Origin of the sequence: Oceaniovalibus sp. ACAM 378, assembly GCF_008085915.1 — a bacterium.
In the GTDB taxonomy this organism is placed as follows: Bacteria; Pseudomonadota; Alphaproteobacteria; order Rhodobacterales; family Rhodobacteraceae; genus Oceaniglobus.
Genome location: NZ_VSJK01000002.1, coordinates 227,681 through 285,351 on the forward strand (window position 1 = coordinate 227,681; position 57,671 = coordinate 285,351).

The following is a 57,671-nucleotide window of genomic DNA, read 5'->3' on the forward strand; positions in this document are numbered from 1 at the left end:
AGATCAAAGAGCTGGAATCCACACTGACCGCGCTGCCGGAAACACCGGTTTTCACGGGTGCCGATCTGCGCCGCCGACAGGGTGCCGCCGGATATACCATCGAAGAGCTGGAGCAGATCCTTGCTCCCATGGCCGAAGATGGCAAAGAGGCCATCGGCTCGATGGGTGACGACACGCCCAGTGCGGTTCTGTCGCAAAAATACCGCCCGTTGAGCCATTTCTTCCGCCAGAACTTTAGCCAGGTGACCAATCCGCCCATCGACTCCCTGCGCGAACATCGGGTGATGAGCCTGAAAACGCGGTTCGGCAATCTCAAGAACGTGCTGGACGAGGACAGCAGCCAGACCGAAATCATCGTGTTGGAAAGCCCGTTTGTGGCCAACGCCGAATTTGACGAGTTGACGCGCCATTTCGACAGTATGGTGACGGTGATCGACTGCACTTTCACGCCGGGGCCGGGCGCGCTGTCCGAGGGGCTTGCGCGGATCCGGGCCGAGGCCGAGGATGCGGTGCGGTCCGGCTCGGGCCATCTGGTGCTAAGCGATCAGGGGTCGGGCGCCGACCGGGTTGCGATGCCGATGATCCTGGCGACCAGCGCGGTTCATTCTTGGCTGACACGGCAGGGGCTGCGCACCTTCTGTTCGCTGAACCTGCGCAGTGGCGAATGTATTGATCCGCATTATTTCGCGGTATTGATCGGCTGTGGTGCGACCACGGTGAACCCTTATCTTGCGCAGGATTCCATTGCCGACCGAATTAACCGCGGTCTGATTGACGGCACTTTGGCCGAGGCCGTGGCGCGTTATCGCAGCGCCATTGATCAGGGCTTGCTCAAGATCATGTCGAAAATGGGAATTTCGGTCGTGTCGTCCTATCGCGGCGGGCTGAATTTTGAGGCGGTGGGGCTGAGCCGTGCCATGTGCGCCGAATACTTCCCCGGCATGCACAGCCGGATTTCAGGTATCGGTGTCAGTGGCATCCAGATAAAAGCCGAAGCGGTGCACGCACAGGGCTGGCGCAGCGATGTGCTGCCGATCGGCGGATTTTACAAGGCGCGGCAGTCCGGCGAAACCCACGCATGGGAGGCGACGAGCATGCATATGCTGCAAACCGCCTGTGACCGCGCGTCCTATCAGATGTGGAAACAGTATTCGGCCAAGATGCGGTCGAATCCGCCGATTCACCTGCGCGATCTGCTGGACTTCAAGCCGATGGGCAAACCGGTGCCGCTCGAAGAGGTGGAAAGCATTACCGCGATCCGCAAACGGTTTGTGACGCCGGGCATGTCGCTGGGTGCGCTTTCTCCCGAGGCACACAAGACGCTGAACGTGGCGATGAACCGGATCGGTGCAAAATCCGACAGCGGAGAGGGCGGTGAAGACCCGGCGCATTTCGTCCCCGAGGCGAATGGCGACAATCCATCGGCGAAGATCAAACAAGTGGCCTCCGGCCGGTTTGGCGTGACAGCCGAATACCTGAACCAGTGCGAAGAGCTGGAAATCAAGGTTGCACAGGGCGCCAAGCCGGGCGAGGGCGGCCAACTGCCCGGGATGAAGGTGACAGAACTGATCGCACGGTTGCGCCTGTCGACGCCGGGCGTCACCCTGATTTCGCCACCGCCGCACCACGACATCTATTCAATCGAGGATCTGGCGCAGCTGATTTATGATCTGAAACAGATCAACCCGCGTGCCAAGGTGACGGTGAAGCTGGTGGCGTCGTCCGGTGTCGGCACCATCGCCGCCGGGGTCGCAAAGGCCAAGGCAGACGTGATCCTGATTTCGGGTCACAATGGCGGCACGGGGGCATCCCCGGCCAGCAGCATCAAATATGCCGGGCTGCCGTGGGAAATGGGTCTGACCGAGGCGCATCAGGTGTTGGCGATGAACAACCTGCGCGGGCGGGTCACCCTGCGCACCGATGGCGGGCTGCGCACGGGCCGCGATATCGTGATGGCAGCAATGATGGGGGCCGAGGAATATGGCATCGGCACCGCCGCGCTGATCGCCATGGGGTGCATCATGGTGCGCCAGTGTCAGTCCAATACCTGCCCGGTGGGCGTCTGTACTCAGGACGAAACCCTGCGCGCCAAATTCACCGGAAATGCCGACAAGGTGGTGAACCTGATCGGGTTCTATGCGCAGGAAGTGCGGGAAATCCTTGCCTCTATCGGCGCGCGCTCCCTGGACGATGTGATCGGGCGGGCGGATCTTCTCAGTCAGGTGTCGCGTGGGTCGGCCCATCTGGACGATCTCGATCTGAACCCGCTGCTGATCACTGTCGATGGGGCGCAGAGCATCGTCTATGACCGCAACAAGGAGCGTAACGCGGTGCCAGACACTCTGGATGCCGAAATCGTCAAGGATGCGGCGCGGTTCCTGGAAGATGGCGAAAAGATGCAGCTGTCCTATGCCGTGCAGAACACCCACCGCAGCGTCGGCACCCGCACCTCCAGCCATATCGTGCGAAGGTTCGGGATGCGCAATCAGTTGCAGCCCGATCACCTCACGGTCAAATTGTCGGGCAGCGCGGGTCAGTCTCTGGGCGCTTTTGCCGCGCCGGGGCTGAAGATTGAGGTCAGCGGCGATGCCAACGACTATGTCGGCAAGGGGCTGTCGGGGGGCATCATCGTCGTGCGTCCACCCATGGCATCAGCGTTGGTCGCGGCCGACAACACGATCATCGGCAATACAGTGCTGTACGGCGCCACGAATGGTTATCTGTTCGCGGCGGGACGTGCGGGCGAACGGTTTGCGGTCCGGAACAGCGGCGCAAAGGTGGTGATCGAAGGTTGCGGCTCCAACGGCTGTGAGTACATGACGGGCGGCGTGGCGGTTATTCTCGGGTCAATCGGTGCGAACTTCGGCGCGGGAATGACCGGCGGGATGGCGTATCTCTATGATCCCGAAGGCCGGGCCGCACAGCTGATCAACCTTGAATCGCTGGTCACCTGCCCGGTCACGGTGGATCACTGGATGGAGCAGCTCGAATCGCTGATCGAACGGCATTTTGCGGAAACCGGCAGCCGTCGCGCGGCCAAGATCCTGCAAAATTGGGACGAGACCCGGCACCATTTCCTGCAGATCTGTCCGAAGGAGATGTTGGCCCATCTGCCGTACCCGCTGAGCATAGAGGCGCGGGCCATCCCGGCGGAATAGCCCGCGGAAAATGCGGATCACCGGCCCCGCCAACACTACGGGGCCGGCACACTGGCAGGGATGCTTGACCACAACTCCAGTTGGTTGGACAAGAGGCTGTGGCACGGGCAAAGAAATCAGCGAAACGATCAAAGAAGGCGGGCTTTCGGCCCGTCCGATGGCTGTTGCGTTGGTCATTCCGGGGACTTGTGCTCGCGCTGGCGGTGCTGTTGCTCGCGGTGGCGTTCTTTGCCGTCTTCAATCCGCCCTCGACCCCCTATATGCGCAGCGAACGGGCACGACTGGGCAGCCTGGATTTCCAGTGGGTCCCGTTTGAGGCGATTGCGCCAGTGATGGCGCGTTCGGCGGTGGCGGCAGAGGATGCGAATTTCTGCGCCCATTGGGGGTTTGACATGGCCGCGATCCGGCTGGCGCTGGAGGCCGGGCGCAACCGGGGCGCATCGACCATTTCCCAGCAGGTGGTCAAGAATGTCTTCCTGTGGCAGGGGCGGTCGTGGCTCAGAAAGGCGCTTGAGGCCGGGATCACACCGACGATGGAACTGATCTGGAGCAAGCGGCGGATTGTCGAGATGTATCTGAACATCGCTGAATTCGACGAAGGTGTGTTTGGCGTCGACGCGGCGGCGCATCATTACTTTGGCGTCGGTCCGGGCAAACTCAGCCCGTTGCAGGCGGCGCGGCTGGCGGCGATCCTGCCGAACCCGAAAGAACGGTCGGCGAGCAAGCCCACCGATTTCGTGCGCCGCCGCACGGCGTCGATCCGCGACGGCGCGGCAACCATTGCCGCCGATGGACGCGCCGCCTGTTTTGAATAACGACAGCGGCAATTCCAGAGCATTTCGCCCCCTGCATGCAGGTCTGCGCCATTGCACGGTTGAAAACCCGCGCCGATCACGGCATTGAGGATCAAGGCGCTGAGCCTGAATTCAACCCCGGCAGTTTTCAATGAATCGCTTGTTCCATTTTCCGCTTTCTCCGTTTTCCCGCAAGGTCCGGCTGAGCCTTGCTGAAAAGCGGATCGAAGTTGAACTGGTCGAAGAACGGTACTGGGAGCAGGATCCCGATTTCCTGCGCCGCAATCCGGCGGGCAAGATACCGGTTCTGCGCCATGGCAGTCTGACCCTGTCGGACAGCGTCGCGATCTGCGAATATCTGGAAGAAACCCACCCCGAACCGCCGTTGATGCCCTCTGACCCCGAAGGCCGGTACGAGGTGCGCCGTCTGGTCGCCTGGTTCGATGACAAGTTTTACAACGAAGTGACGAACAAGCTGTTGTATGAACGGGTCAACAAAAAGGTCATGGGGCTTGGGTATCCCGACAGCGGCAATATCAAAGCCGGGGCAAAGGCGATCAAATACCATCTTGATTATATGGCATGGATTCTGGAGCAGCGCCGGTGGCTGGCCGGCGATGCGATGACATTGGCCGATTTCGCCGCCGCCGCGCAGCTTTCATGCCTCGATTATATCAGCGATGTGGACTGGAACCGCAGCGAGGCGGTGAAGGACTGGTATGCCAAGATAAAGTCGCGGCCGGCGTTCCGCTCAATCCTGGCGGATCAGATTTCCGGTTTCCGCCCACCGGCGCATTACTCTGATCTGGATTTCTGATGGCACGCACAGGACCGGGGGTCGTCTGTCTCGGGACCCCCAGAAAAGCATCCAAACCAAAGTTGGAAGCAGGATGTCCAGCGCACTGAAATCTGCCCTGATCGAAGAGGCGTTGGCGGATGGTTTCGTCAGTGCGGGCATCTGCCGCCCCGACGCGATTCCCGCAGCGCGAGCGCGGCTGGATGCCTATGTCGGTGCCGGACGGCATGGGCAGATGGGGTGGATGGCCGAACGCATGGGGTGGCGCGGCGATCCGGCGGCATTGTGGCCCGAAGCGCGTTCGGTGGTGATGCTGGCCGAAAGCTATGCCCCCGAACATGATCCCCTGGCGGTGCTCGAGGAACGGGACAGGGCGGCGATCAGTGTCTATGCCCACGGGCGCGATTACCACGACATCGTTAAAAAGCGGCTTAAACGGGTTGGGCGCTGGCTGCTGGAGACCGCGGAAAAGCGCGGCTATCGCAACCGCGAGACGGGCGCCTGGGTGGCGCTGGAGATTGATCCGGAACAGCCCCAGATTAAAGTCTTTGTCGACACCGCACCGGTGATGGAAAAACCTCTGGCGCAGGCGGCCGGTCTGGGTTGGCAAGGCAAACACACCAATCTGTTAAGTCGCGATTTCGGCAACTGGGTGTTTCTGGGTGCGATCTTTACCACGCTCGATCTGCCTGCCGATTTGCCCGAACAGGAACACTGTGGCAGCTGCACGGCATGTCTCGACATTTGCCCGACGCGCGCGTTTCCGGCGCCGTTCCAACTGGATGCGCGGCGCTGCATCTCGTATCTGACGATCGAGCATAAGGGGCCGGTCGACCCGGAGCTGCGCCCGGCACTGGGCAACCGCATCTATGGCTGCGACGACTGTCTGGCGGTCTGTCCCTGGAACAAGTTCGCCGTCGCGGCATCGGATATGCGGTATCTGGGCGATGGGGTCGCGCCGGCTCTGGCCGATCTGGCGACGCTGGACGATACCGGGTTCCGCGCAAGGTTTTCCGGCAGTCCGGTCAAGCGGATCGGACGTGACCGGTTCGTGCGCAACGTCTGCTATGCCATCGGCAATTCGGGCGATCCGGCGCTGTCTGTGGTGCTTGAACCCTTGCTGATGGATTCCGATGCTGCCGTTGCCGATGCCGCGCGGTGGGCTAAGATGCAGTTGATGGGCAATCGAGGCGAATAAATGCAGGGGCGGATCCTCTTACATAAGCTGGCCGTCGGGGTTGAGGGGCTGATCGACAGGGCAATGCGTCGCCCGGGGGCGCGCCCGATGCTGGACGGTTACCGGGGCTTTGCAACGCCCGACCGTCTGATCCTGCGCGGCCGGGTTTTAAGCGCGCAACGCCGCACCGCACCTCTGCCGGATCAGGGGCGCTGGGCGAATTTCCGGCAGATGGTGTCGTTGTTCATGACCGACGAGGTTGCCGGGGTGACCGTGCGCGCAGGTCGCGAAACCGGCCAGAGCGACGGCGAGGGGTATATCTGGCTCGACATCCCGCGCGAGGGCCAGACCCCCGGTTGGCATCAGGTCGAGGTGATGATCGACGGCGATGACGACAGCGCCACCCCCTTTGCCGTGATGGTCCCGTCGAGGGACGCAAAGATCGGCATTATTTCCGACATTGACGACACGATCGTCCAGACTGGATCCTGGTCATTGCCGCGCAACCTGTGGACCACCCTGTCGGGCAGCACGCTGAGCCGCAAGGTGCATCCGGACGCCGTGGTTCTGATGGACCATCTGCACGCTCATGGGCGTAATCCGGTGTTCTATGTCAGCTCCAGCCCATGGAATCTGCATTATTTTCTCGACAAGCTCTTTACCCGCGCCGGACTGGTCGCCGGGCCGATGTTCCTGCGCGATCTGGGCGTGGGCGAAAATCATTTCCTGACCGGCAGCCACGCCGATCACAAGGGTGCCGCCATTGAGCGCATTCTGGCGGCCAACCCCGACCTGCCGTTTATTCTGGTGGGCGATACGGGGCAGCAGGATGCCCATGTCTATCATTCGGTCTGCGAACGCGCGGGGGGGCAGATCGCTGCCGTTGTGTTGCGTGAACACGGGGCGCGGGGCCGGGCCGGGTCCGACGATGCCAGCCGCAATGCGATGGCAGCCATGCGGCGCATGGGTGTCGTGGTGGAAAACGGTAAGGATTTCAACCAGGCGCCCGAAGCCTTGGCAAGGGCCGGGATCGCTGTATAGGTCGTGGTGACCCGGCTGAAAGGCTCCGATGTTCATTTTTCGCGCGATCCTGTTCAAACTCGCCTCGGTTGTCCTGATGGTATGCATGACGGCAATGATCAAATTTGCCAGCGCCGAAGTGCCGCCGGGTCAGGCGGTTTTCTTTCGGTCGTTCTTTGCGATTCCGGTAATTCTGATCTGGGTGATCTGGCGGGGAGATCTGGGCTCGGGGCTGAAAACGGTTCAGCCGATGGGCCATGTATGGCGCGGTCTGGTCGGCACGACAGCGATGGGGCTGGGGTTTGCCGGGCTCGCATATCTGCCATTGGCCGAGGCGCAGGCGATCCAGTACACCGCGCCGTTGCTTGTGGTGATCTTTGCGGCGATGTTTTTGGGTGAACAGGTGCGCGCCTTCCGTCTGACCGCCGTTGCTTTGGGCATGACCGGCGTTCTGATCGTGCTGTCGCCCCGGTTGAACACATTGTCCGGCGACGTGGTTGGATCGGGGGCGGCGTTCGGCGCAATGCTGGTGCTGTTTTCGGCTGTGTTTGCCGCGCTGGCGCAGGTGTTCGTGCGCAAGATGGTCCATACCGAACGAACCAGCGCCATCGTCTTCTGGTTTTCGGTGACCGCCAGCGTGATGGCGCTGTTCACGCTGCCGTTCGGATGGGTATGGCCCAGCCCGACCGTGCTGGTGATGCTGATCTGTGCCGGGCTGTTCGGTGGGGTGGGGCAGATTTTCCTGACCACCAGTTTCCGCCTTGCGCCGGTTTCGGTGGTGGCGCCGTTCGAATACTTATCGATGCTGCTTACGGTCGCGATCGGGTACTGGGCATTCGACGAGGTTCCGACCCTGATCATGCTGGCGGGTGTCGCGCTGGTGATCGCCGCGGGCGTCTTGATCATCTGGCGCGAAAGGCAATTGGGGCTTGAGCGCGCAAAAGCAAGAAGAGCACTCACTCCACAGGGGTGAGGCGCGTCCGGCAAACGATCCGGGGGATCGTTTCAGCGCCGAACGGGCGGAGCCCTGGGCCGAAGGCAGGCGCGTCCGGCAAACGATCCGGGGGATTGTTTCAGCGCCGAACGGGCGGAGCCCCGGGCCGAAGGCAGGCGCGTCTGGCAAGCGATCCGGGGGATTGTTTCAGGGGGAGCCCCGGGCCGAGGGCAGGCGCATATCTGGTCCCGGCGGACGGATCACAGTCACCGCTTCGTGCATTGATCGAATTGTGTTAAGATGCTCGCGATTTCCTGTCCCGCAACGAGGAGACTGCGATGTCGAGACATATCATTGATGCGCCTCCCAGCGCCGCACAGCCGCCGCGCCTGTCCCGGTATCTGAAGCTGGCCAGACAGTCCGGTGAACCGCGCCCGTCGGCCATATTCGGGCGAACGCCCCGCTTCCGGGATGGTGACCGGAAGTTGGAACAATTCACGCGAATTGACCGAGCGGGCCCGGGACGGGTCTGATCGTCAGCTGCGTACCAGTTTTTCGTATGCAGCCGAAATCTCGCGGGTGATGCCGCCCACTTCGAAGTTAAAGTCGCCGATCTTGCCGACCGGGGTGACTTCTGCTGCGGTGCCAGTCAGCCAGCATTGCTCGAAACCTTCCAGTTCCTCGGGCATGATGTGGCGTTCGTGCACTTTGATCTGACGGTCGTTCAGCAGGCCGATGACGGTCTGCCGGGTGATCCCGTTCAAAAAGCAATCGGGATCGGGGGTGTGCACTTCGCCGTCCTTGACGAAGAAGATGTTCGCTCCCGTCGCTTCGGCCACATAACCGCGATAATCGAACATCATCGCGTCGCTGCATCCCTTCGCTTCGGCGGCGTGTTTCGCCATGGTGCAGATCATGTAGAGACCGGCCGCCTTGGCGTGGCTGGGTGCGGTTTCGGGGCTGGGGCGTTTCCACTTGGCGATGTCAAGCTGGGCGCCCTTGGTTTTGGCATCGCCATAATAGTTGCCCCATTCCCAGGCGGCGACGGCCATACGCACCGGGTTGCGCGATGCGGCCACGCCCATGTCTTCCCCCGCGCCGCGCCATGCCACGGCACGCACATAGGCGTCGGTAAATCCATTGGCGACCAGGACTTCCTGTTTCGCCGTTTCAATCTCGTCCACCGTCCAGGGGATTTCAAAGTCGAGACAAGAGGCGGAGTAGCGCAGACGCTCGGAATGTCGGCGGGATTCGAAGATCTTGCCGTTATAGCATCGCTCGCCCTCGAACACCGAACTGGCATAATGCATGGCGTGGGTCAGGAGGTGCACATTGGCATCGCGCCAATCCACCATTTTACCGTCCATCCAGATCTTTCCGTCGCGATCATCGTATGCGCCTGCCATGGCTGCGGCTCCTGTTCTGTTGCACTTTTGGGTGCGGGTTCCGAATATTGCGCCGCTAGGTCCGAAGCGGATGTAATATTGCGAAAATTGCGCAGAATCGCTAACAGTCGGGCCTTGGAATGTCAACAACGCTGACATAACCTGTGCTGGATTTTCGGGATACTTCGAAATGGGCCGGAAGGGGCGAACCGATGGGCGAACAACGACCGGGCAACGAAAGCCTGCTGTTCCTGACCGACGAACAATTGCGCCGGGGGATCGAGGCGATGTTCTTTGCCTATCGCGGGTTCACCGCCGATCCCGACATCATCCTGGCTGACCGGGGGTATGGACGGGCGCATCACCGGGCGGTACATTTTATCAACCGTACCCCTGGCACATCGGTGAACAACCTGCTTGCCATCCTCGGGGTTACGAAACAATCGCTGAACCGTGTGTTGCGCACATTGGTCGAGGATGGTCTGGTGACCAGCAAAATTGGCACACGCGACAGAAGGGAGCGGCATTTGTTTCTGACCGACACCGGCAAGCAACTGGAACAGGCCCTGTCCCAGGCGCAGCGCGGGCGACTGCGTGCGGCCTATCGTGCCGCCGGGCCGGAAGCGGTGGCAGGTTTCCGTCAGGTGCTTGAGGCGATGATGGATCCGGATCAGCATCGCAGGTTTGTGGCGCCGGGTGGCAGGGCATGACGGCGGCGACCGATATTCATCTGCTGATCGTCGATGACGACGAGCGGATTCGCGGGTTGTTGCAGAAATTCCTGATGCGCAACGGGTTCTTTGTCTCTGCCGCACGGGATGCCGCACATGCGCGGCGTCTTCTGGAAGGGCTGGATTTCGATCTGATGGTTCTGGATGTGATGATGCCGGGCGAAGACGGTATCGCCTTCACCCGGTCCCTGCGCCAGAAAATGACCGTTCCGATCCTCTTGCTCACCGCGCGCGGCGAAACCGGCGACCGGATCACCGGGCTTGAGGCTGGCGCTGACGATTATCTGGCCAAACCGTTCGAGCCCAAGGAATTGCTGCTCAGGATCAACGCGATTCTGCGGCGGGTGCCGGCGGAACAGTCGGCACCGGACGCGCCAAAGGTGCTGTACCTCGGGCCGGTACGCTATGACATCGAACGGGGCGAAATGTGGTCGGGCACCGATCAGGTGCGGCTGACGGCGACGGAAAGTCAGCTGATGCGCATCTTTTCCGCCCAGCCGGGCGAGGTGATCACCCGCACGCAATTGGTCGACGATCTGGGGCGCGGCAATGGCGGGGCGCAGGACCGCGCCATCGACGTGCAGATCACCCGCCTGCGCCGCAAGATTGAAACCGATCCGAAACAGCCAAGATACCTGCAAACTGTGCGCGGCGCGGGATACATGCTGGCGCCGGACTGAGGGCGGTGACGGGATGATTGCCCCGGACCGGCAGTTTGCGCGACGCGCAAATTCGTTCCCGCGCGAAGATCTGACCCCCTGCAGCGATGCGACAGGGCGGGGCAACGGCCTTTGCGCCTGCCGATCGCCCTTGGTCGCATAAATTCGGACCCGGACGGAGCGTTTTTAGCGGTTCTCCCGTCCAGACGTGCGTGGGTCTTTCCTTTTAATTCTGCGCCGCTTAGGCTCCGATCCGGACCATTGTTCCACTAAAGGGAGAGAAACCATGAAAAAACTGCTGATGGCCAGCGCGGCAGCGGCCCTGATGGCGGGTGCCGCCCATGCCGAAGACGTAAAGCTTGGAATTCTGTTCGGGTTCACCGGCCCGCTGGAATCGCTTTCGCCGGATATGGCTGCGGGCGCTGAATTCGCGATCAAGGAAATCAATGATGCCGGTGGCGTTCTTGACGGTCAGATGGTCAGCGCCGTTCGCGGCGACACCGGATGTATCGACTCGAGCCTTGCCGTCGCATCCGCCGAGCGGCTGATCACCTCGGACAAAGTCAATGGTATCGTTGGCGGCATGTGCTCCGGCGAGACCGGAGCGGTCTTGCAGAACGCGGCGATTCCGAACGGCGTCGTGATGATTTCGCCCTCGGCCACTTCGCCGGCACTCAGCACCGTCGAGGACAACGGGTTGTTCTTCCGCACCTCGCCCTCGGACGCCCGTCAGGGTCAGGTGATGGCGGACATCCTTAACGATCGCGGCATCAGCTCGGTCGCCGTGACCTATACCAACAACGACTATGGCAAGGGCTTGGCCGACGCGTTTGAGGAATCCTTCACCAAGGACGGCGGCACAGTGACGATGAACGCCGCACATGAGGACGGCAAGGCGGATTATTCCGCCGAAGTTGGCGCGCTTGCTTCGGCTGGCGGCGATGTTCTGGTTGTGGTCGGCTATATCGATCAGGGCGGCGCAGGGATGATCAGCGGCGCACTGGATTCCGGCGCATTTGATACGTTCATGTATCCCGACGGAATGGTGTCGGAAACGCTGGAAACGAACTTTGGCAGCCTGACCGAAGGCTCTTTTGGCCAGCTTCCAAGCGCTTCGGGCGACGGACCGGACCTGTACAACGAATTGGGCAAGGCCGCGGGCTTTGATCCGACCGGCACGTTCTCGCCGGAATCCTATGACGCTGCGGCGCTGATCCTGCTGGCGATGCAGGCGGCCGGTTCCACCGATCCGAACGTCTATAAGGACAAGGTGATGGATGTGGCCAACGCGCCGGGCGAAAAGATCCTGCCGGGCGAACTGGGCAAAGCGCTGCAAATCCTGAAGGATGGCGGCGAAGTCGATTATGTCGGCGCCTCTGCGGTCGAACTGATCGGCAACGGCGAAAGTGCCGGCACCTATCGCGAGATCGAGATGAAAGGCGGCAAGATGGAAACGATCGGCTATCGCTGATCGTTTGAATCCCGCTTGAACGTCCGGTCCGGGTCAACACCCGGGCCGGGTTTCTCAGACGTCAACACTTGCCGATGTGGAGTTTACGCCTCACGCAGCCGCACCCGCGACGGGGTGACCCACGGTTCAATTTGTTGCACTGTGAATGCGAAGCTCTATAGACGGGCACAACAGGACAGGGTCCGCAATGGCGCCTCACCCGACCGGGCGGCGTCTGACGACGGAACTGACATAAAACCGCCCGCGCCGCAACGCGGTGACAGGGCGGAACGACAGGGGGACGATGGATGATCGTGGTCGAAGATCTCCACAAGCATTTCGGTGGCTTTCATGCTGTCGACGGTGCCAGCCTTTCCTTTGCGGAGGGCGCGATTACCGGGCTGATCGGACCGAACGGCGCGGGCAAGACCACGCTGTTCAACGTGATCGCCGGGGTGCACAAGCCGACATCGGGGCGTGTGACCATGGCCGGAGAAGATATCACCGGACTGCCGCCGCATGATCTGTTCCACAAGGGCGTTCTGCGGACGTTCCAGGTTGCCCATGAATTCCATTCGATGAGCTGTCGCGAGAACCTGATGATGGTGCCGGGCGGGCAATCGGGCGAGCGGCTGTGGAACACATGGTTCGGGCGCAAGCGTATCGCCGAAGAGGAGCGCGCGCTCAGGGCGAAAGCGGACGAGGTGCTGGATTTCCTGACCATCGGGCATCTTGCCGACCAGAAGGCGGGGCAGATTTCGGGCGGACAGAAAAAGCTGCTGGAACTGGGCCGCACGATGATGGTCGATGCACGGATCGTGTTTCTGGACGAAGTCGGCGCGGGTGTGAACCGCACTCTGCTGAACGTGATCGGCGATGCGATCATCCGTCTGAACAAGGAACGCGGCTATACTTTCGTCGTCATCGAGCACGACATGGATTTCATTGCCCGCCTTTGCGATCCGGTGATCTGCATGGCCGAGGGGCGCGTTCTGGCCGCCGGCACGCTGGATCAGATCAAGGCGAATGAGCAGGTGATCGAGGCCTATCTCGGCACCGGGCTGAAGAACCGTGAAAAGGTCGGCGCATGAGCGGCGCGATTTGCCAAGACGGTTTGGCCACACTGCGTTTCTTTGTCGGGGGCGTTGCTCGTGCCGGGGCGACCCTCGCGGTAAATCTGGAGCCAGAGCAAGCATGAGCAGCGATCCTTACGGCGACCGGGGCAACAAGGACGTCTCTGTTGCCAACCCCAAAGGCACCGGAACCGCGCACCCCGTAAAACGCGGCGGCAGCGCCCATCCGGCACCCGGCGGTCCATTTCTGATCGCCGAGGGCATGACCGGCGGCTATGGCACCGGGCCGGATATCCTGCACGACTGCACCATCGCCGTGGAAAAGGGCGAGATCGCGGTGATCGTCGGGCCGAACGGCGCCGGTAAATCCACAGCGATGAAAGCGGTGTTCGGCATGCTCGACCTGCGGGCGGGGCATGTGCGTCTGGATGGTCAGGACATCACCGCACTGTCGCCCCAGGACCGGGTGGCGCGGGGCATGGGGTTCGTGCCGCAGACCAGCAATATCTTCACCTCGATGACAGTTGAGGAGAATCTGGAAATGGGTGCGTTTATCCGCACTGACGATTTTTCCGACACGATGGAGCAGATATTCGACCTGTTCCCGATCCTGCGCGAAAAACGCCGCCAGCCCGCCGGAGAGCTTTCGGGTGGCCAGCGCCAACAGGTGGCCGTGGGCCGCGCGCTGATGACCAAGCCGAAACTGCTGATGCTGGATGAACCGACCGCCGGTGTCAGCCCGATCGTCATGGACGAGTTGTTTGACCGTATCATCGAAGTGGCGCGCACCGGCATCCCGATCCTGATGGTTGAACAGAACGCCCGTCAGGCGCTGGAGATCGCCGACAAGGGCTATGTCATGGTGCAGGGGGCCAACGCATATACCGGCACCGGCAAAGAGCTTTTGGTCAACGAGGATGTCCGCAAGAGTTTCCTTGGGGGATGATGATGCGCAACCGTTTTCAATTTACCTGTTACCGCACTGGGGCGACTGACTGATGGATCTTCTCAACGCCTTCGTCTCGCTTGCAAACTATGTGCTGATCCCCGGCATCGCCTATGGCAGTCAGCTGGCGCTTGGTGCGCTGGGGGTTACGCTGGTTTATGGCATCCTGCGGTTCTCGAATTTCGCCCATGGCGACACGATGGCCTTTGGCGCGATGATCACCGTTCTCATGACATGGTGGTTGCAATCTCTGGGGGTCAGTCTTGGGCCGTTGCCCACCGCGCTGCTGGCGCTGCCTTTCGGGATTGCCGGGTGTATCCTTTTGCTTCTGGCCACGGACCGGGCGGTTTATCACTTCTACCGCGAGAAGAAGGCAAAGCCGGTGATCCTGGCAATCGTGTCGCTTGGCGTGATGTTCATCATGAACGGCATCGTCCGGTTCATCATCGGCCCCGACGATCAACGGTTTCTGGACGGCGAGAGGTTCCTGATTTCCGCGGGGGATTTCAAAAAGATGACCGGGCTGGAAGAGGGGCTTGCGATCAAGACCACGCAGGTCATCACGGTAATCACTGCGATCATCGTGGTCTCTCTGCTGTTCTGGTTCCTGAACCGCACGCGGTCCGGAAAATCCATGCGCGCCTATTCCGACAACGAAGATCTGGCGCTGCTGTCGGGGATCAACCCCGAACGGGTGGTGATGCTGACCTGGGTCATCGTCGGGGCGCTGGCGACCGTGGCGGGGGTACTTTACGGGCTCGACAAATCCTTCAAGCCGTTCACCTATTTTCAGCTTTTACTGCCGATCTTTGCCAGTGCGATTGTCGGAGGCCTAGGCAGTCCGGTGGGCGCAATCGCGGGGGGCTTTGTGATCGCCTTTTCCGAGGTGACGATCACCTATGCCTGGAAAAAGGTACTGGGATACATGATGCCCGACAGTCTGGCACCTGACGGGTTGGTGCAGCTTTTAAGCACTGATTACAAATTTGCGGTCAGTTTCGCGATCCTGCTGATCGTGCTGCTGTTCAAGCCAACGGGATTGTTCAAGGGGCAGTCGGTATGAACGATATCGTCAGAAATGTCGGCCTGTTCGCCATCGTCGGCGTGTTGATCCTGCTGACCGGTTTCCTGCAAAGCTGGAACGCGGCGCTGCTGATCCTCAACATGGGGCTGATTTCCGCTGTCATGGCGCTGGGGGTAAACCTGCAATGGGGGTTTGCCGGGTTGTTCAATATCGGCGTGATGGGCTTTGTGGCCCTTGGCGGGCTGGCGACAGTTCTGGTGTCGATGCCGCCCACGACCGAGGCTTGGGCCGTCGGCGGTCTGCGGGTGATGCTTGGTCTTGTGCTGGGGGCTGCAACCATCATCGCCGGGGTTCTGACCTATCGGACGATGAAGCCGGGCCGGGCGCGGGCAATCGCGATGATTGTCGTGCTGGTCGCCGGATTTTTCATCTTTCGCGCCGTTCTGGACCCGGGTGTCGAACTGATCGAGGCGGTTAACCCGGCGGCAACCGGATATCTTGGCGGGTTGGGCCTGCCGGTGATCGTCGCCTGGCCCGTGGGCGGTGTTCTGGCGGCAGGCGTGGCTTGGCTGATCGGCAAGACGGCGCTTGGGCTGCGCTCGGACTATCTTGCCATTGCGACGCTGGGGATCGCCGAAATCATCATTGCCGTGCTCAAGAACGAGGATTGGATGTCGCGGGGCGTGAAGAACGTGATCGGCATTCCGCGCCCGGTCCCGTTCGAGATCGATCTGCAGAACGATCCGGGCTTTGTCGAACGGGCCGCGGGGATCGGATTTGACCCGGTGATGGCCTCGACGCTTTATGTCAAACTGCTCTATGCTGGGCTGTTTCTTGTGGTGCTGGTGGTATTGCTGTGGTTGGCGCAGATGGCGCTGGCCAGCCCGTGGGGGCGGATGCTGCGCGCGATCCGCGACAATGAGGTTTCGGCCGAAGCCATGGGCAAGGATGTCAAAAAGCGGCATTTGCAGGTGTTTATTCTTGGCAGCGCCATTTGTGGCATCGCAGGCGCGATGATGACCACGCTGGACGGGCAGTTGACGCCAAGCAGTTACCAGCCGCTGCGTTTCACATTTCTGGTCTGGGTGATGGTGATTGTCGGCGGGTCGGGCAACAATTTCGGTGCTGTGCTGGGCGGATTCCTGATCTGGTTCCTTTGGGTCCAGGTCGAGCCGATGGGACGGCTGTTGATGGATTTGATCACCGCAGGAATGGCAGATGGCTATTGGCTCAAGGAGCATCTGATTGAATCGGCGGCGCATATGCGGTTGCTGACCATGGGGATTGTCCTGCTGCTGGTGCTGCGGTTCAGCCCAAGGGGATTGATCCCCGAGAAATAAGGGCGCTGGAGCCGGGCTGCGGCAAAATTGTCTTATGCGGTTGCCCGAGCAGGGCCTGCGCCGGGAGGGTGCAGCGGCTTCCGGGTTTGGCGCTGTTGTGTTAGATATCAGATCCGGTTCGAGAAAAAACCGCAACTTCAAAGCACTGGGCTTGCTTTATCCCTGATCGTTCCGCGCTGATGAAATCTGAATGACATCGGCGGGGATCATGAGGGGCTAAGATCGGGGGTGGCTTGCAAATGATCTATTACGCGCATGACGATGGGTTGAAACACGAAAATCCACCGGGCCATCCCGAACAGGTTGCACGGCTTGAAGCAGTTCGTGCCGCGATGGCGGGGATGGATCTGGATCGGCGTGCAGCGCCTCTATGCGATGATCAGGAAATTCTGCGATGTCACCCGCAGACCTATCTGGACCGGGTGATCGCCACCTCGCCGAGGGAAGGCTGGCGCTCGCTGGATCCCGATACATCAATGTCGCCGGGCACCTTGACGGCGGCACGTCGCGCGGTCGGCGGCTGCGTCGCGGCGGTGGATGCGGTTCTGGGCGGCGAATCACGGACCGCCTTTGTCGGCTGTCGCCCACCGGGGCACCATGCCGAAACGGCAACGGCCATGGGGTTCTGCCTGTTCGGCAACATCGCCATCGCCGCGAAACGGGCGCTGGATCATCACGGGCTGTCCCGCGTCGCCATCGTTGATTTCGATGTGCATCACGGCAACGGCACACAGGATCTTTTGTGGGACGAGGCGCGCGCGCTTTTCGTGTCGTCGCACCAGATGCCGCTGTTTCCCGGTTCGGGGCACTCGCGTGAGGTCGGGGCCCATGAAAACGTGCTGAATCTGCCGCTGGACGAGGGCACCGGATCGGCCGAGATGCGGCGCGTGTACGAGGATTCCGCCTTTCCCGCGCTGCGTGAATTTGCGCCGGAACTTATTCTTGTTTCCGCTGGATTTGACGCCCACCGGGCCGATCCGCTGGCGGGGCTGAACTGGTCCACCGAAGATTTCGGCTGGATCACCGGACGGCTGTGCGATCTGGCCGATGACCTGTGTGACGGGCGCATCGTCTCGACACTTGAGGGCGGATATGATCTGGCGGCGCTGGGCGCGTCCGTGGCGGCCCATGTGAAGGTTCTGAAGGAGCGGAGCGGATGAGCGATCAGACAGTCGGAGAGATGAGTTTCGAACAGGCGATGGCCGAACTTGAAAAAGTGGTCGGCCAATTGGAATCGGGCAATGTGCCGCTGGACGAGTCGATCACGCTGTATGAACGCGGCGCGGCCCTCAAGGCGCGCTGCGAGGCAAAGCTGAAGGAAGCCGAGGAAAAGGTGGCCGCGATCACTCTGGACCGCGACGGCCAGCCGACGGGAACCACCCCGTTCGACGATGCCTGAGGCGGACGTTTTCCTTGAGTATCTTCAGCAATAAAATGTGCGTGTTGGCATGAACCGGTTTCATCGGCGTCTGACCGAAAGTGCGGCTGCGGTGCAGGGCCGCCTTGACCTTGCGCTGTCCCGGCTGGCCGATGTGCCGGTGGTTGATGCCATGCGCTGGGCCTGTCACGGCGGCAAGGGGCTGCGCGGCTTTCTGGTGACCGAAGGCGCGGCGCTGTACGGTGTACCGATGGACCGCGCGGTGACGGCGGCGGCGGCGATCGAGGCCTTGCACGCCTACTCGCTGGTCCATGACGATCTGCCCTGTATGGACGACGACGCTCTGCGGCGTGGCCGGCCCACGGTGCATGTGAAATGGGATCAGGCGGTGGCGGTTCTGGCTGGCGATGCGCTCCAGTCGCTGGCCTTTGATCTTTTGGCTGATCCGGCGTGTCATCGCGATGCTGCGGTGCGGGTCTCTCTGATCGGATCGCTGGCGCGAGCGGCGGGGGCACAGGGGATGGTGCTGGGTCAAGCGCTGGACATCGCGGCAGAAAGTGCCGCAACGCCGCTGACCCTGACACAGATCGAAGCCTTGCAGGCGGGCAAGACCGGGGCGCTGATCCGCTGGTCGGGCGAGGCCGGTGCGCTGCTCGCCGGGGCCGATCCTGCGCCTATGGCGCGCTATGCGACGGCGCTGGGGCTGGCGTTTCAGATTGCCGACGACCTGCTGGATGCAACCGGCGATGCTGCTGCAATGGGCAAGGCGGCAGGCAAGGACGCGGGCGCGGGCAAGGCGACATTCGTGTCCCTGCTGGGTGTCGAGGGCGCAAGGGCGCGTGCAAGGGCGCTCGTCGACGAGGCCTGCGAGGCGCTGGCGTCTTTTGGAGAGCGGGCCGAGGCACTGCGCGGCTGTGCCGCCTTTGTCGTGGAACGAGATCGCTGACGGCGGGAATTTGAGTATTTATACAAAGAAGAAACCCAAGGCGATGCGAAGTTCGGAACCGGTGCGAAGGACCGGACTTTCGCGCTGTTCGCGCCGGGCGCGGCTGCTATGGTGCGGCACGAGGAGAATTCGATGACGGCCAAACCGCAAACCCCCCTTCTGGACCGGATCGCCGGACCTGCCGATATGCGTCACCTGTCCGATCCAGACCTGAAACGGCTGGCGGGCGAGTTGCGGGCCGAGGTGATCCATGCGGTCAGCCAGACCGGCGGGCATCTGGGCGCGGGATTGGGTGTCGTCGAATTGACCGTGGCCCTGCATGCGGTGTTCGATACGCCGAGGGACCGGTTGATCTGGGACGTGTCGCATCAGTCTTATCCCCACAAGGTGCTGACCGGGCGGCGCGACCGGATGCTGACGATCCGCCAGAAGGACGGGTTGTCGGGTTTTACCAAACGCAGCGAATCGCCCTATGATCCGTTTGGCGCGGCCCATTCCAGCACGTCGATTTCCGCCGCGCTGGGGTTTGCTGTGGCGCGTGATCTGGGCGGCGCACCCGATCCCGCATTGGGCGATGCGATTGCGGTGATCGGCGACGGGGCGATGTCGGCGGGCATGGCTTTCGAAGCGCTGAACAACGCCGGGCATATGGGAAAGCGGCTGATCGTGATCCTGAACGACAACGAGATGAGCATCGCGCCGCCTGTGGGTGCCATGTCCGCCTATCTGTCGCGTCTATATGCCGGGGCACCATTTCAAGAGTTCAAAGCGCTGGCCAAGGGAGCGGTGTCATTCCTGCCGCCGCCATTTCAAGAGGGTGCGCGGCGGGCCAAGGAGCTGCTGAAGGGCCTGGCCGTGGGCGGCACCCTGTTTGGCGAGCTGGGGTTTTCATATGTCGGGCCGATCGACGGGCATGATCTGGACCAGTTGCTGCCGGTGCTGCGCACGGTGCACGACCGGGCGACCGGGCCGGTCCTGATCCATGTCATCACCAAAAAGGGCAAGGGCTATGCTCCTGCTGAAGGTGCCCCTGACAAGGGGCACGGTGTCGGCAAGTTTGATGTGGCGACCGGAGAGCAGGCCAAGGCGAAAAGCAACGCGCCGTCCTATACCTCGGTCTTTGCGCGGGCGCTGATCGAACACGCCGCCAATGACGACAAGGTGGTTGCGGTGACGGCGGCGATGCCGGACGGCACCGGGCTGAACCTGTTTGCCGAGCGTTATCCCAGCCGGTGTTTCGACGTCGGGATCGCCGAACAGCATGGCGTGACCTTCTGCGCCGGGCTGGCTGCGGGCGGGATGAAACCGTTCTGCGCGATCTATTCGACGTTCCTGCAGCGCGGCTACGATCAGGTGGTGCATGATGTGGCGATCCAGCGGTTGCCGGTCCGTTTTGCCATCGACCGTGCCGGGTTGGTGGGGGCCGACGGGGCCACTCATGCGGGCGCCTTTGACATCGCCTTTCTTGCGAACCTGCCCGGTTTCGTCGTCATGGCCGCCGCAGACGAGGCCGAGTTGGTGCATATGGTTGCCACTGCTGTGGCCTATGACGACGGGCCCATCGCGTTCCGCTTTCCCCGGGGCGAGGGCACTGGGGTGACGATGCCCGAACGGGGCGTTCCTCTGGAGATCGGCAAAGGGCGGATGATCCGGCAGGGGTCGGGCGTTGCCATCCTGTCGTTCGGCACCCGGTTGTCCGAGGTCGAGACGGCCTGCGAATCGCTGGCGGCGCAGGGCATCACGCCCACCATCGCCGACGCAAGGTTTGCCAAGCCGCTGGACCGTGAGCTGATTCTGGCACTGGCGCGCGATCATGAGGCGCTGATTACCATCGAGGAAGGTGCAATCGGCGGTTTTGGATCGCACGTTGCGCAACTGTTGGCCGAAGAGGGCGTCTTCGACGGTGGCTTAAAATTCCGCTCCATGGTCTTGCCCGACACGTTTATCGATCAGGCATCTCCGGCTGACATGTATGCAATGGCCGGGCTGAACGCCGCAGATATCGAGCGCAAGGTGTTGGACGTGGCTGGGGCAGGGACACCGGAATAAGTGGGATACCGGACCGAGGATTTATTGCTCCGGTAATTTGGGCTCTTGCGAATGGCGCTGAAGGTGCCATCTTTGGGCTGTATCGCCCGGGCGATTGAAAATCAGGCCGGGCTCTGATCCTTGGAATTGTCCGCCAGCAGCGCAGCCAGCCCGGCGCGATAGTCGGGATAGAGCAATTGCACCCCCAGCGCGGTCTTGATGCGGGTATTATCCACCCGTTTGCTTTCGGCGTAGAAACTGCGCGCCATTTTCGACATTTCGGCGGTTTCGAAAGGCTCGGCAGGGGGCACCGGCAGGCCCAACAGCCGTGCGGCGTGGGCGATCACGTCTTCAGGCGGGGCGGGATCGTCGTCACACAGGTTATAGACGGCACTGGGATCGGGTCGGTCGATCGAGGCTGCCAAAACCCGGGCAATATCATCCACATGGATTCGGGAAAACACCTGCCCGGGTTTGATGATCCGCCGTGCCGTGCCGTTTCTTACCTTGGCGAAGGGGCCGCGCCCGGGACCATAGATGCCAGCCAACCGGAAGATCATCAGCGGCAGGTCATTTGCGTCGGCCAATGCCCGCCATGCGGTTTCCGCCTGAACCCGTAACTGTCCCCGTTGGGTCGACGGTGTGAGCGGTGACGTTTCGTCCACCCAGCCACCGCCCTGATCGCCATAAACGCCGGTGGTGGACAGATACCCGATCCAGCGCAGATTTTTCGCCTCCGCGATATCATCGGCAAGCGCGGCGAGCACCGGATCTCCGTCTTGACCGGGCGCGACCGACAGCAACAGGTGGGTTGCGGTGGACAGGGCGGGGCGCGGGTCTTCGCCGGGCCAGACCAGCGGGGCGATGCCGGTGTCCCGCAGGATCGCCACCTTGTCGGCGCTGCGGGTCGTGCCGGTGATCCGCCAGCCCTGTGGCAACAGCAGTCGGGCCAACGCTTGGGCGCAATAGCCCTGTCCGAAACTGAGGAGATGCGGTGTCATGACGGGTAGCTAAGCTGCGAAGACGGCGGCATGCAACCCCGGAGGCCCCACCTGAAAGACGCTTTCCCGAGGATCGATTTGGCGGGCGGGGTGTACGGCTCGTCCGGGATGTCAGCGGCGCAGATGCGGGCCTAGTCGAGGGGCTGCAGATGCGGGTGTAGCAGGAGATGGCGCAGTTGTTGATCGCCGGCGCTCGAAAATCGTTCCGTCACCCACAAGACGTGATTCTAAAAGCTCGGTGGGATGATTGCGCGGGCCCGCCGGATCGAAAGCTTCGCCTGCGGAAATCTGAAGCTCCTAAAGTTGCGCGGATTTCTATTTGGCCTTCCGTGATTGCGTCAAATGCGCGCAGCACCGGGTGAAATCGGCGATTAATGCGGCGAGAACATCAATTTATGCCGCAAACAATGATGGTGCGAGAATGGTACGAGGGTCGTCCGTACATACAAATTCTAACGGTATGTGTTGCAACCTCAATTTTCTCCTTTAAGTTGAAATATGTCTTTTCTTAAAGAGAATCATCATGATCGTCGGATATATCATCGTCGGAAGCTTTTTGGGTATGTTCGCATTCGCGGCCGCTTGGTTGCTTGGCGCTTCGATGTGGATTGGATTGGCAAGCTATGCCGCGGTCGGGTCCCTGACCGTATTTGGTCTGGCCGGAATCCGGCTGGTCCTTGGGATGCAGGAGAAGGAAGAGATTCTCGATCGTCCCGAACAGACCGCCGTGCCTGCGCAGGCCAAACCAACGGCCCAGACTGCGCAATCATCGATGCGGATACTCGCGGTCGACGACGATCCCTTCATCCTTGAATTGCTGCCGATGATCACGGCGAAAAATGGCTTTACCCAGGTGACCTCTGCCGCGTCTGGAGCCAGCGCGCTGAGCATTCTCACTGACGATCCGGCCTTTGATTGTCTGCTGGTGGATATCAGCATGCCCGGGATGGACGGGATCGAGCTTTGCCGCCACATCCGCGCTCTTGAAGCTTATCGCACGACGCCGATCATCATGCTGACAGGCATGCGCGATCTGAAAAATATGGGCGATGCATTTCGCGCTGGCGCTACGGATTACGCGACCAAACCTTTCGACATCAAGGAACTGGGGACGCGGCTCAGGCTGGCGCAGGACGAGGTTACTCAGGCCCGGCTCAACACATCCATCCTCAAGCCGGGACATATGCGGCATGAGAAGGTCTTTAGTCTGCCCGAGAATCTGCATCTTGATGGCGACGACAACCTTGTCGACCGCGCGATGTTGGTGAATTATCTCACCAGAATCGACGCGCGAGAGACAGCCTCGATCGAAGTTTTCGCGCTCAGAACCGAGCCGATGGATAAGATCTACGCACACGCATCCCCGCAGGAGTTTGCCGAGTTTCTTTCCGATGTGGCCGGGGCAGCAGGCACACAGTTTACCGATGAACACACATTGATGGCCTATGCCGAAAACGGCGATCTTCTGATCGTGACCCAGTCGGGGAACCGGTCTGACCAGATCGCCAAGGACCGGACCGCCACCGAGCGTAAAATCGAACAGGCCGTCAGTCTATGGCTGCCAGTGTTCGAGGCGAGGGGATTGCCGCAGATCACCGTGGCTATCGGTGGGCCGGTACGCCCGAATGCCGAACGTGCACAGCGCGCCGTAGTCGCCTTTGGCAATGCAATCGTATTGGCCGAACACCGCGGCTCGGGCAAAGATGGTTGGGGTCCGTCCCTGCGAATCTCAGTGTGAGCCTGCGACTCACGCGCGAATTGTATTTCGGAGTATTCGTTTCGCGGCAGCGTGCCCAGGGCGCGAGGCCGGTCTATCATTGATCCGCGCCGATACTTCTTTTCGTGCGCCCCGGATCTCTTGCAACAAGAGCAAAACAAGCCGATCATCTCGGTCAATCGCCTTTCGGCGGTGCGACGCGATGGGTGCACCGTTGGCTCATTTTGCGGCGCCACGCTGTCTTAGACTTGATGGCTTAGGTTTCTACGGAGTATATACTTTACTAGTAACGCCCAACCTATTGTGGGCCCGACCCGGCAATTCATTTTGAACACATCCCAGAACTGCAGATACCCGCTGCGAGAGCCGGGCGGGGTCAGCGACATATGAAACCAATTGACAGCCTCCTTGACGGCTATGAATTCGATGGGCTGGCCACGGCTGGGTATCACCTTGCCCTGCGCGTTGGCTTTGCCTTTCCCGAATTCGAGCGAAATTCGCTTCCGCAAGAGTGGATCGAAATCTACACCCGAGACGGGTTCATGATTTTCGATCCGGTGATCCGTTGGGTTTACGACACCTCCGGTCAAACCCGTTGGAGCGCTATCTTGCACGAAGACGATCGCGACGTTCTGAAAACAGCCGCGTTGTTCGGGCTTCGTTATGGTGCCGCGATCAGCGTGATGCAGGACGACATGCCGGGGTTGCGCTCTTTCGGCTCCTTCGCCCGATCTGATCGCGAATTCGAGGATCACGAGCTGGACATTTTGCACGCTGCGGTCGTTGAGCTGCATCAGGGTGTCGAGCCTGCGCGCGTCCTGACCAAGGCAGAAATCGGCACGCTCGGGATGCTGGCTTCTGGTCTCCAGTTGAAAGAAATCGCCCATCAATTGAGTATCAGCGAAAGCGCGGTAAAATTGCGCCTTTCGAACGCCAGGTCCAAGCTGGGCGCGCGCACCAATACCCAAGCGGTTGGTGAAGCCAAAGAATATGGCTGGATTTGAGCGCCATTTCGACACACTAATGCCACGTACTCGCCCATAGCGGGAAGTCGGCTGCGTAAAGTTTGCGCGGCTCTAAAAACTCAGGCAACGTGAGCATAACAAATGAAAAATCAAATCGTCGGAAAGATTTTCGATCTGTCAAATATGCATTTGCACGGATCAGCGTTCTATGAATTCCTTACTTTACGTAAGCGATTCTTCGTCGATACGCTGGCCTGGGACATCCCGCACAATGACGAAGTCGAGATGGACCAGTACGACAATCCCACTGCGGCCTATTCCGTTGTGATCATGAACGGGCGGCTTGTGGCGGGCGCGCGGGTGATGCGGTTTTCCGACAAATGGGGCACCCATGGGTGCATGCTTCAGGATGCGGCCGAGGGGCGCATCGACGGAATCCCGGCGGATCTTCTGCCAAACCCACAATCCTTCGCCAAAGCCTCGGAATGTACGCGCCTAGTCCTGTCGGACCAGATTGCCTCGCCCGAGGACCGTCAGGAATGTCTTGCCCTTGTGGTGCAGGGGCTTGTTGAACTGGCGATTCGTCAGGGGTCGGATGATCTGGTGACGTTGACGGTCCCGGGGTTCCGCCGGTCATTGCGCAAACTTGGCTATGAGGTCGAGCAGGTGGGCGAGAAATACCGCAACAAGCATGACGGACGGTCCTATGCGATCCTGGCGATGCCCGCGATCCATGCCACCAGCGCAGGGGCACAGGACGCAACGGTACAGATGCGGCGGCAAGCAAATGTTTGACACAAGGCCGCTGGAAAGCTATCGATCTCATGCCTCAGAAAAAACGCTATCGACGACTACCTTGCTGTGGGCAAGAGGATTTGAGGGCGATGCAGCAGTTCATCGACAAAACAGACGAACGCTACCTGGCACTGGATTTTTGGCTGCTGTTGACTCCGGCTGCCAATCTCAATCGACCTATTAAACCCTTGCCAGCCCGAGGCAAGGCTTGACAGCATCGACGTGGGTCCGCCTAGGTGGTAATTGTTTTTGTTCTGGCGTTTGCTAATCTGACAACCATGGGGCCAAGTCGCAGTATGAATCTCACGGATCAGTTCAGATTATTGCTGACGCGGCTGAAGCAGCAAAGTCCCGATGGCTTTGCAGCCGCTTTTCAGGTTGTATTCGCGACCCCCAAATACCTGTTTCAAACCTATGATGATGCTTGGATGACATACTATTCCAAAATGGGGATAGTGATGAAGGACCCGGCTGTGAAATGGGGCTTTTCCAACGATGGGATCGCATCTTGGGATGAGCTTCAGAAATTCGACCAGCATGGCGTTTTCGACAAGGCGACCGAGTTTGGCCTGAACTTTTGGACGGTCATGGCGACTTCCGAACATGGCTCAAAAAGCATCGGCGCGTTCTCGCGGTCGGACCGGGATTTTACCAGCGCCGAACGCGAACAGATCTTCATCGATTTTCAAAGCCTGCATCTTCTGACCCTCCAGGGGCCGGAAACCGAGCCTGAGTTCGGCGAGATGCTGGTTGATCTGACGATCCAACACACCCATCCCAGCGCCTAAGGCAGCGGTGCGTCGAATGGTGCCCGGTGCGTTCTGATGTGCGTCCCTAGACTATTGCGCAACCGGCAAGCGAAGTAGGGAAATCCCGTCGCCTTTTGGTTGATCATGGAACATGACGGTGACATTGGCATTGGGTTTATACACATTGATGTAAAAATGGCGCTGAGGCGGGCTTGCGAGCCTTCGATTGTTGGTCATTGGCGCAGCCACTTATCGACGAGAAAGCATGGGTCCATGAAAATACTTGCCATCGACGACGATTCGTCCGCTCTTGAAATCCTGAGCATGCTTGTCGCCCACGCGGGGTATTCGGATATTGAAACTGCGGCGAGTGCAGGGATCGCGTTGGAGCGGATTACCTCGGCCAGCAGGCCGTTTGAGTGTATTTTGCTTGATATTCAGATGCCAGTCATGGATGGAATCGAGTTCTGTGATCTTCTGCGGCGTTTGCCCGGTTATGGTGATTGCCCGATCATCATGGTTACGGCGATGACCGACAAGCGGTACATGGATCAGGCCTATGCCGCCGGGGCAAGTGCATACGTCACCAAGCCGTTCGACGCGAATGGTCTTGCGGTGTGTCTGGCCGATGCCGCACGCAGGCTTGGGGACGCACGCATGCACGGGTAGGCTTGGCCTGCGTAGCGCCGACAGGGGCGGTGATGGTCTCGGGCGGTAAAGCTCGACGACTTGCGATGGTTTGAACGGAGTTTTCATGAGTTCAGAGGTTAAATTGAACGATTCACCAATTATTAATGCGTTCAAGCGTATTCAGGTCGCGCTGATGATCGTCGGGCCGACGGGGCGGATCCTGCATTGCAATCCGGCCGCCGACAGCCTGTTCGGCTATGACAGCGGCAAATTGGTGGGCCGTCCGGTCTTTGACGTGCTTGCGGTCACCTCGGTGGCCGAGCTTGGCGCCTATATCGAACCGCCGGCGATTGACGCGATCATCAAGGGCATCGCCGGACGGACCGCGAACGGCCAGAGGATCCTGCTTGGCGCGCAGATGACCGTGTGGACGGAGGCCGAAAACGGGCTTCAACATGCGCTGGTCCTGCGTGACATCGCCGATGAGGTAAGTGCCGAACGGCGGTCCCGCAGCGAGCTGGAGCGCGCCAACAATGCAATCGTCGGCGCAAAGATCGGCGTGTTCGACTATGTGCGCAAAACCGAGTCCGTGAACGTTTCCGATCTCTGGCGTGAGCTGCTGGGGGTCGATTCGGTTGACTCCGACGATTTGAAGCGCGAGTGGCTGTCAAAGGTGCATCCCGACGATCTTGACGCGGCACTGGAGTCGGTTCGACTCTGTCTCGAGGATCAATGCGAGCGGCACAGTTGTGAATACCGGTTGAGATCAAAGGACGATTCCCGCTGGCTCTGGATTCGAAGCGATATGTCGATTGCCGAACGCGACAGGCAGGGGAACGTCAGTCGTCTGAGCGGCGCGATGACCGATATCACCGACCGCAAGGCGACCGAAACCGCGCTGCGCCGAAGCGAAGAACAGTTCAGATCCGCCTTTCAGTCGACAACGATCGGAATGGCGATCGTCGGTTTCGATGGCAAATTTCTCCGGGTCAATCCCGCGCTCTGCGAGCTTTTCGGCTATTCCGAGCAGGATCTCGTGAACACCGACATTCAGGCGCTGACCCATAGCGAGGATCAGCAAGACACCGAAGCCCGGCTCGATCTGATCAAGGCCGGCGAGGCTTCTTCCTATCAGTTCGAAAAGCGGTATATCCGTGCCAATGGCGCCGTGATGTGGGGGTCGCTGAGCGTCGGCATCGTAAGGGATGACGAAGGCCGGCCCGACCATATGGTGTCACAGATCGTCGACATGACCGAACAGCGGCGTCTGAACGAGTTGAAAAGCCAATTCGTGTCCACCGTCAGCCACGAGTTGCGCACCCCGCTGACGTCGATCCTCGGATCGCTGATGCTGTTGTCCTCGATGGATGACGAGCCGTTTTCCGATCAGGCGCAGCGCCTGTTGTTCATCGCCCAGCAAAACGGCGACCGGCTGCACGCCTTGATCAACGATGTTCTCGATTTCGAGAAGTTTTCCGCACAACAGATGCGCTTCGACCTCTCAACGCATCGGATCGTCACACTGGTCGAAGAGGCGATTCTGGCCAATCTGGCCTCGGGCGACAAGTTCGGCGTCCGGTTCGATATGGTCTGTCCGGATCGCACGCTGACCGGGGTGGTCGATCCGCAGCGCTTTCAGCAGGTCATGACCAACCTGCTTTCCAACGCGGCCAAGTTCGCCCACACCGGCAGCACGGTCAGGGTGGCGGTGGAAGAGCAGGAAGACGCCGTCCGGATCGCGGTCACCAGCGACGGCGAGAAAATCCCCGAGTCCTTCCGCGAGCATCTGTTCCAACCGTTTTCCCAGGCCGACTCGGCAACGACCCGCGCCCGGGGCGGAACCGGTCTGGGGCTGGCGATCACAAAACAGATCGTCGAGCAGACCGGCGGCGCGATCGATTTTGACAGCACCGAGGGCGAGGGCACAACCTTCTGGTTCACCGTCCCAAGCCCAAAACCCCAGTGACGCGCTCGCAGCCAGTCAACCGAGCCAGCGCCGATTGTTTTAGGCGGGCCCGCACGACCGAGGGATCAGTCTGCTAACCGGCAATCTTGCGAAAGCTCGTCGGTCGCGGCTCTTGCTGCTTTTTCGACCTTCGGTTTTCCGCCCGGGCAATGGCACGGTCGAACGTCTTGCGGATCCGATGGGTCTTGCTCGCACTGGGTCGGATCGGATTGCCGATGGAGATTTCAATATCAAGCGGGTCGCCGTTATCGTACTCGATATTCTTCTCGTCCAGCAGGTCCTGAATTTCCCTTTCCAACCCGATGGATGGCTCCAGCGTCGCCTTGTTCGAGACCAGCACAAATGCACCGTTTCCGGCATAGGCCATCATGTAACCGCTGGGTCCAAAGACATCATGCACGGTGTCGGCAAACTCGGTAAGCGCATAGGTGAATTCGTCACGCGACGCCCGCGCGAAGATCATGTCGATCCGATCAATCTTGATGGCAAGCACCTGAGAACAGACCAGCCCGGACCGCGACAGTTGCAGGATATAGTTGGCCAGCGCCGCGTATTCGATCAGCTCTTTAAAGCCGACGATCTGGATTTCATCGGATATGTCGAATGTCTTTTCCGGTTCATCCGCCACCGGGACGTCATTCTTTGGCGCAGCCAGTGCTGCAAGTTCGCGTCGCGCGCTGACGACTTCTTGCGCCATCCGCAGACGGGCACCCAGCTCGATGATGTCGATCGGTTTGGTCGCGTAATCCGTGGCACCGGCTTGGAATGCGCTGTCGATATAAGTTTTTTCGGTCATCGCCGTCAGCATGATGATCGGGGTTTTGCGATAGGTCGGCATTGCGCGAATTTGTTCGCACAGCTCGATTCCATCCATTCCCGGCATATTGATGTCGAGCAGCAGACATTCGAAATCCTCGTCGGCACTGTTCATCATTTCCAGAGCGACGTCACCCGACAATGCGGTTTCAACTTTGCTATATCCGATCCTCGCGCAGATCATCGTGAGAAGTTCGAGAATAAAGTAGTCGTCATCAACAGCGAGAATCTTCATGAGCACCTCAGGAAAGTTGGTTTCGGCACTTACGCTACCGGACGGGAGAAAAAACTCGTCTCCGAGCCGTTAGAAACCCTTCCGGCCATTTCGGATTTCGGGCACGTTGAACTGTACGAGGTCGCGCGATCAATATATCATGCCACCTTGATTTCTCAAACAGCTATACCCTGGGTTGAATTTCGGCAAGATCCCGAACCGGTTCGGAGTCATATTTTCCCGCGTTATTCGGCGCTTGAGATCGCGCCTGATGGTGCAGAAACCAGTCTCGACAAAATCCACTGCCCTTTTTGGACATCTTATAATTCAGTATCGCGCCGAGATGCCCTTCGCCCGGTTTATCCCTGTGTCGATAGGTTCGATCCTTGATGGTGCGGAAGGGTAAAACAGGGATGTTGGGCAGTGGATTGGAACGGCAATGGCGTATTAACCTGTCGGTTGGATCAGCCGATTCATGAGGGGCCGAATGAAAGCGACCCCGCTCAACTCAAGCGGTCGTTCTGATTTCATCCGTTGTCACTCAGGATCCGGCCAGCCAGATAGAGACTGCCACAGATAAGGATCCGTGCCTCGGCGTCGGTTGCCACGATGTCGCGGATCGCTTGTGCAACTGTCGATGCGGTGGTGGCCGAAATGCCGCATTGCTCTGCCGCTGCACGGGTCGTTTCGGCGGGCAGGGTGTTGGTTTCGCCCGGGATGTCGACGGCATAGAGTCGGGCGGTGTGGGGGGCGATCGGGCGCAGAAATCCCGCGACGTCCTTGGTGTTCAACATGCCGCAGATCACATGCAGCTTTGGGCCCGGCATGGTGGCCAGCGTTGCAGCAACAGCCGCACCCGCCGCCGGGTTGTGCCCGCCATCAAGCCAGATCGGCGCGCCGCCTGCCAGATCAACCAGCGGCCCGTGCGAGAGCCGTTGCATCCGCGCGGGCCATTGGGCGTCGGTCACCGCCGCCTCGCAGGCCGCCGCATCAACTCCAAGGTAACGCAGGGCAGCCAAAGCAGTACCGGCATTGTCGAACTGATGCGGCCCCGCAAGGATCGGCGGTGGCAGGTCCAGCAGGCCGGTTTCATCCTGAAACACCAACCGCCCGTGTTCGCGGCCCACATGCCAGTGCTGGCCATGGGCGATCAACGGCGCAGACAGGCGGGCGGCGATTTTTTCGATCACTTCCATCGCGCCATCGTCCTGCCGTGCCACGATGCAGGGCACGCCACGCTTGAGTATTCCGGCCTTTTCGCCGGCGATTTCGGCCAGAGTTTCGCCCAGATACTGCTGGTGATCGATGGACACCGGGGTGATCACGGTCAGGCGGGGTTGTTCCACCACGTTCGTTGCATCGAGCCGTCCGCCCAGCCCGACCTCAAGCAAGGTATAATCGGCAGGCGTGCGGGCAAAAGCCAGAAGAGCGGCACAGGTGGTGATCTCGAAATAGGTGATGTTGTCGTCACCGTTGACGCGGCGGCATTCGTCGAGCACCGCCGTCAGGTGATCTTCTTCGATCAATGTGCCCGCCAGCCGGATCCGTTCGTGGAATCGCGCCAGATGCGGCGAGGTATAGGCGTGCACGCGATGGCCCGCCTGTTCCAGCCCGGCACGGATCATCGCCTGTGTCGAACCCTTGCCGTTGGTACCTGCGATATGAATCACCGGCGGCAGATCCCGTTCGGGATGGCCCAGCCGGGCCAGCAGGCGCCACATCCGGTCCAGCGTCAGATCGATGATCTTGGGGTGCAGTGCCATCATCCGCGCCAGGATCGCGTCGGAACCCTGAGTTTCTGTCGTCATCGGATCATCCCCGCGCAGCGGATCAGGGTTTCGGTGCCGGATCGGCAATTTCGGGCTCGGGCTCAGGCAGCGCCTCGACAGGTTCGGGTGCTGGCAATTCCCCGGCGACAGCGGGCGGCAGGCCCAGCATCATCCGCGTGATCGAGATCAGCTCGTCACGCAGTTTCAGACGCGATGTCACCCGGTCCAGCATGCCGTGGTCCAGCAGATATTCGGCGCGCTGGAACCCCTCGGGCAGTTTTTCGCGGATCGTCTGTTCGATCACCCGGGGACCGGCGAAACAGATCAGCGCGTTGGGCTCGGCGATATGCACGTCGCCCAGCATGGCATAGGACGCGGTGACGCCACCCGTCGTGGGGTGGGTCAGCACGACGATATAGGGCAGGCCCGCCTCTTTCAGCATGTCGACCGCAACGGTTGTACGGGGCATCTGCATCAGCGACAGGATACCTTCCTGCATACGCGCGCCACCAGCGGCGGAAAACAGGATCAGCGGGCGACGGGTTTCCACTGCCTTTTCGGCGGCGGCAACGATAGCGTTGCCCACATACATGCCCATCGACCCGGCCATGAAGCTAAAATCCTGTCCAGCCGCGACAATCGGGGTGCGCCCGATTTCACCCATGGCGACCAGCATCGCCTCTTTCTCGCCGGTTTCCCTTTGAGCGGCCTTCATGCGGTCTGGATATTTCTTCTGATCGCGAAACTGGAGCGGATCGGCGGGCGGCGTGGGCACTGCGATTTCGCTGAATATTCCACCGTCGAACAGCGCTTCGAACCGGGCGCGGGGGGTGATCACCATGTGGTGATCGCAGTTCGAACAGACATTCAGATTGTCGCTCAGCTCGCGGTGAAACAGCATGGTTCCGCATTCGGGACACTTGGTCCACAGGTTCTCGGGCACCTCGCGCCGTGAAAACAGCGAGTTGATCTTGGGCCGGACATAGTTCGAGATCCAGTTCATCGTTGCCTCGTCTCTGCTGCGTTGGCGCTGACATAATCCCCGGGGGGCGGGAATGCAATCAAGGGCGCAGCGCGCGACGCACCAGCATCCAAGCCACCAACAGCATCCCCATATCGCCAAACATCAGCAGACGCAGCGGCCCCGCGTCATCCACCGCATAGGGCGTGACGAACAGCGCCATTCCGGTGATCGTGCCCTTGGTGGCCAGAATCAGGATGGCGATGACATTGTTGGCAAAATGAAACCCCCAGGCGGCGCCCAGACTGCCGGTTTTCGCCGTCAGATCGCCCGCCGCCAGCCCGAACAGCGTGGCCGACACCACAACCAGCCAGACATTCACGCCCGCCGTTCCGGGATCGTAATGCACAGCCCCAAAGGCCAGCGCGGGCAGCAAAAGCCAGACCAGAGGCGAAGCGAACCGCGCGCCCAACTGCTGCATCAGGTATCCCCGGAATATCATCTCTTCGGCCCCGGTCTGAATCGCCACGCCGATCAGCGCGAGCGGCAGAAGCAGCAGCCAACGGGACGGTGCAAGGTTCAGTTCCGGCTGATACATCGTCAACCACAACGCGATCCCGATGCCATAGACGGCAAGGACAATCCCCGCCGCTGCCGCGAAATCGCGCAGCACCCGCACCCGCGGCCCAAACAGCGACGCCGCGCTGCGCCCATGGATCAACCAGACGGCCAGAACCGGTCCAAGAGCCATTCCGATAAATGTCGACAGCAGGATGAGAACGGCGCGCGGCGTGACCGGTCTGCTCAACTCGGTGGCGAAGATCAGCGCGCGGTCCACATCGCCAATCAGCCAGGCCGCCCCAAGCAGGCCACCGATCCACAGGAACGCACAGGCGACGATCAGCACCACCCCCGGCACCAGCCGCCACAGCTGCGGCTTGCGGCGCGCGGACTGCACGTACCGCTCGAACGGGGTCTTTTTCATTGCACCTGCCTGTTTTCGGCAAGCTATCCGTCGCCTCTGTGAGTGGCAATCTGTCTTGTGAAAATCCGCCTGCTCGCCTATGCCAAAGGCATGTGATGTAAGTATGCCGCAGGCATGTGATGTAAGGAGAAACGACCGTGCTGAAAGGCAAGACCGACAAATCCCGACTGCCCTCGCGCCATGTGACCGAAGGACCGTCACGTGCGCCGCACCGTTCCTACTACTATGCCATGGGGCTGGATCAGGCGCAGATTGATCAGCCATTCGTCGGCGTTGCCACCTGCTGGAACGAGGCGGCACCTTGCAATATTTCGCTGAGCCGTCAGGCTCAGGCGGTCAAGTTGGGCGTCATGGCAGGCGGCGGCACGCCGCGCGAATTCACCACCATCACCGTGACCGACGGCATTGCCATGGGCCACGAGGGGATGCGTTCGTCGCTGGCATCGCGCGAAGCCATCGCCGACACCGTCGAGCTGACCATGCGCGGCCACTGCTATGACGCCATCGTCGGGCTGGCCGGGTGTGACAAATCCCTGCCGGGGATGATGATGGCGATGATCCGGCTGAACACACCGTCGGTCTTTGTCTATGGCGGGTCGATCCTGCCGGGCCGGGTGCCTTCAGGCGCCGACGTGCCCGAGGATTTCCTTAACCGCGACCTGACCGTGCAGGATATGTTCGAGGCGGTGGGCCGCCAGCAGAACGGCACCCTGTCCGAAGCTGCACTTGCCATTCTTGAGCGTGTAGCCTGCCCCAGCGCGGGCGCCTGCGGTGGCCAGTTCACCGCCAACACCATGGCCTGTGTGTCCGAGGCAATCGGGCTGGCCCTGCCCAATTCGTCCGGCGCACCCGCACCCTATGAATCCCGCGATCAGTATTCTGTCGCCTCGGGCGAGGCGGTGATGAGGCTGATCGAACAGAATATCCGCGCCCGCGACATCGTGACCCGCAAGTCGTTGGAAAATGCGGCCCGGGTTGTTGCCTGCACCGGCGGATCGACCAACGCCGGTCTGCACCTCCCCGCCATGGCCCATGAAGCGGGGATCGATTTCTTCCTGGATGACGTCTGCGAGATCTTCCGCGACACGCCCTATTTCGTCGATCTGAAACCGGGCGGCGCCTATGTTGCCAAGGATTTGTACGAGGCGGGCGGTGTGCCCGTGGTGATGAAGGAATTGCGCAAGGCGGGTTTGATCCACGAGGATTGCATGACCTGCACCGGCGAGGAAATGGGCGCGGTTCTGGATCGTATGGAGGGCGAGGCCGACGGCCGCGTCATTCACCCGGTTTCCAACCCGATCACGAAAACCGGCGGTGTCGTCGGGCTGAAAGGCAACCTTGCCCCCGAGGGCGCCATCGTCAAGGTGGCGGGCATGAGCCCCGAAGAACAGGTGTTCACCGGTCCGGCCCGCGTGTTCGAGTGCGAGGAAGACGCCTTTGAGGCCGTCAAGGCCCGCGCCTATAAAGAGGGCGAGGTTCTGGTGATCCGCAACGAAGGCCCGTCAGGTGGCCCTGGTATGCGCGAAATGCTGTCGACCACCGCCGCCCTGTCAGGACAGGGGATGGGCAAGAAGGTCGCGCTGATCACCGACGGGCGCTTCTCGGGCGCGACGCGGGGGTTCTGCATCGGCCATGTCGGCCCCGAGGCGGCTTATGGCGGGCCGATTGCCCTGCTGAAAGACGGTGACGTGATCACCATCGATGCGACAACGGGCGAACTCTCCGTCGCGCTGGACGATACCGAACTGGCGGCGCGCAAGGCGGCTTGGGGCGGGGCACGGCCCACCAACTATGCCAGCGGGGCGTTGTGGAAATATGCGCAACTGGTCGGGCCAACATGGCAGGGCGCGGTCACCCATCCGGGCGCTGCCGTCGAAACCCATATCTATATGGATCTCTGAGCCGTCGATGATCGGCCCGTGTTACCCTGATCGCAATCTTTGCGTGTCACCCTTGCGTCGACATCGCGCAAGGAACGACAGAGCGGGCAAGGCATGAAGGGCGGCTGGCGACGGGCACTTGGCATCTGGTTCGACCGGCGGGCGCTGATCCGCTGGTCGCGGCTTGCCGATCAGGCGGGCGGGCTTAACCTTGCGCAGCTGCGCCGCCTGCGCAACAGGGCGGGCGCGTTGCAACGGCGGCTGAACCGGGTGATCCACACGGCAGACGGGCGGTTGGCCCTGCCACATATCGGCAGCGACGCGATCCAGAAACCGCTTGGCACCGACTGGTCCTATCGCCCCGACCTTTGGCGCGGTCCGCTTCCGGCCATCGGTGAGGTCGCTGTCGAAAGTCGCACCCGGATCGGTGAGCAGGCGACGATATTCCACGACTGCCGGATTTCAGAACTGACCTTTCGCCAGTTGCGCAATACTCACGAAGACGATCTGGCACCCTTCGGTCTGCGGATGGATGTGTTCCGGTTCGACGGGTCGTTCCTGTCGCTGGTCGTCGATCTGCCGGACGGGGCGGCGCAGGGGCTGCAAAAGCGCCATATACTCCAGCTTGATACCATCGTCGAAATGGAAAAACCGTTGGAGATCTTTGTCCGTCTGAACGTGCGCCACGGGCCGAATACTGAACAGATCGTGCGCGAATTGCCCATTGGCCCGGGAACGCGGAGTGTGGAATTCGATCTGGCCTATACCCGGCTGAACGAAAAGCGGGTTGAAAAGGTCTGGATCGACCTGATCTTTGAAGACCCCGAGATGAACCAGATCATCCTGCGCGATCTGACCGTCACCCGTCGCCCAAGGGCCGAGATGTGAAAGGGAAACTGCCATGTCAGACCTGAGCCTGACCGCCACATGTGCCCGAAACGGCATCTGGCAGGGGATCGTGACCCGCAACGGGCCCGAGGGCGAAACCCTGCCCGCGGTCGCCGTCACCCACCGCGAACAGCCGTTGGACGATGTCACGCTCGACCCTGTCGAGGGGCAGGCCGGTCAGTGGACCTTGCGTGTGCCGATCCCCGCCCGGCTGTTGTCGGACGGGGTGCAGACCTTTCTGATCCGCGATGTGGCGACGGACGTTCAGCTTGGGTCGTTCTCGATCGCCATGGGAGACGCGTTGGGGCCCGAGATCCGCGCCGAGGTCGATTTACTGCGTGCCGAGCTGGATATGCTGAAACGCGCGTTCCGCCGTCACTGTCTGGAAACGGCCTGAGGCGGGCAGGGGGCCGATTACGCCGCGAACCCTGCACCTGTTGATCTGCCCTTTGTCCCTGCCAAACATGTCTGACGTCGCGTTTGGGGTGACGTGTCCGCGCCGACCCTTCATTGTTGCGGCAACACGAAAGGGCGCGACATGACCGAATATCCGCATCTTCTGGCTCCGCTGGACCTTGGCCATGTGACGTTGAAGAACCGCGTGCTGATGGGATCGATGCACACCGGGCTTGAGGAAACCAGCGACTGGAATCGCGTCGCCGAATTCTATGCTGCCCGGGCGCGGGGTGGTGTGGGGCTGATGGTCACCGGCGGCATGGCGCCGAACCGCGAAGGCGGGGTGTTTCCCGAGGCGGCAGGGCTGTTCACACCTGCCGACATCGCCAACCACCGCATCGTCACCGACCGGGTGCATGGTGACGGCGGGTTGATCGCGATGCAGATCCTTCATGCCGGTCGCTATGCCTATTCGCCCGACTGCGTTGCGCCTTCGGCGGTGAAATCGCCGGTCTCGCCCTATGCACCGAATGAGTTGGATGCAGCGGGCATCGAAAAACAGATCGCCGACATCGCCATCGCCGCTGCCCGCGCCCGCGAGGCCGGATATGACGGGGTCGAGGTGATGGGCAGCGAGGGTTATTTCCTGAACCAGTTTCTTGTCACCCACACGAACAAACGCACCGATGATTGGGGTGGCAGCCTTGAAAACCGCATGCGTTTGCCGATTGAGGTGATGAAGCGGGTGCGCGCGGCGGTGGGCGCAGATTTCATCGTGATATACCGCCTGTCGATGATCGACCTGATCCCCGAAGGTCAGACATGGGACGAGGTTCTGACACTGGCCAAGGCGATCGAATCGGCGGGTGCGTCGATCCTGAACACTGGCATCGGCTGGCACGAGGCGCGCATTCCGACCATCGCCACCAGCGTCCCGCGGCGCGCTTTTTCATGGGTGACCAAGAAATTGATGGGGCAGGTGGCGATCCCGGTGATCACCTCGAACCGGATCAACACGCCCGAAGTGGCGGAACAGGTGCTGGCCGACGGATGCGCCGATATGGTCAGTATGGCGCGCCCGTTTCTGGCCGATGCCGATTTCGTCGCCAAGGCGGCGGCGGGCCGGGCAGCGACCATCGCGCCCTGTATCGCCTGCAATCAGGCCTGTCTGGATCACACGTTTTCGGGCAAGATTTCGTCCTGTCTGGTCAATCCCCGCGCCTGTCACGAGACTGAATTGCGCTATGACCTTGCCGAAACGCCGTTGAAAATCGCGGTGGTCGGTGCCGGGCCTGCGGGCCTGTCCGCCGCTTTGGTTGCCGCCGAACGGGGCCATGCCGTGACGCTGTTCGACCGCTCCGAGAGGATCGGCGGGCAGTTGAACATGGCACGGGTCATTCCCGGAAAAGAGGAATTTCACGGTCTGGTGGAGTGGTACACCACCATGGTCGCCGAACGGGGAATCGAGACGCGGCTGAACACCGAAGCGACGGTGGATGCCTTGAACGGGTTCGATCACGTCATCATCGCCACCGGCGTTTTGCCCCGCGATCCCGGAATTCCGGGGCAGGGCGGGTCGAATGTGGTCAACTATGTCGACGTTCTGCGCCACGGGGTGGCGGTGGGCGACCGGGTGGCGATTGTCGGGGCCGGTGGCATCGGTTTTGATGTGGCCGAGTTTTTGGCACAAAAGGGCGAAAGCCCGACGCTGCATCTGGACGAATGGAAAGCGGAATGGGGGGTCAGCGATCCGGCGCAGGATCGCGGCGGGGTTGCCGCCGGGGGTCCAAGGCCCGAGGCTCCGGCTCGTGACATTGTCCTTTTGCAACGGAAGGCCGAAAAGCTGGGCAAACATCTGGGCAAGACGACGGGTTGGATCCACCGCGCGGCGTTACAGATGAAGGGCGTGCAGATGATCGGCGGCGTCAATTACGAACGGATCGACGATGCAGGGCTGCATGTGTCCTTTGGCCCCGAGCGCGAAAAACCGCAACTGATTGAATGCGATACGGTGGTGTTGTGCTCTGGTCAGGAACCGGCGCGCGGATTGGCCGATGAACTGACAGTGCAGGGGATTGCTTGCCATGTGATCGGCGGCGCGGATGTCGCCGCCGAACTGGATGCCAAACGCGCCATAGATCAGGGGGCGCGTCTGGCCGCGACGCTCTAGCCTTTTGGCTTGAACCGGTCGGCATAGTAATCGACCATGGTCGACACCATGTCGTCGCCGCGCCCGTCCTTGACTGCGGCGTTCAGCGAGGCTTGGGTGCCCTTGCTCATCACGCTGTCGACGCCGGCTTCATCGGCCATGCGGGAATAATACCCGACATCCTTGTCGGCGTTGACGATGGCAAAGGCCAACATCGACGGGTCGCTGTCCACGGCATAGGCTTTGACGAAATCCATCATGCCCGAGCGCAACGGACCCGCTGACATGACGTCGTACAGCGCGCCGCGATCAACGCCCATCCGGTCGGCCATGGCAAAGGCTTCGGACATGGCGGCGGCGGTGGTCATGCCGAAGAAGTTGTTGATCAGCTTGATCGTGTGGCCTGACCCCAGATCGCCAAGGTGAAACACGTTTTCGCCAAGGTCATCCAGTACCGGTTTCACCTTGTCGTAAGCGGCCTTGTCGCCCGCACCCATGATGTTCAGCGCACCGTCCAGCGCATGGGACGGCGTGCGGCCCAGTGGTGCGTCCAAGTATGCGCCCCCTGCTGCGGCCACTTTTTCCCCCAACATCCGGGTAGAGCCGGGCAGGGAGGTGCCGAAATCAATCACTACGGTTCCGGGTTTCAGCCCCGCGATCACGCCGTCATCGCCCAGCATGCGCGATTCGACCTGATCCGAGGTGCCCATGCACAGCATCACGATATCGCTGGCGGCGGCCAGTTCGCGGGCGTTGGCGGCTTCGGTCGCACCGGCGGCCACGGCCTTGTCGATACGGGTGCGGGTCTTGTTGCCCATCACGGTCAGGCTGTGGCCCTTGTCCTGCAACCGTTGCACCATGTTGGCGCCCATAAGGCCGAGGCCGATAAAACCGATCTTGCTCATGCGTTCACTTCCTTTTTCCCGAAGTCAGGCCCACAGGGCCAGCTGACATCGTTGCATATCACACCCGTGCCGCAGTTCGCTGCGCGGGTGCGCAGACAGGCGGGTGACGCGCCAAGGTTCCATGGCGGTGCGGCCATTGTCCAGCCCCGGTGTCGCGTCGCCGGTCCGGTTCACATCGTCGCGCCGATCTGCCAGGGCACGAATTCATAGTCGCCCAGACCCTGTGCCTCGGATTTGCTCGCCTCGCCGCTGGCCACGCGCAGGATCATCTCATAGATCTCGCGCCCCTTCTCTTCCAGCGTCTTGCCGCCATCCAGCATTTCGCCGGCGTTCACATCCATATCCTCGGTCATCCGGGTGTACATTTCGGTGTTCGTCGCCACCTTGATCGTCGGTGAAGGCTTGGAGCCGAAAGCCGATCCGCGCCCCGTGGTGAAAACCACCACCTGACAGCCCCCGGCGATCTGCCCGGTGACCGACGCGGGGTCGTAGCCCGGCGAATCCATGAAGGTGAACCCTTTGGCCGTCACCGGCTCGGCATAACGGTACACCCCCATCAGGGGCGAAGTGCCGCCTTTGGCCGCCGCGCCCAGCGATTTTTCGAGGATTGTCGTCAATCCGCCCTTCTTGTTTCCCGGGCTTGGGTTGTTGTCCATGCTGCCCTTGTTGCGGGCGGTATAATCCTCCCACCAGTGGATCAGCGAGATCAGTTTCTCGCCCGTGGCCCGGTCAATGGCGCGGCGGGTCAGCAGGTGCTCGGCGCCGTAAATCTCGGGCGTTTCCGCCAGAACGCCGGTGCCGCCCTGTGCCGCCAACAGATCACAGGCATATCCCAATGCGGGGTTGGCCGTGATCCCGCTCCAGGCGTCCGAGCCGCCGCATTGCAGCGCGACCTTCAATTCAGAGACCGGGCAGGGTTCGCGCACACATTCGTTGGCAATGGGCAGCATGACACGGACTTTTTCGATCCCCCGCTCGATCGTCTGGCGCAGCCCGGCAACGCCTTGAATGTTCATCGCCTGAAACAGCGGCCCCTGTTTCAGGCCCCATGCCTCGAGCAGCCAGTCGATCTGGTTCATCTCGCAGCCAAGCCCGACCATCACCACGCCCGCATGGTTCGGGTGGCTCGCATAGCCCCACATCACGCGCTGCAATGCCTCGAATCCGTCACCGTCTCCGGCCATGCCGCAGCCGGTGCCGTGGACAAAGGCGACCACGCCGTCGACATTGGGAAATTGTGCCAGTTCCTCGGGGCCGAACGCATCGGCAATGCGGCGTGCGGCGGTGGCCGAACAGTTTACCGATGTGACGATGGCGATATAGTTGCGGGTGCCGACGCTGCCGTTTTCGCGCCGGTATCCCATGAAGGTGTCGCCACTTGCAGGTGTCACATGGCGCATATCGGTCGAAAATTCGTATTCCACCTCGGTATTGCGGAATTCGGTGTTCTGGGTGTGGACATGGGCGCCCTGCGCGATGTCTTCGGCGGCCAGCCCGATGAACTGTGCATATTTGCGAATCTGCTCACCCTTCGCGATTGCGCGGGTGGCGATCTTGTGGCCCGACGGGATCAGGCCTGCGGTCGTAAAGTTTTCTATCGCATGGCCCGCCGGCAGGCTGCGGGTGGCCGTCACGACGTTGTCGTCGGCGTCAAGGCGGATGAAATCGGTCATGGCGGTCTTTTCCTGGTGTCGGGTCTGACCCCGATAATGCGCGAATGGGCGCGTCCGGGGTCCAGCGGTGAATGTCGATGTGGCACCGGTGAGTCTTGGGCCGGTCCGGAGCGCGGGTCTTTCCCCATGCTGCGCCAGATGCGCGAGGCCTGCAAGACTGTACGGCAACGAGGGGCAGGTGATTATTCGATGTCAGTACGGGGTCAGTGCCGGGGCCAGCACCGGGCCAGTACTGGGCCAGTACCGGGCTGGGCAGCATCGCGATGACCGTGCCGATATGCCGGTTCCGGCAGTGATGCGCGAAATTGCCCTTGATCCGCCGCTCTTCTCGGGACAGTACTATGGGGGTCGGGCGCGGAAGTCGCCCCGGTTTAACGATAACATCCCATCCTGTCCGCCCGGGATGCCGCGTTTACGGTGTGGCCAACGAACGGCGCGGAAAAGGATCGGCCTGCCGAGGATTGTCCCATGTCAGCACCCAGATTGAAGGGCAAGCGCGCGCTTGTCACCGCCGCAGGTCAGGGGATCGGCCGAGCCTCGGTTATCGCCATGGCCGAAGAAGGCGCCCATGTTTTCGCCACCGACGTGAACGAGGCGGCGTTGGCCGAACTTGCTTCGCTGGGGCACGGCAATATCGAAACCTTTGTTCTGGATGCCTGCAGCGATGAATCTGTTGCCGCCGGTGTGGAACGTGCGCAGCCCGACGTATTGTTCAACTGTGCGGGATTCGTGCATTCGGGCACCGTGCTGGATTGCACCGACGCCGATTGGGATTTCGCCTTTGACCTGAACGTCCGGTCCCAGTGGCGCACGATCCGCAACGCGCTGCCCGGCATGCTGGAGCGTGGCACCGGTTCGATCATCAACATGTCTTCGGCCTGTTCATCGATCATCGGCGCGCCGAACCGTTTCATCTATGGCACCACCAAGGCGGCGGTCATCGGGCTGACGAAATCGGTGGCAATCGAATATATCACCAAGGGCATCCGCTGTAACTGCATCTGCCCCGGCACGGTCGAATCGCCGTCGCTGCATGAGCGCCTGAGGGCGACCGGCGATTACGAGGCGGCGATGAAAGCCTTTGTCGCGCGTCAGCCCATGGGCCGCATCGCCAAGGCCGAGGAAATCGCCGCGCTGGTCGTGTATCTTGCCAGCGACGAAAGCGGGTTCACCACCGGACAGCCACACGCGATCGACGGCGGCTGGTCCGGCTGAGAACGCCCCATCGGGGGGCGCTCGAAATATCAAGGAATAGGATGAGGGTGACGCGTCAGGCCGATCCCCGGGGGAGAGTTACGGAATGGCCAAGACACCGAAATTGAGATCACAGCTCTGGTTCAACAATCCGGAAAATCCGGAAATGACCGCGCTGTATCTGGAGCGTTACCTGAACTATGGCCTGACTCGGGCCGAATTGCAGGGTGGCAAGCCGATCATCGGCATCGCCCAGACCGGCAGCGATCTTTCGCCCTGCAATCGCCACCACATCGAACTCTCCAAGCGCGTGCGCGACGGGGTGATCGCGGCAGGCGGCACGGTGATCGAAATTCCGGTGCATCCGATTCAGGAAACCGGCAAGCGGCCCACCGCTTCGCTGGATCGCAATCTGGCCTATCTGTCGCTGGTCGAAACACTGCACGGCTATCCGATTGACGGTGTGGTGCTGAACATCGGTTGCGACAAGACCACTCCGGCGCTGCTGATGGCGGCGGCAACGGTGAACATTCCGGCAATCGCCCTGTCGGTCGGGCCGATGCTGAACGGCTGGTTCAACGGTGAACGCACCGGCAGCGGCACGATTGTCTGGAAGGCGCGTGAAATGCTGGCCGAGGGCAAGATCGACGATGACGGGTTCATGGAACTTGTCGCGTCGTCGGCCCCGTCTGTCGGATATTGCAACACCATGGGCACAGCGACGACGATGAACTCGCTGGCCGAGGCTCTGGGCATGCAACTGCCCGGTTCGGCAGCGATTCCGGCACCCTACCGCGAGCGCGGTCAGATCAGCTATGAGACCGGCAAGCGCATCGTGGAAATGGTGCATGAGGATCTGAAACCCTCGGATATCATGACGCGTGAGGCGTTCGAGAACGCCGTGGTCGTCAACTCGGCGATCGGCGGGAGCACGAACGCGCCGATCCACCTGAACGGCGTGGCGCGTCATTTGGGCGTGGAACTGGACAATGACGATTGGCAAAAGCTGGGCCACAAGGTGCCGCTGTTGGTGAACCTGCAACCGGCGGGCAAATATCTGGGCGAGGATTATCACCGCGCCGGCGGTGTGCCTGCCGTGGTGGGCGAATTGCTCAAGGCCGGGTTGCTGCCCCATCCGGATGCGATGACAGTGAACGGCAAGACCATGGCCGAGAACTGCGAACACGTGCGGACCAGCAACGCCGACGTCATCATGTCGGTCGCAAGTCCGATGCTGGCCGAGGCCGGGTTCGTCAATTTCAAAGGCAACCTGTTCGACAGTGCGATCATGAAAACCAGCGTGATTTCCGATGAATTCCGCAACCGGTATCTTTCCAACCCTGACGACCCGGAAGCCTTTGAAGGCCGCGCCATCGTGTTTGAAGGGCCCGAGGATTTCCACGCAAGGATCGACGACGAAAGCCTGAACATCGATGAAAATTGCATCCTGATCATGCGGGGGGCAGGGCCGATCGGATACCCGGGAGCCGCCGAAGTGGTGAACATGCGCCCGCCCGCCTATCTGTTGAAAAAGGACATTCACGCGTTGCCCTGCATCGGTGACGGGCGGCAATCGGGCACGTCAGGGTCACCTTCGATCCTGAACGCATCGCCCGAGGCTGCGGCGGGGGGCGGTCTGGCGCTGGTGGCGACGGGTGACATGCTGCGCATCGATCTGCGCAAATGCACAGCCGACATGCTGGTCGACGATGCCGAACTGGAAAAGCGCCGCGCGGCGCTGCCCGAACATCCCTTTACCCCCGAAAGCCAGACGCCCTGGCAGGAAATATTCCGCGAGCGGGTCGAGCCTTTGTCCAAGGGCATGACCCTGCGTGGTGCCGACCAATATCGCGACATCGCCCACAAAGGCGTGCCCCGCGATAACCACTGATAAATACACTGAAATTTGCACTGACACGGGCGCTGAGACCGGCTGACACCGGGCAGCGCGCCGAACAAAAGGGAGAAGACAATGAAACTTTGCCGCTTTGGAGAGCCGGGCCAGGAACGCCCCGGAATGATCGATCACAATGGCGATCTGCGTGACCTTTCAGAGGAAATCACCGATATTGCCAATGAGGCGCTTTCGGACAAATCGCTGGAAATTCTGGCCAAACTCGATCCCATGGCACTGCCAAAGGTCGAAGGCCATCCACGCTTTGGCCCCTGTGTCGGCGGGATCGGCAAATTTATCTGCATCGGTTTGAACTATTCCGACCATGCTGCGGAATCCGGCATGGCCGTGCCGAAACATCCCGTGGTCTTCATGAAGGCGACAAGCGCTGTCGTGGGACCGAACGATGACGTCTATATGCCGCGTGGATCGACCAGCACGGACTGGGAGGTCGAGCTGGGCGTCGTGATCGGCAAGAAGGCGAAATACGTCTCCGAAGCGGACGCGCTGGACTATGTTGCCGGGTATTGCGTGATCAACGACGTGTCCGAACGGCATTTCCAGAACAACCTGTCGGGCAACTGGACCAAGGGCAAATCCTGCGACACCTTCGGCCCCACAGGTCCCTGGCTGGTCACCCGCGATGAGCTGGGCGATCCGCAGAACCTGTCGATGTGGCTGGACGTGAACGGCGAGCGCCGCCAGACCGGCAACACCAACACGATGATCTTTACCGTGGCCGAGATCATCAGCCACCTGTCCGGGCTGATGACACTGCATCCAGGTGACGTGATCTCCACCGGCACACCTCCCGGCGTCGGCATGGGCATGAAGCCCGAGCCGGTCTATCTGAAAAAAGGCGACACAATAGCGCTTTCGATTCAGGGTCTGGGCGAGCAACATCAAGCGGTTAAAGAAGACGCATGAAACCTGGCTTGCTTCAAATCGGCAGTGTCACTCAGCGTATGATGGATCGGCTCAGCACCGAGTTCACCGTGCATCAACTGAGTGAAATCGCCGACCTGACGACATTTCTGGCTGAACAGGGGTCGTCAATCACCGCCGTTGCAACCAACGGTCATGATGGTCTGAAACCGCAGATGATGGCGGGTATGCCAAACCTTGGCGCCGTGGCGTGCAACGGTGTCGGATACGATGCCGTTGATACCGCCGCCTGTGTGGCGCGGGGGATCAAGGTGTCGCACACACCGAACGTGCTGAACGACGATGTGGCGAATACGGCGATCCTGCTGCTGTTGGCCACGTCACGCGAACTGGTGTTCAATGACGCCTATGTGCGCGCCGGACGCTGGGCAAAGGAAGGCAGCACGCCCCTGACCCGCAGCGTCGAGGGCAAGACCTTTGGCATCCTTGGCTTGGGGCGGATCGGCGAGCGGATCGCCGAAAAGCTGGCCATGTTCAACGGCACGGTCGTCTATCACTCGCGCAACAAGAAGGACGTTGCGTACCGGTATTACGACAGCCTGACCAAAATGGCGCAGGACGTCGATTATCTGATTGTCATCACCCCCGGCGGTGCTGCGACAGACAAACTGGTCAACCGCGAAGTGATCGAGGCCTTGGGCCCGCAAGGCACGCTGATCAACGTTGCGCGCGGCTCTGTGGTGGACGAGCCAGAGCTGGTTTCGGCCCTCACCGACGGGCGGTTGGGCTGGGCCGGGCTGGACGTGTTCGAGAAAGAACCGCAGGTACCTGCGGCGCTCTTTGGGCTGGATAACGTCACCCTTCTGCCGCATGTGGCCAGCGCCACGGTCGAGACCCGGCAGGCGATGGGCGATCTGGTCTGCGACAACCTGAGCCAGTTTCTGAAGGACGGGACAATCCTTACCCCGGTCCCGGAATGCGCCCACCTTTGACGGGCAAGCCATTGTGAACCACCGAAACCGCGCCGCACCCCGGCGCGGTTTTGCGTTTCCTCATCCTGCATGATGCGGCCGGAACCGTGATATTGTCGCTGCCGCACCGCAATCCTGCCCGAATGTCCTGCCATCCAAGATATTCATGGGGTCAAGGATTCGAGGACACGAAGATGGACAGACTGACCGAGATGGAGGCCTTTGCCACCGTAGTTGATCAGGGTGGCTTCACGGACGCTGCGAAAAAGATGGGAATTTCGAAATCTGCCGTTTCGAAACATGTCTCATCGCTTGAGGCGCGGCTTGGCGCGCGCCTGTTGAACCGCACGACCCGCCGGGTCAGCCCGACCGAGATCGGCCTTGCCTATTACGACCGCGCCCGCCGGGTGCTGAACGACGCGGGCGAGGCGGATTCGCTGGTCACCGCCATGCAATCGGCGCCTTCGGGGCTTTTGCGGATCAGTGTCGCCACCGATTTCGGGGTCAATCACCTGTCCCCTATTCTGGGCGACTTCCTGTCAGAGTTCCCGGACATCACCGTGAACATGGTGCTGAACAACCGCTATGTCGAACTGATTTCCGAAGGCTTCGACATCGCCGTGCGGATCGGTGAACTGGAAGACAGCAGCCTGCGTGCGCGCAAGCTGACCGATACGACAAAGCGTATGATCGCCAGCCCCGCCTATTTCAAGAAATATGGTCAGCCCCAGAAGATCGACGATCTGAACGAGCACAAGCTTTTGCATTACTCCAGCCAATCCAACGGCGCGGTGTGGAAACTGACCGCGCCCTCGGGCGAAAAGCGGCAGGTGCGGACCGCAGGCTGGCTTTCGGTGAATGACGGGCAAAGCCTGCTGAATGCGGCAATTTCCGGTCTGGGCATCGCTTATCTGCCCAGTTTTCTTTATTCTGACGCGCTGACACGCGGCGTGGTGCAAGAGGCGATTCCTGATTTGCCGATTGAAACCCAAGGCATCTATGCGGTCTATCCGCCGGGCCGTTTCACGCAGCCCAAGGTGCGCGCCTTCATCGATTTTCTGGTGCATGCCTTTGCCGACAAGGGCCCCGATACCTGGTGAGGCATCGCGGCGTCATTCGTTCAGGATGACCTCAACCCGCCGGTTTGCCAGCCGTCCGTCTTCGGAGTCGTTGCTGGCCCGGGGCGAGAGATGTCCGACACCTTCCGATGTCAGCCGGGCCGCCGAAACTCCGTGATCGCGGATCAGCGCCCGGCGCACGGAATCCGCGCGGCGGCGGGACAGGTTGATGTTGCCGGCAGGAGACCCTTCGGCATCGGTATGGCCAACCAGCGTAACGTTGCGACCGGGATGTTCGGTCAGAAAAGTTGCCAGCGCGCCCAGAGACGGCGCATCACTTCGCTCCAGATCGGCGCTGCCTGTGGCGAATTGCAGATCATCCAGCGGGGCGCGTCCGGTTTCCGACAGACCAGTCAGAAAAACGCCTTCCACTGGCAAGCCAACACCCGGCGTCAGCGCGAACCCGGCCGATTTGGTCGACGTCACTATCGGTTTGGGCGCCGCAGCGCCACCAACCTGTGTCAGTTGCACGAAACCCGCACCGGGCGAACGGCTCACCATCAGGGATACAGCCTCTCCGGTATCGCTTTCGGCCATGAGATAGTGAAAATCGCCCAGATCGACATGCATTTCAGGTTCGCCCAGCACATCGGCCTTGAACCGGAAGTCATAGCCGCCACAGACCACGTCACGACATTCAAATATCACATCGAAGCCTTCGTCCTGCAACTGCTGGCGCAGGGGGGCAGCGATCTGAATTGTTGTCAGCGGAATTTCGGGCAGACGCCATGCCTGTCGCATGACCTGACCTTCAATCGTGCGGGTGCGTACCGTGTCGCCATCGAAGGCCGCGACCGGCAGGTTGACACGCCCGCCCGGCGTCGCCCGCTCGACCGTTTTGGTCACCGGCCCGGGAAAGGCCAGTGTCAGCGCCGCGGCGGCGTTGGGGCCAAGTGCAAGAGCCAAGGCGAGGAGAGCGATGCGAACTGTCATCTATATGAAGCGTGATACCCGTCATTTGGTTTCATTTCGGTTGCCGTGGCAACGCGATTTGTCATGTTGAAGAACCCGACGACCGAGGCGATGTCCCAAATCTCTCGTTCGCTGAATCCCGCATTCCGCAGGGCAGCACGATCATTCTCCCCAACATTGTGGCAAAATTCGGTCAGCTTTGCGGCAAAGCCCAGCATGGCGGATTGTCGCGCATCCAGATCGGCAATCCGCCAGTTCATCACCAATTGTTCGCCCAGCAGCGGATTGCCCGACAATTGCCTTACCGCCGCGCCATGGGCCACAAGGCAATAATAACAGCGATTCACCGACGATACGACCACCGCAATCATCTCGCGTTCCAGCTTGCTCAGCCCTGAATCGGCCAACATCAGATCGTTATAAAGCGCGGTGAAAGTGTTCAGCTTGTCGATATCAAAGGCATGGGCGCGCAGTACATTAGGCACCATGCCCAGCTTTTCCTGACAGACGTCAAAGTACTTTTGCGTCGCCGGAGGCAGTGGATCGACCATGGGCAGGTTCAGGGCGGTGGGGGCGTCATCGGGCATTCGTCACTCCTTGATCCGGTAATGATATCGCGAAACCGTGGTCAGCCCCATCGATTCGTACAGGCTGTTCGCCGCCAGGTTGGATTCAGTCACTGCCAGCGCCATGGTCTGCGCCCCTCTTGCGGCGGCCCAATGGGCGGCGGCCAGCATCATGTTGCGTGCGGTGCCCAGCCGGCGAGCCGTATCGCGCACCTCGAAGGCATGCACCACGGCAGTGTCGCCCGACAGTGCGACAAACCCCACGCCCGCCGGTTTGTTTGCTGAACGGCCAAACAGCCCGGTTTTCGCGCCGGCCACACGCTCCATCACCGCGATACGGTCCGGGCCGATACCGCCTTCGGCCCAGATGTCGCGCATGATCTGCAACGGCTCCCAGACGGTAAAGGCCGATACAGGGGGCGGATGTTGGTGCAGCAGCACGGCAAGCGGGCAGGTGCGGATCAATGTCGGATCACTCAGTCGATACCCCCGCTCTGCCAGCAACGCGTCCAGAGGACCGGATGCGCCGCGCAGGGTGAACAGGCAGGGCTGGCCAAGTGCCGTCATTGCCTGCTCGGCGGCCGCAATATCTTCGGCGCTCGCGTCTTCGGATGCTTCGGCCGCTGTCACCCGCTTGCCGCCGTCCCGCCCCTCGCGAATCTTCCAGGGAGGCAGGGAGAACTGCCGCGCGGCGGGCCAGGTGGCATCCAGCGCGGCAAACAGCGGCGCGGGGTCACTCACACCGGGGTGCCCGGAAAAATCGCCACCAGCCGCGCCATTGCTTCGGTCACGCGTGCGCCGTCCTGCCCGCGGATCACGACATTCGCGCCATAAGCGCCGTCTCGCTGGAACGGATAGGAACCCATGGAGAGATCCGCAAATTCCGCCGCCAGTTCGCCCAGCGGCCCGGCAATATCGCCTTCGCCCCGGTCGATGCGCAGGCTCTGGCTCAGCACCGGTGCGCCGCCGGTCAATGTGGGCAGGACGGTTGCGACCATCGCCTGAAACACGGCCGGAACGCCCGCCATGACATGCACGTTGCCAATCGTAAAACCGGGCGCAACCGACACCGGATTTTCGATCAGGCTGGCGGAATCGGGGATGCGCGCCATGCGCAGCCGGGCGTCGTTCAGCTCGGTTCCCTGCCGCTTGTAATGCGCGCTCAGCAGCGCAACTGCATCGGCCCGCACATCGATGGTGTCACCGAACGCGGCGGCGATGCAATCGGCGGTAATGTCGTCATGGGTGGGGCCGATGCCGCCCGAGGTAAAGACGTGATCGAACCCGTCTTTAAGCGCGATCACTGCCGCAACGATGGCGTCATGGTCATCACTGACGATGCGCACTTCATTCAGGTCGATCCCCTGTTTTGTCAGTTCGCCCGCCAGAAAATGCATGTTCGCATCCCGGGTGCGCCCCGAAAGGATTTCGTCGCCGATGACCAGCATCGCGGCGGTTGGATTGGTCATGGCGAAGCCCTTTTTACTGCCTATCGCGCAGATTTAACCTGTGCGGAGAGGCGAGACCAGAGTGTTGGCCGCGATCATGTCGAATTCTGCGATCACTCTCGCGCAGACGCCCCCTGTCACGCGACAGATGCTGCCGCGATGGCAGCTCGCGCCCTGTCCGAGGCGGACGGGACATGGTATCGCCCGGCCATGCAATTCTATGCTCCTCTTGTGCCCGGTCGCCTGATCCGTCGCTGGAACCGTTTCCTGTGCGAAGCTGTGCTGGATACCGGCGAAATCGTGCGCGCTCACTGTCCGAATCCGGGTGCGATGCTGGGGTTGAAAGACCCCGGCCTGCGCGTCTGGCTGGAGCCGAACGACGACCCGAAGCGCAAGCTGCGGTATGGCTGGCGGTTGGTCGAATTTGACGATGGCCATTGGGCCGGGATCGACACCGCCGTCCCGAACCGCGTGGTTGGCGACGCTCTGCGCATCCGGGAGATTCCCGAACTGGCGGGGTATTCTGCGGTTCGCCCCGAAGTGAAATACGGCACCAACAGCCGTGTCGATTTCCTGTTGAGTGAACCGGGGCTGCCTGACGCCTATGTCGAGGTGAAGAATGTTCACCTGTTGCGCAGTGGCACATTGGCCGAATTTCCAGACTGTGTGACGGTGCGCGGCGCCAAACACCTGCGCGAACTGTCGGCCATGGTCGTCTCAGGGCACCGCGCGGTGATGCTGTATCTGGTGCAGCGCACGGATTGCACCGCCATGACCATGGCGGCCGATCTTGACCCCGGCTATGCCGCTGCCGCCGTTCAGGCGCGCAATGCCGGGGTTGAAATGCTGTGTTACGACACAGCGATAGACGTGCAAGGCGTGACGCTGCGCCATGCCCTGCCGGTTCAGGTCTCAACTGCCTATTCGGCATAGATCACTCCAAACGCCGAAACATCCCGACTTGAATCGCAGATGAAACCGTCAAGACTGACGGCCACGTCATAAGTTATGCGTCGCATGGGAAAACCTCTGCAAAAACAGTGAACTTACCGTCGGTCTGGCGGCGTGTTGAACTGTACAAAGGTTATTCGATCACCGGATCCACTCCTGCTGATACCATCCAAGATACCATTTCGACCAACAACCGGGCAACCCGGCATCTGGCCAAACGCGCCGTCCTGTCCTATTTAGCCATCAAGAAACAGGAGAGTTCCGTGGATGAAACCAATCGTGGCCGTCTGACCAAGGACGGTATCCGTATCTATGAAACCGGCGATTTCGCCGGCATGCACACCGCCGGTGCGCTGGCCGCCCGTATTCTGGACGACATCACACCGCAGATCGTGCCCGGTCAGACCACCGCCGAGCTGGATCGCCTGATCACCGAATGGGTGAGCGCGGCAGGTGCCGTGTCGGCGACGATCGGATACAAGGGATACCGCCACGCCTCATGTATCAGCGTCAATCATGTGGTCTGCCACGGCATTCCGGGTGACAAGGTGCTGAAGGACGGTGATATCCTGAACATTGACGTCACCGTGATTGTCGATGGCTGGTTTGGCGACACCTCGCGGATGTATGTGGCCGGAAAACCCTCGCGCAAAGCCGAGCGTTTGATGCAAGTCACCCATGACGCGCTGATGCTGGGGATCGAGGCGGTGAAGCCGGGCAATACCTTTGGTGATATCGGCCACGCGATTCAGGCCTATGCCGAAGGGCAGCGGATGTCGGTGGTACGCGATTTCTGCGGTCACGGGCTTGGCCGGGTGTTTCATGCGCCGCCCAACGTGTTGCACTATGGCAGGCCGGGTACGGGGGCGGTGCTTGAGGAAGGCATGTTGTTTACCATTGAGCCGATGATCAACCTCGGACGTCCGGAAACCAAGGTCCTGGCCGACGACTGGACAGCCGTGACGCGCGACAAGTCGCTGTCGGCGCAGTTTGAACATTCGGTCGGTGTGACGGCGGATGGGTTCGAGATTTTCACCCTGTCGCCGGGTGACATGTTTTATCCGAAAAGCAAGGATGCGCACAACGCGTGACAGGATGCGGGAAGGGGGCACGGTTTGCGCCCCTTTCCAACTATACATTCCGTTGCGCCCGGTTTCATGCCGCCCGCGTTTTCCCGGGCAGATAACTGGCGATGTCGCGACCACAGCCATTGGCATAATCCCTTGCGACCGCTTTCCAGTCTATGGTCGCGGCAAGCGACCAGTCGGGGCCAGTGTGATCCGCACCGAGATACTTCACCGCAACGGGGTGTGCGTCTTTGTGGGCATAATCCACCCGGCGCTGACCTTCGACAAAGGCATCCAGCGCCTGATCCCATCTTTCGTCACAGATCGTCAGGCCCAATGACCGGGCCTTGGGATCATATTCAGCGGTGAACAGGGTGCCGAAGCCTTCGGAATATCGATCCTGAATCAATGGCCGTGCAAGAAACTGGCGGTGCAGATTGCGCGGGCTGGTCCGCATGCCGCTCAGATGGGCGTGGCGTTCGAAACTGCGGGTGAAGGCGGGCCGGTCGGCGCGCTCGGGGCCGCTTTGATGGTTCGTCGCGATGGCTTTTGGCATCCGCCGTGCACCGCCGCCCGGCAACATCTCGATCCCTGCGGTGGCGCCTGATGCGTCGGCAAGAACGAGATTATACGCCATATGCGACGGCACGCGGTCCAGAACGGTGACCGCCTGATCGACGCTGGTGCAGGTTTCCAGCACATAGCGCAGGATCGTGGTGATGCCGAACCCTTCGCTGGTTTCTGAACGCCCGCCATAGGCAAGCGCGATGCTGAGCCCCGCATCGTTGATTCCGTCGGACAGGCCCCACAGAAATTCCACCATTCCCATCACCGCGCGGCCTGACCATTCGCTGCGCAGCAACAGACCCTCGTTCAATTCTGGCGACAGGTCATAATTGCGCACAAGGCGCACGTCGTTTCCCTGCGCAAGAGCGGCCAGAGAACACCCGCCCAGATAGGTCGGCGGGCACCATGTTGACAGAAAACGCGCCGCCCGGTCCGATCCGCCCGCGATTGCGACCAGCCGGTCATAGACCCCGACCAGTTCAGGCATGTGGCGCTGCAGGGCCGCCCGGCAATCTTTGCGGGAGGGTCCATGGTCGCCGCCACGACCGACGAACCATGCCTCATAGGCGGGCCAGGACCGCTGCCAGCGCGCCGCCCATTTCGGCCCGGGGGCGGGTTCGTTTACGGCATCGAAGGTCAGCTCCAAACTGCCCATCTCAGACATTCCTGTCTGTTGTTTCAAAGAAAAACCGGATCATTTCGGCGCTGGCATCGGGGCCCTTGGCATCGGTGTAAGACCCCTGAGGACGTCCGCCCGACCATGCGTGGCCCAACCCGTCAATGATCCAGTGTTCAACGGCGGTTGCGCCATCGGGCGTCGATGTGATCTTGCGGGCAAAGCTGCGCCCCGAGGCGGTGCCGCTTTCTTCGGTGTGGATCGTCTGGGCCGCGCTGCGATCTGTGGCGTTTCGCGCAATCCTGTCACCGTTGGCGGGATGCACAGTTGCATCGGCTGTGCCGTGAAAGACGATTGTGGGTGTCGGCTTTCCATCGGTCGTATTGGCGGAAGTGTCCGACCCGTTGCCCGCCATGGCTGCAAAGGCCGAGGGCACGTCCTTGGCGGCGCCGAAGGGCAGGCCGGAGTGGGCGCCGACGGCGGCGAATACATCCGGATAGGTCTGCCCAAGGATCACCGCCATGGCCGCACCGGCGGACAGGCCGGCAACAAAGGTTCGGTCTGCGGCGACTTCATGTTCGATCATCGCCTTGCGGGTCATCTCGGCCAGAATTGCCGGTTCGCCCCTATCACGCCGCTGATCGCCCCGGCTGAACCAGTTCCAGCAGGATTGCGCATTGTCGCCGCGTGTTTGCTGCGGATAGATCACCACGAAACCATGTTGTTCCGCCAAGGCGTTCATCCCGGTTCCGGCTGCAAAATCGCCGGGGTTCTGGGTGCAGCCGTGCAGCATGACGACGATGCCGGTGACGCCCTGTGATGCGGTCGAGGGGACATAGGTGAGGTTGGCCCGGCTGCCTGCCGCGCAAGTGAACTGCGATTGCTGGAATGTCGCGCCGTCGGGGATGTCGGCGTCTTGTGTGCCCATACCGAACGTGCCCGTCCCTGATGTTGCGGTGCCTGATGTGCCGGTGCCAAGAGGCAGTTGAAAGCGGGCCAGCATATCCTGCATGTCGGGCAGTCCGGACGCAAAATCGCCTGCCGGTTTGTCACCGCCGGGCATCAACCCATGCTGTGCAAGGGTCCGTTGGACCAGTTCGTTGGCAGCATTGATGCGCGCGGTGCGTGCGTCATCCTTCGCGGGGCGCTTTGCACCTGCGTTGAAGTTAATCATTGTTTCGTCCTTTTCGGTGCGCGCGCGTCTTACTGAATGCGGTCAGCAAGCGCCTTTTTGATTTCCGGACTGGCCTGCAAGGCTCCCAACACGGTGATCGAGCCAATGGTTGCAAGCGCGAGGTCCGACGTAACGTCAGAGGCGATCCGCGCCAGCCCGACGACCTTTACATGCAGCATCTCGCCAGCGTCCTTGATGGACTCGAGATCGGCGACAGAGTAATCGCGCAGGCCCAGTTCCATGGTGTGCCGTTCGATTGACTTGCTGACCGCCTCGACATGGCTGCCAATCTGGTTGCGGATCGCGGTGCGGATGAAATCACTGCGGTTGGAATAGAATCCCTCCTGCACCAGCAGATCGATTCGCCCCAGATCGACATATCCAAGGTTGATCGTGATTTTTTCACTGTCCGGCATCTTGTCGCGAATGTTTCTGATGTTGCTCATCTGCATTTCTCCATCTGTGTGGATGGTATATGGATGGTTATTGGTCGTGCGCAAGGCCCAATCGACATTTTCAGGACTCCAAATCAGAACAAAACGTGAATATACTGATCCTGCAACAATCGGTGGGCAGTCATGCGGCGTGGTGAACTACGAAAACTTTCTGAACCGTCGGCAAGGATGCCCCGCCGTGGGGTGATCTTCCTGTCCTGCTGTTCGATCCTGCCGGGGGGAGCATGAGGGGTTTTGCCGAATTGTCGGCCATGTCGAACTTTACCTTTCTGACCGGCGGGTCCCACCCCGAGGAATATGTCGAACGTGCCGCCCTGCTGGGCCTGCCCGCCATCGCCATCGCAGACGAGAATACCGTGGCCGGAATCGTGCGGGGCCATACCCGCCTGCGCGAGATTGCCCGGCAGGTGGCGCTGCGCCGCAGTTGTGATCCGATCGGTCCGCCGTGCCCGGATCACCTGCCGCGTCCGCCCGGGGTGGATGTGCTTTGCGTGCCCCGGCTGCTTCCGGCGGCGCGCATCGTGCTGGAGTGCGGGTTTACCGTGACGATGATCCCGCGTGACCGTATCGCATGGGGGCGGATGTGCCGGTTGCTGACCCTTGGCCGGTTGCGGGCAAACAAGGGGCGTTGTCTGCTGCATATGGACGATCTGATCGCCCAGGGTGAAGGGTCGGAACTGCTGGTGCATCCCACCGGCGATACAAGCGCCTTGCGGCGGCTGATCCGGCGGTACGGCGCGGCGGTGTCGCTGCTGATGGCGCCCGGATACGACGGGCAGGACGCCACCCGGTTCGCCGCACTGACCCGGCAGGCGCGCGATCTGGGGGCAGGGCTGATGGCAAGTGCCTTGCCACGGATGCATCACGGTGCGCGGCGGCGGCTGACCGATGTGCTGACCGCGATCCGCATCGGGGTGCGGGTCGACAGGTTGGGCCGGGCGGCCATGGCCAATGCCGAGCAGCGTTTGCGCGGACCGCAGGAAATGGCGCGGCTGTTCGCGGATCACCCCGAGGTACTGGCTCGCAGCATCGATATCGCCAACCGCTGCACCTTTTCACTGGATGAGTTGCGCTATGAGTATCCATCCGAACTGACCGGCAAAGAAACCGCGGCGCAGCGGCTGGCGCGATTGGCCCATGTGGGGCTGAACTGGCGATACCCGGGCGGCGCGACCGACAAGGTGCGCGGGATGCTGGCCCATGAACTGACCCTGATCGCCAAGTTGAAATACGAACCCTATTTCCTGACCGTGCATGACATCGTTGCCTTTGCCCGGTCGCGCGGCATCCTGTGTCAGGGGCGCGGATCGGCGGCCAATTCGGTGGTGTGCTATGCGCTGGGCGTAACCTCGGTCAGCCCGGAAATCGGCACGATGGTGTTCGAACGCTTTGTGTCCGAGGCGCGGGATGAACCGCCTGATATCGACGTGGATTTCGAACATGAACGCCGCGAGGAAGTGATTCAGCACATCTATGAACGCTATGGTCGCCACCGTGCCGGACTCTGCGCCACCGTGATCCACTATCGCGGCAAACGCGCGGTCCGCGAGGTGGGGCGGGCCATGGGCCTGTCCGAAGATACGCTGGGCGCGCTGTCGTCACAGCTCTGGGGGTTCTTTTCAACCAGCGGGGTTGAGGATAAGCGGATGCGCGAAATCGGGCTGGACCCCTCTGATCCGCGCCTTGCCCGGACGATGCAGCTGATCGAAGAGATCATTGGCTTCCCCCGCCATCTGTCCCAGCATGTGGGCGGGTTCATCATCACCGAAGGGCGGCTGGACGAGTTGGTGCCGGTGGAAAACGCCTCGATGGAGGATCGCACCGTCATCTGCTGGGACAAGGACGACATCGATTCGCTGGGGATACTCAAGGTCGATGTGCTGGCGCTGGGCATGCTGACCTGTATTCGCAAGGCGTTCACCCTGTTGGAAATGCATCACCGGCTGGATTACGATCTGGCCACCCTGCCGGCCGAGGATCCGGCGGTTTACGACATGTTGTGCCGGGCGGATTCGCTGGGGGTGTTTCAGGTGGAATCCCGCGCGCAGATGAATTTCCTGCCGCGGATGAAGCCGCGCACATTTTACGATCTGGTGATCGAGGTGGCGATCATCCGGCCCGGGCCGATTCAGGGCGATATGCTGCATCCCTATCTGCGACGGCGCAACGGCGAAGAGGCGGTGACCTTTCCATCCGACGAGCTGGGCGCGGTGCTGGGCAAGACTCTGGGCGTGCCGCTGTTTCAGGAGCAGGCGATGCAGATCGCCATCGTCGGCGCCGGATTCACACCGGAACAGGCCGACCGGTTGCGCCGCTCGCTTGCGACGTTCAAAAAACACGGCAACGTCTCCGAATTCCGCGGGCTGTTCCTGCGCGGCATGGCGGCCAAAGGGTATGAGGCCGATTTTTCCGAACGCTGTTTCAACCAGATCGAGGGCTTCGGCAGCTATGGCTTTCCCGAATCCCACGCGGCCAGTTTCGCGTTTCTGGTCTATGCTTCGGCCTGGATCAAATGCCATCATCCGGGCATCTTTGCCTGTGCGCTGCTGAATTCA

General features: G+C 61.1%; 51 protein-coding genes (2 of these 51 running past the window's edge). 36 read left to right on the plus strand and 15 right to left on the minus strand.

What is annotated here, in order from left to right; genetic code table 11:
• The 6 genes from gltB to FQ320_RS03115 form a co-directional block, all read left to right on the plus strand.
• Positions 1-3,158: the 3' portion of a glutamate synthase large subunit gene (gene gltB / locus FQ320_RS03090; RefSeq protein WP_148469923.1), read on the plus strand. Its footprint begins 1,369 nt before the window's first position; only the last 3,158 of its 4,527 coding nucleotides appear in the window; its start codon lies off the left edge, out of view; its stop codon occupies positions 3,156-3,158.
• A gap of 98 nt (positions 3,159-3,256) precedes the next feature.
• Positions 3,257-3,973 (plus strand): monofunctional biosynthetic peptidoglycan transglycosylase, encoded by a 717-nt coding sequence (mtgA, locus tag FQ320_RS03095; protein WP_148469926.1) that lies wholly within the window; start codon positions 3,257-3,259, stop codon positions 3,971-3,973.
• Between the two features lie 130 nt (positions 3,974-4,103).
• Positions 4,104-4,769 (plus strand): glutathione S-transferase family protein, encoded by a 666-nt coding sequence (locus tag FQ320_RS03100; protein WP_148469928.1) that lies wholly within the window; start codon positions 4,104-4,106, stop codon positions 4,767-4,769.
• 73 nt (positions 4,770-4,842) lie between these two features.
• Positions 4,843-5,946 carry a tRNA epoxyqueuosine(34) reductase QueG gene (gene queG / locus FQ320_RS03105; protein ID WP_148469930.1) on the plus strand — a complete coding sequence of 368 codons (1,104 nt, stop codon included), beginning with the start codon at positions 4,843-4,845 and terminating at the stop codon, positions 5,944-5,946.
• Positions 5,947-6,966: an App1 family protein gene (locus tag FQ320_RS03110; RefSeq protein ID WP_148469932.1), complete on the plus strand. Its 1,020-nt coding sequence runs from the start codon at positions 5,947-5,949 to the stop codon at positions 6,964-6,966.
• Between the two features lie 28 nt (positions 6,967-6,994).
• A complete protein-coding gene (locus tag FQ320_RS03115) occupies positions 6,995-7,918 on the plus strand; it encodes a DMT family transporter (protein ID WP_148469934.1) in 924 nt (307 codons plus the stop codon).
• Between the two features lie 497 nt (positions 7,919-8,415).
• Here FQ320_RS03115 and FQ320_RS03120 read toward each other — a convergent pair whose 3' ends face one another.
• The gene (locus FQ320_RS03120; protein ID WP_148469936.1) at positions 8,416-9,285 is read right to left on the minus strand and encodes a branched-chain amino acid aminotransferase; all 870 of its coding nucleotides are present in this window, start codon (positions 9,283-9,285) and stop codon (positions 8,416-8,418) included.
• A 191-nt stretch (positions 9,286-9,476) separates the two neighbouring features.
• On the opposite strand from FQ320_RS03120, the gene FQ320_RS03125 reads away from it, so the two are divergent.
• From FQ320_RS03125 to dxs, 11 genes are all read left to right on the plus strand, one after another.
• Positions 9,477-9,974, plus strand: coding sequence for a MarR family winged helix-turn-helix transcriptional regulator (locus FQ320_RS03125; protein ID WP_148469938.1), 498 nt, complete (start codon positions 9,477-9,479; stop codon positions 9,972-9,974).
• Positions 9,971-10,675 carry a response regulator gene (locus tag FQ320_RS03130; RefSeq protein WP_148469940.1) on the plus strand — a complete coding sequence of 235 codons (705 nt, stop codon included), beginning with the start codon at positions 9,971-9,973 and terminating at the stop codon, positions 10,673-10,675. The genes FQ320_RS03125 and FQ320_RS03130 overlap by 4 nt, the downstream gene beginning before the upstream one ends.
• A 265-nt stretch (positions 10,676-10,940) precedes the next feature.
• Positions 10,941-12,125, plus strand: coding sequence for an ABC transporter substrate-binding protein (locus tag FQ320_RS03135; protein ID WP_148469942.1), 1,185 nt, complete (start codon positions 10,941-10,943; stop codon positions 12,123-12,125).
• Positions 12,126-12,412: 287 nt separating this feature from the next.
• The gene (locus FQ320_RS03140) at positions 12,413-13,195 is read left to right on the plus strand and encodes an ABC transporter ATP-binding protein (RefSeq protein WP_148469944.1); all 783 of its coding nucleotides are present in this window, start codon (positions 12,413-12,415) and stop codon (positions 13,193-13,195) included.
• 103 nt (positions 13,196-13,298) lie between these two features.
• Complete coding sequence (locus FQ320_RS03145; protein WP_148469946.1) at positions 13,299-14,123, plus strand: ABC transporter ATP-binding protein; 825 nt, start codon at positions 13,299-13,301, stop codon at positions 14,121-14,123.
• Between the two features lie 52 nt (positions 14,124-14,175).
• Complete coding sequence (locus FQ320_RS03150) at positions 14,176-15,186, plus strand: branched-chain amino acid ABC transporter permease (protein WP_148469948.1); 1,011 nt, start codon at positions 14,176-14,178, stop codon at positions 15,184-15,186.
• Entirely contained in the window at positions 15,183-16,487 is a 1,305-nt protein-coding gene (locus FQ320_RS03155; RefSeq protein WP_148469950.1) for a branched-chain amino acid ABC transporter permease, read from the plus strand. Before FQ320_RS03150 ends, FQ320_RS03155 begins: the two co-directional genes overlap by 4 nt.
• 233 nt (positions 16,488-16,720) lie before the next feature.
• A complete protein-coding gene (locus FQ320_RS03160) occupies positions 16,721-17,647 on the plus strand; it encodes a histone deacetylase family protein (protein WP_370513011.1) in 927 nt (308 codons plus the stop codon).
• Positions 17,644-17,886 (plus strand): exodeoxyribonuclease VII small subunit, encoded by a 243-nt coding sequence (locus FQ320_RS03165; protein WP_148469954.1) that lies wholly within the window; start codon positions 17,644-17,646, stop codon positions 17,884-17,886. Before FQ320_RS03160 ends, FQ320_RS03165 begins: the two co-directional genes overlap by 4 nt.
• Positions 17,887-17,935: 49 nt before the next feature.
• A complete protein-coding gene (locus FQ320_RS03170; protein WP_148469956.1) occupies positions 17,936-18,811 on the plus strand; it encodes a polyprenyl synthetase family protein in 876 nt (291 codons plus the stop codon).
• Between the two features lie 132 nt (positions 18,812-18,943).
• Entirely contained in the window at positions 18,944-20,860 is a 1,917-nt protein-coding gene (gene dxs, locus FQ320_RS03175) for a 1-deoxy-D-xylulose-5-phosphate synthase (protein ID WP_148469958.1), read from the plus strand.
• Between the two features lie 101 nt (positions 20,861-20,961).
• Here the strand turns inward: dxs and FQ320_RS03180 are convergent, their stop codons facing one another.
• Positions 20,962-21,840: an SDR family oxidoreductase gene (locus FQ320_RS03180; protein ID WP_148469960.1), complete on the minus strand. Its 879-nt coding sequence runs from the start codon at positions 21,838-21,840 to the stop codon at positions 20,962-20,964.
• Positions 21,841-22,363: 523 nt separating this feature from the next.
• Here FQ320_RS03180 and FQ320_RS03185 point away from each other — a divergent pair.
• The 7 genes from FQ320_RS03185 to FQ320_RS03210 all read left to right on the plus strand — a co-directional run bounded on the left by FQ320_RS03185 (position 22,364) and on the right by FQ320_RS03210 (position 28,662).
• The gene (locus tag FQ320_RS03185; protein ID WP_148469962.1) at positions 22,364-23,578 is read left to right on the plus strand and encodes a PleD family two-component system response regulator; all 1,215 of its coding nucleotides are present in this window, start codon (positions 22,364-22,366) and stop codon (positions 23,576-23,578) included.
• 365 nt (positions 23,579-23,943) lie between these two features.
• Complete coding sequence (locus tag FQ320_RS03190; RefSeq protein ID WP_148469964.1) at positions 23,944-24,561, plus strand: autoinducer binding domain-containing protein; 618 nt, start codon at positions 23,944-23,946, stop codon at positions 24,559-24,561.
• A gap of 102 nt (positions 24,562-24,663) precedes the next feature.
• On the plus strand, positions 24,664-25,317 hold the full coding sequence (locus FQ320_RS03195) for an acyl-homoserine-lactone synthase (protein WP_148469966.1): 654 nt from the start codon (positions 24,664-24,666) through the stop codon (positions 25,315-25,317).
• 89 nt (positions 25,318-25,406) lie between these two features.
• Positions 25,407-25,529, plus strand: a complete 123-nt coding sequence (locus FQ320_RS26290; protein WP_255509346.1) for a hypothetical protein — start codon at positions 25,407-25,409, stop codon at positions 25,527-25,529.
• Positions 25,530-25,613: 84 nt separating this feature from the next.
• On the plus strand, positions 25,614-26,105 hold the full coding sequence (locus FQ320_RS03200) for an autoinducer binding domain-containing protein (RefSeq protein WP_255509347.1): 492 nt from the start codon (positions 25,614-25,616) through the stop codon (positions 26,103-26,105).
• A gap of 234 nt (positions 26,106-26,339) precedes the next feature.
• Positions 26,340-26,735: a response regulator gene (locus FQ320_RS03205; RefSeq protein WP_187393743.1), complete on the plus strand. Its 396-nt coding sequence runs from the start codon at positions 26,340-26,342 to the stop codon at positions 26,733-26,735.
• Positions 26,736-26,820: 85 nt separating this feature from the next.
• Entirely contained in the window at positions 26,821-28,662 is a 1,842-nt protein-coding gene (locus tag FQ320_RS03210) for a PAS domain-containing sensor histidine kinase (RefSeq protein WP_148469970.1), read from the plus strand.
• Positions 28,663-28,735: 73 nt separating this feature from the next.
• Here the strand turns inward: FQ320_RS03210 and FQ320_RS03215 are convergent, their stop codons facing one another.
• The 4 genes from FQ320_RS03215 to FQ320_RS03230 form a co-directional block, all read right to left on the minus strand.
• Positions 28,736-29,713 (minus strand): PleD family two-component system response regulator, encoded by a 978-nt coding sequence (locus FQ320_RS03215; protein WP_148469972.1) that lies wholly within the window; start codon positions 29,711-29,713, stop codon positions 28,736-28,738.
• Positions 29,714-30,219: 506 nt separating this feature from the next.
• Entirely contained in the window at positions 30,220-31,500 is a 1,281-nt protein-coding gene (locus tag FQ320_RS03220; protein ID WP_255509348.1) for a folylpolyglutamate synthase/dihydrofolate synthase family protein, read from the minus strand.
• 22 nt (positions 31,501-31,522) lie between these two features.
• The gene (gene accD / locus FQ320_RS03225) at positions 31,523-32,464 is read right to left on the minus strand and encodes an acetyl-CoA carboxylase, carboxyltransferase subunit beta (RefSeq protein ID WP_148469974.1); all 942 of its coding nucleotides are present in this window, start codon (positions 32,462-32,464) and stop codon (positions 31,523-31,525) included.
• 58 nt (positions 32,465-32,522) lie between these two features.
• On the minus strand, positions 32,523-33,407 hold the full coding sequence (locus FQ320_RS03230; protein WP_148469976.1) for a CPBP family intramembrane glutamic endopeptidase: 885 nt from the start codon (positions 33,405-33,407) through the stop codon (positions 32,523-32,525).
• Positions 33,408-33,544: 137 nt separating this feature from the next.
• On the opposite strand from FQ320_RS03230, the gene ilvD reads away from it, so the two are divergent.
• From ilvD to FQ320_RS03250, 4 genes are all read left to right on the plus strand, one after another.
• Positions 33,545-35,308 (plus strand): dihydroxy-acid dehydratase, encoded by a 1,764-nt coding sequence (gene ilvD, locus FQ320_RS03235; protein ID WP_148469978.1) that lies wholly within the window; start codon positions 33,545-33,547, stop codon positions 35,306-35,308.
• A gap of 93 nt (positions 35,309-35,401) precedes the next feature.
• Positions 35,402-36,175: a DUF6478 family protein gene (locus tag FQ320_RS03240; RefSeq protein WP_148469980.1), complete on the plus strand. Its 774-nt coding sequence runs from the start codon at positions 35,402-35,404 to the stop codon at positions 36,173-36,175.
• A 13-nt stretch (positions 36,176-36,188) separates the two neighbouring features.
• Positions 36,189-36,572 (plus strand): hypothetical protein, encoded by a 384-nt coding sequence (locus FQ320_RS03245; protein WP_148469982.1) that lies wholly within the window; start codon positions 36,189-36,191, stop codon positions 36,570-36,572.
• Between the two features lie 141 nt (positions 36,573-36,713).
• Positions 36,714-38,741: an NADPH-dependent 2,4-dienoyl-CoA reductase gene (locus FQ320_RS03250; RefSeq protein ID WP_148469984.1), complete on the plus strand. Its 2,028-nt coding sequence runs from the start codon at positions 36,714-36,716 to the stop codon at positions 38,739-38,741.
• On the opposite strand, the gene FQ320_RS03255 is transcribed toward FQ320_RS03250, so the two are convergent.
• Both FQ320_RS03255 and FQ320_RS03260 read right to left on the minus strand, forming a co-directional pair.
• The gene (locus tag FQ320_RS03255; RefSeq protein WP_148469986.1) at positions 38,738-39,625 is read right to left on the minus strand and encodes an NAD(P)-dependent oxidoreductase; all 888 of its coding nucleotides are present in this window, start codon (positions 39,623-39,625) and stop codon (positions 38,738-38,740) included. The genes FQ320_RS03250 and FQ320_RS03255 overlap by 4 nt on opposite strands.
• Before the next feature lie 170 nt (positions 39,626-39,795).
• Complete coding sequence (locus FQ320_RS03260; protein WP_148469988.1) at positions 39,796-41,298, minus strand: UxaA family hydrolase; 1,503 nt, start codon at positions 41,296-41,298, stop codon at positions 39,796-39,798.
• Positions 41,299-41,766: 468 nt separating this feature from the next.
• Between FQ320_RS03260 and FQ320_RS03265 the strand changes: the two genes are divergently transcribed.
• From FQ320_RS03265 to FQ320_RS03285, 5 genes are all read left to right on the plus strand, one after another.
• Positions 41,767-42,513: an SDR family oxidoreductase gene (locus FQ320_RS03265; protein WP_148469990.1), complete on the plus strand. Its 747-nt coding sequence runs from the start codon at positions 41,767-41,769 to the stop codon at positions 42,511-42,513.
• An 85-nt stretch (positions 42,514-42,598) separates the two neighbouring features.
• Positions 42,599-44,383 carry an IlvD/Edd family dehydratase gene (locus tag FQ320_RS03270; protein ID WP_148469992.1) on the plus strand — a complete coding sequence of 595 codons (1,785 nt, stop codon included), beginning with the start codon at positions 42,599-42,601 and terminating at the stop codon, positions 44,381-44,383.
• An 81-nt stretch (positions 44,384-44,464) separates the two neighbouring features.
• Positions 44,465-45,313, plus strand: coding sequence for a fumarylacetoacetate hydrolase family protein (locus tag FQ320_RS03275; protein WP_148469994.1), 849 nt, complete (start codon positions 44,465-44,467; stop codon positions 45,311-45,313).
• Positions 45,310-46,263 (plus strand): 2-hydroxyacid dehydrogenase, encoded by a 954-nt coding sequence (locus FQ320_RS03280; RefSeq protein ID WP_222861564.1) that lies wholly within the window; start codon positions 45,310-45,312, stop codon positions 46,261-46,263. The genes FQ320_RS03275 and FQ320_RS03280 overlap by 4 nt, the downstream gene beginning before the upstream one ends.
• Before the next feature lie 173 nt (positions 46,264-46,436).
• On the plus strand, positions 46,437-47,342 hold the full coding sequence (locus FQ320_RS03285) for a LysR family transcriptional regulator (protein ID WP_148469995.1): 906 nt from the start codon (positions 46,437-46,439) through the stop codon (positions 47,340-47,342).
• A gap of 12 nt (positions 47,343-47,354) precedes the next feature.
• Here the strand turns inward: FQ320_RS03285 and FQ320_RS03290 are convergent, their stop codons facing one another.
• The 4 genes from FQ320_RS03290 to FQ320_RS03305 are packed head-to-tail and all read right to left on the minus strand — an operon-like array spanning position 47,355 to position 50,307.
• A complete protein-coding gene (locus tag FQ320_RS03290; protein ID WP_148469997.1) occupies positions 47,355-48,293 on the minus strand; it encodes an OmpA family protein in 939 nt (312 codons plus the stop codon).
• Positions 48,290-48,859, minus strand: a complete 570-nt coding sequence (locus tag FQ320_RS03295) for a peroxidase-related enzyme (protein ID WP_148469999.1) — start codon at positions 48,857-48,859, stop codon at positions 48,290-48,292. The genes FQ320_RS03290 and FQ320_RS03295 overlap by 4 nt, the downstream gene beginning before the upstream one ends.
• Before the next feature lie 3 nt (positions 48,860-48,862).
• Positions 48,863-49,579 carry an N-acetyltransferase gene (locus tag FQ320_RS03300; protein ID WP_148470001.1) on the minus strand — a complete coding sequence of 239 codons (717 nt, stop codon included), beginning with the start codon at positions 49,577-49,579 and terminating at the stop codon, positions 48,863-48,865.
• A complete protein-coding gene (locus tag FQ320_RS03305) occupies positions 49,576-50,307 on the minus strand; it encodes a molybdopterin-binding protein (RefSeq protein WP_148470003.1) in 732 nt (243 codons plus the stop codon). Before FQ320_RS03305 ends, FQ320_RS03300 begins: the two co-directional genes overlap by 4 nt.
• A gap of 189 nt (positions 50,308-50,496) precedes the next feature.
• Here FQ320_RS03305 and sfsA point away from each other — a divergent pair, with 189 nt between their 5' ends.
• Positions 50,497-51,219, plus strand: coding sequence for a DNA/RNA nuclease SfsA (gene sfsA / locus FQ320_RS03310; RefSeq protein ID WP_148470283.1), 723 nt, complete (start codon positions 50,497-50,499; stop codon positions 51,217-51,219).
• A 281-nt stretch (positions 51,220-51,500) separates the two neighbouring features.
• Positions 51,501-52,328 (plus strand): type I methionyl aminopeptidase, encoded by an 828-nt coding sequence (gene map, locus FQ320_RS03315; RefSeq protein WP_148470005.1) that lies wholly within the window; start codon positions 51,501-51,503, stop codon positions 52,326-52,328.
• Between the two features lie 64 nt (positions 52,329-52,392).
• On the opposite strand, the gene FQ320_RS03320 is transcribed toward map, so the two are convergent.
• Genes FQ320_RS03320 through FQ320_RS03330 form a run of 3 tightly spaced genes read right to left on the minus strand, consistent with a single transcriptional unit; the run spans position 52,393 to position 55,107 of the window.
• Positions 52,393-53,526, minus strand: a complete 1,134-nt coding sequence (locus tag FQ320_RS03320) for a C45 family autoproteolytic acyltransferase/hydolase (RefSeq protein ID WP_148470007.1) — start codon at positions 53,524-53,526, stop codon at positions 52,393-52,395.
• Position 53,527: 1 nt separating this feature from the next.
• Positions 53,528-54,661: a PHB depolymerase family esterase gene (locus tag FQ320_RS03325; RefSeq protein WP_148470008.1), complete on the minus strand. Its 1,134-nt coding sequence runs from the start codon at positions 54,659-54,661 to the stop codon at positions 53,528-53,530.
• Positions 54,662-54,690: 29 nt separating this feature from the next.
• Complete coding sequence (locus FQ320_RS03330; protein ID WP_148470010.1) at positions 54,691-55,107, minus strand: CopG family transcriptional regulator; 417 nt, start codon at positions 55,105-55,107, stop codon at positions 54,691-54,693.
• A 233-nt stretch (positions 55,108-55,340) separates the two neighbouring features.
• Between FQ320_RS03330 and FQ320_RS03335 the strand changes: the two genes are divergently transcribed.
• Positions 55,341-57,671: the 5' portion of an error-prone DNA polymerase gene (locus FQ320_RS03335; RefSeq protein ID WP_148470013.1), read on the plus strand. The gene runs 531 nt beyond the window's last position; 2,331 of the gene's 2,862 nt are visible here — the first part of the coding sequence; its start codon is at positions 55,341-55,343; the stop codon falls past the right edge of the window.

What these genes read in the sequence shown, in the direction of transcription:
- FQ320_RS03100 (WP_148469928.1), top strand. Translation starts at nt 4,104, where the DNA reads ATGAATCGCTTGTTCCATTTTCCGCTTTCTCCGTTTTCCCGCAAGGTC.
- queG (WP_148469930.1), top strand. Translation starts at nt 4,843, where the DNA reads ATGTCCAGCGCACTGAAATCTGCCCTGATCGAAGAGGCGTTGGCGGAT.
- FQ320_RS03110 (WP_148469932.1), top strand. Translation starts at nt 5,947, where the DNA reads ATGCAGGGGCGGATCCTCTTACATAAGCTGGCCGTCGGGGTTGAGGGG.
- FQ320_RS03115 (WP_148469934.1), top strand. Translation starts at nt 6,995, where the DNA reads ATGTTCATTTTTCGCGCGATCCTGTTCAAACTCGCCTCGGTTGTCCTG.
- FQ320_RS03120 (WP_148469936.1), bottom strand. Translation starts at nt 9,285, where the DNA reads ATGGCAGGCGCATACGATGATCGCGACGGAAAGATCTGGATGGACGGT.
- FQ320_RS03125 (WP_148469938.1), top strand. Translation starts at nt 9,477, where the DNA reads ATGGGCGAACAACGACCGGGCAACGAAAGCCTGCTGTTCCTGACCGAC.
- FQ320_RS03130 (WP_148469940.1), top strand. Translation starts at nt 9,971, where the DNA reads ATGACGGCGGCGACCGATATTCATCTGCTGATCGTCGATGACGACGAG.
- FQ320_RS03135 (WP_148469942.1), top strand. Translation starts at nt 10,941, where the DNA reads ATGAAAAAACTGCTGATGGCCAGCGCGGCAGCGGCCCTGATGGCGGGT.
- FQ320_RS03140 (WP_148469944.1), top strand. Translation starts at nt 12,413, where the DNA reads ATGATCGTGGTCGAAGATCTCCACAAGCATTTCGGTGGCTTTCATGCT.
- FQ320_RS03145 (WP_148469946.1), top strand. Translation starts at nt 13,299, where the DNA reads ATGAGCAGCGATCCTTACGGCGACCGGGGCAACAAGGACGTCTCTGTT.
- FQ320_RS03150 (WP_148469948.1), top strand. Translation starts at nt 14,176, where the DNA reads ATGGATCTTCTCAACGCCTTCGTCTCGCTTGCAAACTATGTGCTGATC.
- FQ320_RS03155 (WP_148469950.1), top strand. Translation starts at nt 15,183, where the DNA reads ATGAACGATATCGTCAGAAATGTCGGCCTGTTCGCCATCGTCGGCGTG.
- FQ320_RS03165 (WP_148469954.1), top strand. Translation starts at nt 17,644, where the DNA reads ATGAGCGATCAGACAGTCGGAGAGATGAGTTTCGAACAGGCGATGGCC.
- FQ320_RS03170 (WP_148469956.1), top strand. Translation starts at nt 17,936, where the DNA reads ATGAACCGGTTTCATCGGCGTCTGACCGAAAGTGCGGCTGCGGTGCAG.
- dxs (WP_148469958.1), top strand. Translation starts at nt 18,944, where the DNA reads ATGACGGCCAAACCGCAAACCCCCCTTCTGGACCGGATCGCCGGACCT.
- FQ320_RS03180 (WP_148469960.1), bottom strand. Translation starts at nt 21,840, where the DNA reads ATGACACCGCATCTCCTCAGTTTCGGACAGGGCTATTGCGCCCAAGCG.
- FQ320_RS03185 (WP_148469962.1), top strand. Translation starts at nt 22,364, where the DNA reads ATGATCGTCGGATATATCATCGTCGGAAGCTTTTTGGGTATGTTCGCA.
- FQ320_RS03190 (WP_148469964.1), top strand. Translation starts at nt 23,944, where the DNA reads ATGAAACCAATTGACAGCCTCCTTGACGGCTATGAATTCGATGGGCTG.
- FQ320_RS03195 (WP_148469966.1), top strand. Translation starts at nt 24,664, where the DNA reads ATGAAAAATCAAATCGTCGGAAAGATTTTCGATCTGTCAAATATGCAT.
- FQ320_RS26290 (WP_255509346.1), top strand. Translation starts at nt 25,407, where the DNA reads ATGCAGCAGTTCATCGACAAAACAGACGAACGCTACCTGGCACTGGAT.
- FQ320_RS03200 (WP_255509347.1), top strand. Translation starts at nt 25,614, where the DNA reads ATGAATCTCACGGATCAGTTCAGATTATTGCTGACGCGGCTGAAGCAG.
- FQ320_RS03205 (WP_187393743.1), top strand. Translation starts at nt 26,340, where the DNA reads ATGAAAATACTTGCCATCGACGACGATTCGTCCGCTCTTGAAATCCTG.
- FQ320_RS03210 (WP_148469970.1), top strand. Translation starts at nt 26,821, where the DNA reads ATGAGTTCAGAGGTTAAATTGAACGATTCACCAATTATTAATGCGTTC.
- FQ320_RS03215 (WP_148469972.1), bottom strand. Translation starts at nt 29,713, where the DNA reads ATGAAGATTCTCGCTGTTGATGACGACTACTTTATTCTCGAACTTCTC.
- FQ320_RS03220 (WP_255509348.1), bottom strand. Translation starts at nt 31,500, where the DNA reads ATGACGACAGAAACTCAGGGTTCCGACGCGATCCTGGCGCGGATGATG.
- accD (WP_148469974.1), bottom strand. Translation starts at nt 32,464, where the DNA reads ATGAACTGGATCTCGAACTATGTCCGGCCCAAGATCAACTCGCTGTTT.
- FQ320_RS03230 (WP_148469976.1), bottom strand. Translation starts at nt 33,407, where the DNA reads ATGAAAAAGACCCCGTTCGAGCGGTACGTGCAGTCCGCGCGCCGCAAG.
- FQ320_RS03240 (WP_148469980.1), top strand. Translation starts at nt 35,402, where the DNA reads ATGAAGGGCGGCTGGCGACGGGCACTTGGCATCTGGTTCGACCGGCGG.
- FQ320_RS03245 (WP_148469982.1), top strand. Translation starts at nt 36,189, where the DNA reads ATGTCAGACCTGAGCCTGACCGCCACATGTGCCCGAAACGGCATCTGG.
- FQ320_RS03250 (WP_148469984.1), top strand. Translation starts at nt 36,714, where the DNA reads ATGACCGAATATCCGCATCTTCTGGCTCCGCTGGACCTTGGCCATGTG.
- FQ320_RS03255 (WP_148469986.1), bottom strand. Translation starts at nt 39,625, where the DNA reads ATGAGCAAGATCGGTTTTATCGGCCTCGGCCTTATGGGCGCCAACATG.
- FQ320_RS03260 (WP_148469988.1), bottom strand. Translation starts at nt 41,298, where the DNA reads ATGACCGATTTCATCCGCCTTGACGCCGACGACAACGTCGTGACGGCC.
- FQ320_RS03265 (WP_148469990.1), top strand. Translation starts at nt 41,767, where the DNA reads ATGTCAGCACCCAGATTGAAGGGCAAGCGCGCGCTTGTCACCGCCGCA.
- FQ320_RS03270 (WP_148469992.1), top strand. Translation starts at nt 42,599, where the DNA reads ATGGCCAAGACACCGAAATTGAGATCACAGCTCTGGTTCAACAATCCG.
- FQ320_RS03275 (WP_148469994.1), top strand. Translation starts at nt 44,465, where the DNA reads ATGAAACTTTGCCGCTTTGGAGAGCCGGGCCAGGAACGCCCCGGAATG.
- FQ320_RS03280 (WP_222861564.1), top strand. Translation starts at nt 45,310, where the DNA reads ATGAAACCTGGCTTGCTTCAAATCGGCAGTGTCACTCAGCGTATGATG.
- FQ320_RS03285 (WP_148469995.1), top strand. Translation starts at nt 46,437, where the DNA reads ATGGACAGACTGACCGAGATGGAGGCCTTTGCCACCGTAGTTGATCAG.
- FQ320_RS03290 (WP_148469997.1), bottom strand. Translation starts at nt 48,293, where the DNA reads ATGACAGTTCGCATCGCTCTCCTCGCCTTGGCTCTTGCACTTGGCCCC.
- FQ320_RS03295 (WP_148469999.1), bottom strand. Translation starts at nt 48,859, where the DNA reads ATGCCCGATGACGCCCCCACCGCCCTGAACCTGCCCATGGTCGATCCA.
- FQ320_RS03305 (WP_148470003.1), bottom strand. Translation starts at nt 50,307, where the DNA reads ATGACCAATCCAACCGCCGCGATGCTGGTCATCGGCGACGAAATCCTT.
- sfsA (WP_148470283.1), top strand. Translation starts at nt 50,497, where the DNA reads ATGCAATTCTATGCTCCTCTTGTGCCCGGTCGCCTGATCCGTCGCTGG.
- FQ320_RS03320 (WP_148470007.1), bottom strand. Translation starts at nt 53,526, where the DNA reads ATGGGCAGTTTGGAGCTGACCTTCGATGCCGTAAACGAACCCGCCCCC.
- FQ320_RS03325 (WP_148470008.1), bottom strand. Translation starts at nt 54,661, where the DNA reads ATGATTAACTTCAACGCAGGTGCAAAGCGCCCCGCGAAGGATGACGCA.
- FQ320_RS03330 (WP_148470010.1), bottom strand. Translation starts at nt 55,107, where the DNA reads ATGAGCAACATCAGAAACATTCGCGACAAGATGCCGGACAGTGAAAAA.